Genomic DNA, 55,939 nt, shown 5'->3' on the forward strand with positions numbered 1-55,939 from the left:
GTGGGGGTACTGCTCATGGGGTATTTTTGGCGGTGGCTGCGGCCGAGTGTAGGACGTTTCTCGCCTGCGCGACAAGCGCCTCCAGCATCAAGGGAACCACGAAGGGGTGGTCGGCGGTACGGTTCGCTTGCGCCAGTTCCTTGCTCCAGCGCGCCAGGACGGCAAGACCCGGCGGCGGCGGCAAATCAGCCGTTTCGAAATAGCGCGGTGCGGCGCCGGTGCTCACGACCTGCAGGTCGTGGCAGAGCTTTTGCAGCGCGGCAATGGCCTCGCCGGGGTTCCAGCCTTCCACGGCACGCACGTCGCCCCGCTGCATGGCCTTGGGGAAGGCGGCCCAGGCCGCCGGGCTGGCGCCGGCCTTGGCGAAGTTCAGTGCATCGTCTGGCCTGCCACCGGCGGCGCGCAGCAGCACCGCGGCCACCTCGGCTGCGACGCCCTGCTGCGCCAGCCATTGCAGCACCTGCTCTTTCGGTGGCCAGTGCAGCGCGTGCGCCATGCAGCGGCTGCGGATGGTGGGCAACAAGGCATGGGCTGCTTCGGTGGCGAGCACGAATCGGGTGTCGCCGGCGGGCTCTTCCAGCGTTTTCAGCAGGGCGTTGGCGGTGATGGCGTTCATCTGTTCGGCCGGATAGACCACCACCACCTTGCCACGCCCGCGCGCACTGGTGCGCTGGGCGAACTCTACGGTGTCGCGCATGGCGTCCACGCGGATCTCGCGGCTGGGCTTGCGCTTCTTGTCGTCGATATCGGCCTGGGCCTTTTCGGGCAGCGGCCAGCCGCGCGCGAGCATGTCCGTCTCGGGCATCAGCACCGCCAGGTCGGCGTGGGCGTGCACGCCAATGGCGTGGCAGCTGGGGCACTGGCCGCAGGCACCTTCGGCGCCAGGCGCTTCGCACAGCCAGGCACGGGCCAGCTCCATCGCCAGCGTGAACTGGCCCAGTCCCGAAGGGCCGTGCAGCAACCAGGCATGGCCTCGCTGCGCCAGCAGCTGTGTGCGCTGGCTGGCAAGCCAGGGCGCTGCGCTCACTTTGGCCCTCCGTTGGCGGCCACCATGATGGCCAGCCAGCCACGGCGCACCAGGGCGTTGGTGAGCTGCTGCCACACGGCGTGGCGCGATTGCGCCCCATCGATGCGCACAAAGCGCTCTGGCGCGGCCTGGGCGCGGGCGGCATAGCCCTGGGCCACACGCTCGAAGAAAGCGGCATCCTGCGCCTCAAACCGGTCGGGTGCGCGTGCCAAGGCCAGGCGCTCAGCGGCGACCGCAGGCGCCACGTCGAACCACAGCGTGAGGTCGGGTTCAAGCATCAAATCAGGCTCTACCGCAATGCCTGTCTGCACCATGCGCTCCAGAAGTGATAGCGTTTCCAGGCTAAAGCCGCGCCCGGCGCCCTGGTAGGCAAAGGTGGCGTCGGTAAAGCGGTCGCACAGCACCACCTCGCCGCGCGCCAGGGCGGGCGCAATCACCTGGCAGATATGGTCGCGCCGGGCGGCAAACACCAGCAGGGCTTCGGTCAAGGCGTCCATGGTGCGGTTCAGCAGCAGCTCGCGCAGCGACTCGGCCAGCTCGGTGCCGCCCGGCTCGCGCGTGCGCACCACCGTGCGCCCCTGGGCACGAAAGGCGTCGGCCAGCGGCTCGATGTGCGAGGACTTGCCGGCACCATCGATGCCCTCGAAGCTGATGAATAAACCTCTGGTTGCCATGCGGTACGTTCCTTAATGGCCGCGCTGGTAGCGGTCGACGGCGCGGTTGTGCTCTTGCAGCGAACTGCTGAAATGGCTGCTGCCATCGCCCCGTGCCACAAAGTACAGCGCCTGGGTGGGTTCAGGCCGCACAGCGGCAAGCAGCGAGGCCTTGCCGGGCATGGCGATCGGCGTGGGCGGCAGACCTGGGCGGGTGTAGGTGTTGTAGGGCGTATCGGTCTGCAGGTCGCGCTTGCGCAGGTTGCCGTCAAAGCGCTCGCCCAGGCCATAAATCACCGTGGGATCGGTCTGCAGCAGCATGCCGGCGCGCAGGCGGTTGGTGAACACCCCGGCCACCAGGGCGCGGTCGGCCTCACGCCCGGTTTCCTTCTCGACGATGCTGGCCAGCACCAGGGCTTCATCGGGCGACTTGAGCGGGGTGTCGGCGGCGCGCTGCTCCCACGCAGCGGCAAGCTGCCGGTCCATGGCGTGCAGGGCGCGGCGCAGCACCGCGAGGTCGCTCGCGCCTTTGGCGTAGGTGTAGGTATCGGGGAAAAACCGCCCTTCGGCCGCCACACCGGTGCGGCCCAGGCGGTCCATCAGTGCGGCATCGGTCAGGCCGGCGCTGTCGGGCTTCAACTCGGCCTGGGCCAGGGCGGCGCGCACCTGGCGGAAGTTCCAGCCCTCGACGAGAGTGAGCGCGCGCAGCGTTTCATCGCCGCGCACCAGCTTTTCCAGCAGGCTGCGCGGTGTGGTGCCGGGCAAGATTTCGTAGTTGCCTGCCCTGATCAGCCGGCTTTGGCCCGAGAGGCGAAACCACCAGTACAGAAGCCGCGCATCGGTGTGCACGCCAGCGGCTTGCACATCGCGTGCCACGCCGCGCGGGGCCGTGCCGGGCTCGATGGCCAGCTCGACAGCCGCGTCGCCCATGGGCAGCGGCGCGTGCAGCCACCACGCAGCCGCCGCAGCAAGCGCCAGCACCAACAACAACAAACCTTTGAAAGCGCGACGCACAACCCTGCTACCTGCAATGAATGGGAGCCCGGAATGATAATTGACGCATGACAACCCCCTTTGATGGCATCACCCCCCTGCCCCACCTCGGCGTGATCCGCGCCGAAGGCGATAACGCCGTGAAATTCCTGCACGGCCAGCTCACCCACGACTTCGCCCTGCTGGACCTGCAGCATGCCCGGCTGACCGCATTTTTGTCGGCCAAGGGCCGCATGCAAGCGAGTTTCATCGGCTTCAAGCGCAGCCCCACCGAGGTGCTGTTGGTCTGCAGCCGTGACCTGTTGGCGCCTACGCTCAAGCGCATGTCCATGTTTGTGATGCGTGCCAAGGCAAAGCTGAGCGATGCCAGCGAAGAGTTCCTGCTCTATGGTTTGGCAGGAAGTGCTATTGAAAAAGTAGCTGGTAGCGAAATGCAGACAAGCGCTAAGGCCGATTTAGGCAATATTTCCGTCATCGGATTGCCGCCCGCCGGCGCCGTGCCCCGCGCCCTGTGGGTCGCACCTGCCGGCACCCCTGCGCCCGTGGGCACGCTGCTGCCCGAAGGCCTGTGGGCTTGGGGCGAGGTGCAAAGCGGCGTGGCGACGCTGACGGCGCCGCTGGTCGATGCTTTCGTGCCGCAAATGCTCAATTACGAATCGGTCGATGGCGTGAGCTTCAAGAAAGGCTGCTACCCCGGCCAGGAGGTGGTGGCGCGCAGCCAGTTTCGCGGCGCCATCAAGCGGCGCGCGTTCATCGCCCATGCCGATGGCGTTCTGGAAGCAGGCGCTGAGGTCTTCAGCGCAACGGAACCCGAACAAGCGTGCGGTGTGGTGGCGCAAACGGCTCCTGCGCCCGGCGGCGGCTGGGACGCCATCGTGGTACTGCAGCTCTCTGCCGCCGAATCCGGCGCTCTGCATGCCGGCAGCGCGGACGGCCAAGTCCTTCGATTGGGCACCCTGCCCTACACGCTCAAGGACGACCTGTAACCAGCGCGCGCTGCATGGGCACATGCGGCAGACCGGCTTCTTCGCAGCGCGGGCCGTTCACCGCAAAACCGGCGCGCTCATAGAACGCCTGCGCATTCGCCTGGGCATGCAGCACCACCTGGTGGTCGCCGCGATCGGCTGCGGCCTGCACCAGGGCGTCGAGCATCTGCCGCCCCAGGCGCCCGCCGCGCAGCGCCCGGTGCACGGCCATGCGGCCAATGCGCGAGACGCCCGGTGAAAGCACGACCAGCCGACCCGTGGCCACGGGCTGGGAGAGCCGGTTCGTCACCAGCGCATGCAGCGCCGTCGCGTCCTGCCCGTCCATTTCAATCGCGGGCGCTATGCCCTGCTCATCGATAAACACGGCCTGGCGCACACGTGCAGCGCGCTCGCCCAGATCCTGCCAGGCGCCCAACTGGATGTGCGTCGGGCTCTCGCCGGCCTCGAACCCGGCAAACAGCTCGCGCAGCAGCGGCGGCACCGAAATGGGCCGCTGGTTCGCAGGGTCGGCAAACACGTAAATCAGCTCGCCCGACACCAGCAGTTGTTCACCACGAAAGATGCCGCCGTCGAACTGCACCGAGCTATTGCCCACACGCAGGCAGCGCAGGCCGATGGTCAGCAGATCGCCCTCGCGCGCCGACGCGTGGTATTCGAGCGTGGCTTTTTTCAAATACATCTCGCCGCCGAGCTGCTGCATGGCGTCCTCGTACGGCAGTGCCAGCGCGCGCCAGTAGTCCGTCATCGCCGTATCGAAATAGGTCAGGTAGTGCGCGTTGAAGACGATGCGCTGCATGTCGATTTCGGCCCAGCGCACGCGCAGACGCGACTGGCAACGGTAGTCTTGCAATGGCATGGATGGCTTCCTTACACAAGATTGAACGCAGCGCGCAGCGCAGCTGCCGCGTCGGCATGGGCGGTGCGTGCCGCAGGGATGGCGCGGCCCATTTTGATGAATTCGTGCGTGACGCCGCGGTAGATTTCCAGGTCCACTGGCACCCCGGCAGCGCGCAGCTTGTCGGCGTAATCAATGCCCTCGTCCACCAGCGGATCGCATTCGGCCAGGCCGATCCATGCCGGCGCGACACCTTCCACATCCGGGGCGAGCAGCGGTGCAAAGCGCCAGTCTTCACGCTCGGCCCGGTCGAGCACGTACTGGTTGAAGAACCAGGAGATGGCGGGCTCATCAAGCACCAAACCATGGGCGAACTGCTTGTGCGAGGGCGTGTCCTGGTGCGCAGCACAACCGGGGTAGAAGAGAAGTTGCAGCGCCAACGGCAGGCCGGCGTCGCGCGCCAAGATGGCATTGACGGTCGCCAGCGTGCCGCCCGCACTGTCGCCACCCACTGCAATGCGCTGAGAGTCCGCACCCAGTTCCTGCGCGTGGGCCGCCAGCCAGGTGAGCGCGTCCCAGGCATCATTCGACGCCGTGGGAAAGCGGTGTTCGGGCGCCAAACGGTAGTCGAGCGACACCACCATGCAGCCGGCCAGCCGCGCCAACTCGCGGCACAGAATGTCGTGCGTGGCGCTGCTGCCAATGGTGAAACCTCCGCCGTGCAGGTACAGCAGCACCGGCAAGCGTGCAGCGCGCGAGGGCGCCACCAGCCGGGCTGCCAACTGGGCACCATCCCGTGTCGGAATGGCCAGCGTTTCTACCCGCTCCATCGCGGCGCGCGGCACTTCGAGAATGTCGGCACCCAGCGCATACGCTGCGCGCGCCTGCTCGGGAGACAGCGTGTGCAACCGCGGTCGCCCTGCACGTTCCATGCGTTCAAGCACGCCGCGCATCTGCGGCGCCAATCGGCTGGCGTGAATATTGGGGTGCGCCTGGGTCACTTGAAGGTCACGCGCACGGGTTGAGCGCCCGGCAGGCCCTGGTAATTGGCCTGTACGTGCAGGCCTGCCTTGGGCGGAAGCAGCGGCGAGAAAGAGCCCAGGCTGAGCAGATCGCCCGGCTTGAGCGTGATGTTTTCTTTCTGCAGCGCCTCGGCCAGCCAGACCACTGCGTTGAGCGGGTGCTCCAGCAGGTCGCTGCCCTTGCCGCCACCGAGCAGGTAGCCCGAGCCATCCGTGAGCGTCACCTGCATGTCGCGCAAGGCGTCCAGCATGGCGTAGCGCTCAGCGCGCGTCACCGGCACGGGAATGGGCGTGCCGGCCACACCCAGACGCGCGCCGACGTTGATCGCACTCACTGCCGCGCCGTTGAGCTTCGGAGGCGCCTGCACCATCAAATCGGGCAGCTCGATGAAGGGAATGACCTGGTCAATCGCCTCCAGCACCTCCATGGGGGTGCGCGCGTGGTTGATGCTGGCGCTCTTGACCCGCACCAGCATGTCGGCCTCGTACAGCGGGCGGGCGCCAAAAGCAGCGGGCACCTCAGCGCCGCTTGGCAACACCATGCCTTCGTACAGCTTGCCCCACACGGGTTGATCGGTTTGGAAACGTTTTTGCACAGCGGGGTTGGTAAGTCCCGCTTTGTAGCCAATGACCTTGCCCATCTTCTGCGCCAACAAGCTGTTGAACTTGGCGCGCGTACAGGCGCCATCCGCATCCGAGAGACCTTCGGGGTTGGCGGCGGGCGTGCGTGCGGCGTAGTGCTCGGCCATTTCTGCAACTTGCACATCGCTCAGGCAGGCGGCATGGGCCGATGTCGCCGCGGCGACGCCAAGGGCCAGGGAGGCCAGGGCGATGAGGGTTTGCTTGCGTGGCATGCGTGTCTCCCGGTTGTAAAGTGTGTGGGTCTATCGTAGCGGGAACGCCTCCAATCGCCATGTCACTCATTTACTACCTTACCCAGATTCAGTTCGAGCATGGCGCCGTGCGCCTGCTGCGCCAGGAATGCGAGCGCGTGGGCATCCAGCGCCCGTTGGTGGTGACCGACCCAGGCGTCAAGGCGGCCGGCGTGCTGCAAACGGCGCTGGATGCGCTGGGCGACCTGCCCGTGAGTGTGTTTGACCAGACGCCATCCAACCCCACAGAAGCTGCTGTGCGCGCGGCCGTGGCGGTGTACCGTGCCGGCAACTGCGACGGCCTGGTGGCGGTAGGCGGCGGCTCGGCCATCGACTGCGCCAAGGGCATTGCCATTGCCGCCACACACGAAGGGCCGCTGACGCACTACGCCACCATTGAGGGCGGCTCGCCCCGCATCAGCGAACGCGTGGCGCCGCTGATTGCCGTGCCCACCACCAGCGGCACCGGCAGCGAGGTGGCGCGCGGCGCCATCATCATCGTGGACGACCACCGCAAGCTCGGTTTTCACTCCTGGAACCTGCTGCCCAAGGCCGCCATCTGCGACCCCGAACTGACGCTGGGCCTGCCGCCGATGCTCACCGCAGCCACCGGCATGGACGCGATTGCCCACTGCATGGAAACCTTCATGTCGGCGGCCTTCAACCCGCCCGCCGACGGCATTGCGCTCGATGGCCTTGAGCGCGGCTGGGGCAGCATTGCACGGGCCACGCAAGATGGCAGCGACCGCGAAGCGCGCCTGAACATGATGAGCGCCAGCATGCAGGGCGCCATGGCGTTTCAAAAAGGGCTGGGCGCGGTGCACTCGCTCAGCCACAGCCTGGGTGGCGTGAACCCGCGCCTGCACCACGGCACGCTCAACGCGATGTTCCTGCCGGCCGTGGTGCGCTTCAACGCCGAGGCGCCTTCGGTGCAAAAGGACCGGCGCCTGGAGCGCATGGCCGGCGCCATGGGGCTGGCCTCGGCGAGCGACATCCCGGACGCCATCCGCGACATGAGCGCCCGGCTGGGTCTGCCCTCAGGGCTTGCCGCCATGGGCGTGACTGAGGATCAATTCGACGCGATCATCAAAGGGGCCATGGCCGACCACTGCCACAAGACCAACCCGCGCGTCGCAACGCCTGATGAATACCGCGCCATGCTGCGCGAATCGCTCTGAAAGCACCAATAAGAGCGAAATACTAGACTAGGTAGTCCAGCCCGGCCGCCTCGGCCTCGGCCTCGGTATCGAACTTGGGCGCACTCCAGTCGATCGGGTCCTGGTGCAGCACCATGTCGATATCGAGGCCCAGCGGCAATCCCACCTGGTCGGGGAAACTCACCGCCAGCTCGCGCTCTTCGAGCCCTGCTTCGCGTGCGCGCACCCGCCAGGCGGCCAGATGCAGGATGCCGGCAAGCGGCTCGTAGGTGTCGTTCTCAAAGGGCGCGTGCTGGTAGTTAAGCGCATCCACTACCGCCTCGGGCAGTTGCCAGCGCCGGGCCAGCGCACCGCTCACCCGGCCATAGCAAAAACCGAAGATGCGCGATTCCAGTTTGGCGCGGCGCAGGTCCAGCGGCGCCACCAGCGTGTTGAGCGATTGCGCCCGCTCCGGGTCACCCAGATGGATCACCAGTTCGCCCAGGCCGTGCAGCAGGCCGGCGGTGTACGCCGCCGCCTGGTTGTGGTGCACGTGACCGGCGAGCGAACGCGCCAGTTTGGCCGTATGCAGGCTGTAGCGCCAGAACTGCTGCATGTTGATGCCCGGCACCGAGCGCGACGTGGTGCCCAGCGGCGCGGAGGCAACCAACTGGCGCAATTGCCCGGTATCGGCCAGCGCCAGCGCCTCTGGGAGGCCGGCGACCTGGCGCGGGCCGCCGAATTCGTCCGAGTTGGCCAGGCACAGCAGGCGCGCAGCCAAGGCCGGATCGGTGGCAAAAAACTGATTCACCCGCCGCAGATTGGGTTCGTCCTGTGCCAGCTCGGCCATCAGCAGCGCAACGGCGCGCGGCAGGCTCGGGAACGCTGGTGGCGAGGCCAGCAGTGCATTCAAATCCATGGGATCGGCGCTGCGTTGGTTGGGACGCGCTGATTATCCACGGCAGCACATCCGTCAGTTCAAGCGGGTGACCCGTAAAGCCGCCAAGACTGTCCTGCCTCAGCGATTGCGCAGTTTGGCAAAGGCCGACGCCATGGCTGAGGGCGCCGCCGCGTCGCGGCTGCGCGGCGCGTTCTGCCCACGCCCTGCCCCCTCGAACCGGTTTTCACGCGGCCCCCTGGCGCCGCCCGCCCCCGATGGGGCTTCGCCGAGCTTCATCGACAGGCCGATGCGTTTTCGCTCAATGTCCACTTCCATCACCTTCACGGTGACGATGTCGCCGGTCTTGACCACTTCGCGCGCGTCGTTGACGAACTTGTGCGCGAGCTGGCTGACGTGGACCAGTCCATCCTGGTGCACGCCCAGGTCGATGAAAGCGCCGAATTGGGCGACGTTGCTCACCGTGCCCTCCAGCACCATGCCTTCGCGCAGGTCGCGGATATCGTCCACGCCTTCGTTGAAACGCGCGACCTTGAAGTCCGGGCGCGGGTCGCGGCCGGGTTTTTCCAGTTCGGCGAGGATGTCCCGCACCGTGATGACGCCAAATTTTTCGTTGGCAAACAGCTCGGGTTTGAGCGTCTTGAGCATGTCGGCGCGGCCCATCAGCTCGGCCGCCGGCGTGCCGGTCTTCGCCATGATGGCTTCGACCACGGGGTAGGTTTCCGGGTGCACGCCGGTCACATCCAGCGGGTTGTCACCCCCACGAATGCGCAGGAACCCAGCGCTCTGCTCGAACGTGCGGGCCCCCAGGCCGGCCACGTCCAGGAGTTGTTTGCGGCTCTTGAAGGCGCCATTGGCATCGCGCCAGCGCACCACTGCCTTGGCGACGCTGGCCGAGAGGCCCGAGACGCGGGACAGCAGCGGCACGCTGGCGGTGTTCAGGTCCACGCCCACCGAGTTCACGCAGTCTTCGACCACGGTGGCCAGCGTGCGCGCCAGCTCACTCTGGTTCACATCGTGCTGGTACTGGCCCACGCCAATGCTCTTGGGGTCGATCTTGACCAGCTCGGCCAACGGGTCCTGCAGGCGCCGGGCGATGCTGGCGGCGCCGCGCAGGCTCACATCCACGTCGGGCATTTCTTGGGACGCGTATTCGCTGGCCGAATAGACCGAGGCGCCGGCTTCGCTGACAACTATCTTTTCGATAGCTGGATGCGCTTGTCCAGTCTGCGCTGGAGGCCGTTTTTGCATCAATTTTATGAGCTCACCTGCGAGCTTGTCGGTCTCGCGGCTGGCGGTGCCGTTGCCGATGGCAATGAGCTGCACGCCGTGCTTCTCGCTCAATTGGGCCAGCGTATGCAGCGCGCCGTCCCAATCGCGGCGCGGTTCGTGCGGGAACACCGTGGCGGTCTCGACCAGCTTGCCAGTGGCGTCCACCACCGCCACCTTGACGCCGGTGCGAATGCCGGGGTCCAGCCCCAGCACCACGCGGGGGCCGGCTGGCGCGGCCAGCAACAGATCGCGCAGGTTGTCGGCAAAGACCTTGATGGCTACTTTTTCGGCGTCTTCGCGCAGGCGGGCAAACAGGTCGCGCTCGGTCGAGAGGCTGAGCTTGACGCGCCAGGTCCAGGCGACGCACTTGCGGATCAGGTCGTCCGCCGGGCGGCCCGCATGGCTCCAGCCCAGGTGCAGGGCAATGCGGCCCTCGGCAATGCTGGGTTTGCCTGGCTCGGGTTCGACGGGCAGCACCAGCTTGGCTTCGAGAATCTCCAGCGCACGGCCGCGAAACACGGCCAATGCGCGGTGCGAAGGGACGCGGCCTATGGGCTCGTCGTATTCGAAGTAGTCGCGAAACTTGGACACTTCGGGGTCGGCCTCGTTTTTGCCATCCACCTTTTTGCTGCGCAGCAAGCCCTCGGTCCACAGCCACTCGCGCAGGCCCTGCACCAGCGCCGCATCTTCGGCCCAGCGCTCGGACAGGATATCGCGCACACCGTCGAGCACGGCGGGAACGGTGGAGAAATCGGCGCCGGGCTTGCCGTCATCGAGCACCTCCGCCGGCTTGGTGAAGGCGGCCGCCTCGGCCACAGGATCAAGGGTTGGGTCGGCAAACAGTTTGTCGGCAAGCGGCTCGATGCCGAACTCGCGCGCCATCTGGCCTTTGGTGCGGCGCTTTTGCTTGAACGGCAGGTACAGGTCTTCAAGTTCCTGCTTGGTTTCGGCTTGGGCGATGGCCAGGCGCAGCGCATCGGTCAGCTTGCCCTGCTCGTCGATCGTCTTCAGTACCACGGCACGCCGGTCTTCAAGCTCGCGCAGGTACGACAGGCGCGCTTCCAGCTCGCGCAACTGAATGTCGTCCAGCCCGCCGGTGGCCTCCTTGCGGTAGCGCGCAATGAAGGGAACCGTGGCCCCGCCATCCAGCAATTCGACGGCGGCGGTGATCTGGTGCGCTCCCACCTGAATTTCACGGGCGAGCTGCTGGATGATTTTTTGCATGGAGAACGGAGTGGCAATCAGAAAAGCGGCGCAGTGTGCCACAAGGTCTTCTAGACCTTGGTTTACAGACGGCGCGCCAGCACTACCCGCAGGCAGGTGCCTCCCAGCGCCGATGGCAGGAACTGCAGCTCCCCACCGGCCTGGCGCACCCGCTCGCGCATGCTGCTCATGCCAAACCCTCCTTGCGGTGCGTTGTCCGCGCTTGCCTGGGGGAGCCCACGCCCGTTGTCGCAGACCTCGAATTGCCAGGTGTTCGAGCCCGGCAAGCGGTTCAGGGACACTCGGACGCGAGTGGCCTGCGCGTGTTGGATCACATTGCTGAGGGCTTCCTGGGCGATCACGGCCAGAAGCGGGTCGCGGGGAGCGTCCGGCAAGCTGGCGGCACCGACCTCCCACTCGATGGCAATCCCTTGCCGTGCAAGGACCGGCTGAAGGCGGTAGCGCAGCTGCGCCAATTGGTCGACGAGCGTGCGGTCCGGGTCGCCCATGGCGTCGACCAGCAGGCGCAACTCGAGCAATGCATGCTCCAGCGCGGCGCGCTGCAGGGCGTCTGTCTCCTTCGCCGGATCGAACAGGGCCAGGGCGTTGACGAGTTGCGAGCCTACGCGGTCATGCAGATCCCGGGCAATGCGCTGGCGCTCCTGCCGCAGCTCAGTACTCGGCCGAACACTGCGCCGCGGGCGCCAGCGCATCGCGCGCGGCAGTTGCACGAGCAGCAATACCAGGTGCACCGTCCCGGTGGATAACACAAGCACCCAAGTCCCATGCATCAGTGGCCCGGCCCGGGACCACAGGGTCCAGGCCACAAAGCTGGACGACGCCTGTTGCAGCAGCAGCAGGCCGAGACAAAGCAGGAGGAAGTTCAGGGGCCGGGGAAGAGACACGGAGTCTCCTTTTCGATATGCGCCGCCTGTGTACGCTCAAAACAAACCGCGAAGGGACGCAAAACGTACGGCCTGCGCGCGGGTGCGCACCTGGAGCTTGCGGTAGATATTGCGCACATGCGTATTCACCGTCATGCTGCTGATCAGCAGGCGGGCGCCGATTTCCACGCTGGTGTAGCCGCTGGCGACCAGCCTGAGCACTTCTTTTTCGCGCACCGAAAGACGCTCAGGCTCCTCTCGCGCACGCGGCGTTGGGACGGCTATTCCCGTTTTATCAAACCGCTGCAGCAGGCGGCGCGCCAGATTCGGCGTGATCGATGCGCCCCCGTTGACCACTTGCAGCACCGCTTGGGCATAGCTGCCAAACCAGGAATTCTTGCTGAGAAAGCCCGTGGCGCCCAGTTCAAAGGCACGCAGCACCTGGTCTTCATTTTCCATCACGGAAATCACGATGGTTTCCACCGACGGCCGAATGCTCTTCACATAGTCCAGCAGCTCAAAGCCCTCACCGTCGCCCAGATGCAGGTCGACCAGCAAGACGTCGAACTCGTGAAGCTTGATGGCTCGCCGCGCCTCACGCAAGCAGTCCGCCTGCGCCACCAGGAGGGTGCGCGGTTCGTTCATCAGTTCCTGCCCGATCACAAGGCGAATGTGAGGGTCGTCGTCCACCAATACGACGCGTACCGGGCGCTGTTCCTGGCCGATCATGAAATCGGGCCAGATGGACGAGGGATTGCCCATCACGGCAAATCCCCCCTGTCCCACTGCTGAATCTGCCTGGGCGGCATGCAATGGTCCGCATACCCTGGGTTGGCTGGAAAAAGTGGCCATGGCCCCCTCCAATTGCGCTTCTTGGCTCGCAAAAAAACTTCGATTTATGGGCGCTGATACTGCATTGCAAATCTCTACGGGTTTCACCAACCTCTGCGCACACATTCACACGCTTGAACACTAAAAGAAACCGAAAGAAACGTCTAGCGGCAAAAACGGCAATTTATATACGTTGCACGCCTTACATATAGAAACTACCGACCCTGCTTACTCTGTTTGTTGTAGCAAGGCTGGTATCTCATACGACTGTTGTACAGGGAAATGCAGCCAAGGTGTTGGAAATGTCTCACCAAGTTACGCTACGTCAACCTAGGTATGGAAGCAAGCGCGGGCCGGGCCCAGACTGATCCCGACAGAACACACAGGGCTTCCCCAGTTCCACTTCGTGTAACGGCCCGGGTGTCCTGTCAAGCCAGATCGGTTGCGGAGGGACTGCAATCGGTACTCTGGTCAGCACAACTGAAGGAACTGTCATGAAAACACTTGCTCTGTTCACACTCACCGCTCTCGCGTCCGCGACAGCCTTTGCCGCCGGCCCGACTCCGACCGCGGCGGCCAAGATCGAAATCAGCGGAATGTCGATCCAGCACACAGGCGTAGACAGTAATGCGACTGTGTCCAACACAGCCAACGCCTACACCACTGCCGTCCAGAACCTCTCGAGCAACAAGGGCGACATCACCATCGCGGGCTATTCGAACCAGACCACCGAAGTGAATTCGGGTGGTCAGGTCATGAACAAGGCCGTGAACCCCGGAGACATCGCGGTTCAGAGCATCGCATCCAACGTGGGCAAGGTCGAGGTCAAGAAAGGCGGCTCGTCCAAGCAGGATGCCACCATCAACGGTTCTGTGACGAACACGGCCAGCGGTGCCGGGTCGGTGGATAGGTGCGGTGGCGTGGACTGCAGTGACGCTGCCCTGGCCGTGCAAAGCCTGTCCAGCAACGTGGGCAACGTGACGATCGCTGGTGAGAGCACCCAAAGCACCAATGTTGGCGGCGGTAGTTCCGTAGACAACAAGGCGACGGGCGCGGGAGCCGTTGGGATTCAGTCGCTGGCTACCAATATCGGCACCGTGGCGATCGATGGCAAAAGTCATCAGGCGGTTGGTCTGATGAGGACCACCGTCACGAACTTCGCCAATGGTGCTGACACGACCGCGGTGCAAAACCTGGCCAGCAACTACGACGGCGTGAAGATCATGAGTGGGGGCCACTCTGACCAGGCTGTCACCGGCTACGGCGGCACCATCAGCAACGAAGCCAATGGCAGGTCCGCTCAGGCCTTCCAGAACCTGTCGTCCAATTTTGGCGACGTGACGATCTCCGGGTATTCCAACCAATACACGCACGTAAGCGGCACGGTGGCGAACCTGGCCAACGGTGTGAAGAGCCTCGCGGTGCAGAACCTGTCGTCCAACGACGCCTGCGATCCGCCGAACTTCAAACTGCCTGACTGCCCCACCGGCTATTGCGGCTGGGGCCGACCAAGCTGAGGTGTTGCCACAGGCTTTGGTCGGCTAAAGCTGACCAAAGCCGTTTTTCCAACGGGTAACACCAGGAGAACAGCCATGAAACGCAATTCCACAAGTACGATGGGCAAACTCATCGTGGCCATGCTGGCCGGCGCAGCCACTTGCGCCCTGGCGGCACCGGGTGAAGATCCCGTGCACATCACCGGCAAGGTCAGTTACCTGCAAATGCCCACGGCGCCACGGTCCATATCGAGTGGCATCGTTTACAAAACCGGCATGCCGGATGACGCCAAAGCCAAGATCGCGCACTACGTCGCCAAGTCCTTCTCGGCAAATACCGAAGGCATCCAGACCGAAAAGGACGTGGTGTCGAGTGTTCAGACCAACAGCATGGGGGGCGTCACCTGCGTGCAGACGCTGCAACCCAGTGCGCCCAGTGTCGGTGCCACCATGGGTGAAGACCAGGTGGTCGTGGTCCGAGGTGACCTGGTCAACATTTGCAGGTGACCTGTACGCGAGAGCCGACAGGCAGCAACCCGATCTGGGTTCTTGCCAGTTTTTTTGGGGCTGTGGTTGACGAAACTCCGCCCGGAGTTGCTTTCGCAATAGAAGAACGAGATCGACACAAGGGGAAGGTTATGACCAAGCGCAACGCAACCTCAGGGTCCGAGCATCACCCAGCGCCCGCGGCGTGCAACTGGCTGGCGGCCACCATGACTGCTGCCGTCTTGCTGGCGGGCTGCGCCACGCCTCTGGATGCGCGCAAGGACACCGAATACCAGTCGCACGCCTCGGTAGCCGACCGCCCGGTGGTGCGCCCGGTGCGATCTGTCTCGAGTTTTTCCGAATCGCTGGTCTGCATGGACCGAATGCTGCGTGAGGCGCAGTTGCCCACCACGCTGATCACCAGCAAGCAATTTATCGATTTCTCTGGCAAGGTGCCCGTGGCGACGAAGGAGATGATCACCACCTCGCTGTCACAGATGTCGCGTCTGAGCAATGCCTTTCGCTTCGTCGACTTCGAGGTCGATATCGCGCGTCAGGACACGGTGCAGAACCTCACGACCATTCTTCTCAACAACAACCAGATGCAGTTGCAGCGCCCAGCGCTGTATGTGTCAGGTGCGATTGCCTTTGTCGACCAGAGCGTCATCAACAACACCATGGACGCGGGCGTGTCGGGCCCGCGTGTTGACCTTGGCTACAGCCGCTCGCGCAGCGCCACGATCATCGGTCTGGAGGTCCATCTGGGGGACTTTCGCACACGCACCCTCATCCCTGGCATCGATTCCGCAAACGAGGTCGTGACCGGCAGCGGCGGCGAGGGACTTGACGTGGGGGGCCGCATTGGCACCTACGGGGTCAAGTTCAACGTCGGACACGACTATGCCGTCGGCACCGGCGCCGCGATGCGCACCCTGGTCGATCTGGCGATGATTGAAGTCGTTGGCAAGTGGGCTCGCGTTCCCTATTGGCAATGCCTGACCCTGGATCAGGCAAATCCGCACTTTCAGCGGACGATGCAAGAGTGGTACAGCGAAAGTGGCCCTGATGGGCAATTCAATCTGGTCAAGGCCTCGCTAGTCAGCCAGGGCTATCTGCCGCGCGAATCGGAAAACCTTTCGACCAACCACCCCCTCATGCGCCGTGCGCTGGCCAGATTTCAGGCCGACCGGCGTTTGACGGTAAGCGGCATCGTCGACTTTCCGACTTACGAGGCGGCACTGAACCACTTCGTGACGCTGGATGAGGCGGGCGCACTCACTCGCATCGGCTGGAACAGCAGCGGACCCGAGGCGGTAGCCGTTGCAGACGGCGCAACCGCGCCTGCGATTGGGTTGACCACCGCCAAACCCTGGAGCATCGACTTGCAGGTCGAAAACCCGCAGCCGGCCGGCGAGCGGCCCGCATTCACTGTAGGCGAGCAGGTCTTCCTGTCGGCCACCGTCTCGCGCGCCTCGCACCTCTACTGCTACTACGCCGACAGCGCCGGGGCGGTGATGCGATTGCTGCCCAACGGACTGCAACCGAGTTCGCTGGTTTCGGCCAATGAGGCCATCCGTATTCCGGACTGGATGGCACCCAACCCCGGTTTCATCCTGGAGGCTGGCAGACCCGGAACCGAAGGCGTGATCTGCATCGCCACGCAAGAAGACGCCGCGCCCAAGCTACCCACCGACATGCAAGTGCCCGCGCTCACTGTGATGAATGGCGTGCGGGGAACGCAAGGCGTGTTGGAGCGTTTTGCCGCGGTAACCGGAGAAAACGGCCAGGTTTCGCAAGCGATTCAGTGGGTCGTGCAGCCACGCCGGCCCTCACCGCCGCCGACCGCGGCGGTGCCCCAACGCCCTGCAAGGCAATAACATGAACAGAGCCGCCACAGGTTCGGCACCATTCGGCCCGCGGCTTTGAATCGCGCAGCCGACTGAGCCGTATCCCCAGGAAACCGAGCCTCGTATGAACCCCTGCGACATCACGAGACTTGCGTCCTTGCTGCTGGTGGTGCTGGCCTCCGCAGCGCCGAGCGCAAGCGCCACCGCGCGCACGCGGGCCACCGTCATCGCCCAGTTGCAAATGCCCAAGCCTACCCAGGAGCACATTGAGGCGGAGCCTGCCCCAGTGCCGCACATTGAATCGGCACCGGCAACGGTGCCACGAATCGACACCAGGCCTGGCGACGATCAGCCAAGCATTGTCGCCCCAGCGGTCACGAAGGACTCGCTTGCCCTACGCGACACGCAGCAGGCGCAAGCGGTGGATCGTGAGCTGCGGCGCTTGCTGCGCACCGCCGAGGCGCCACGCACGATCGGCAGCACCCCGCAGTCGGCCCAGGCAGCCTGGACGCTGGGCTTGATTTACCTGCACGGCGCGGGCGTTCGGCGCGACACGGCACTGGCGCAGCGCTGGTTCGAGCAGGCGGCGCGCTTCGGGCGCGAGCCCTGGGCCTACGCCGGGCTGGCCTGGTGCTACCTCGAAGGCTGCGCGGGGCCGCCCGACCCGGCGGCTGCGGAGCGCGCCATCGAGCGGCTGCGCCCGCGCCACCCCGCGCGCGCCGACTTTCTGCAGTGGGTGCTGAGCATGCGCCAGGCGCCGCTGCAGGTGGCCAAGTCCGGGGTGAATCAGGATCAGGTGCTGGAGCTGCCAGACCGCCCGCTGCTCGAGAAAGCCGCTGCGGCTGGCGACATGCACGCCAACATCGAGCTGGGCATGGACGCCGTGACCAACGAGCGCTTCGAGCAGGCCGAGCAGTACTTTCGCCGCGCCGGCCCCCAGTCGCAGGCTGCACGAGCCAACTTGCAGCAGTTGGCAGCACGCGACAGCAGCCCGATCCAGGCACAACAGAAGTTGCCGCTCAGCGAAAGCGCCGAAGAGGCACTGATGACCGCGCGCAAGTACCACCGGGGCCAGGGCGTTCCGTCGAATTTCACCGAGGCGATTCGGTTTTATCGGCTGGCCGATCAGCGCGGCAGTGTGCAAGCACGGCGCATTCTGGCCTTGATCTATTCCAGGCCCGCTCCCGGTGGCGGCATCGACCCGGGCTGGATGCAGCAGCTGGCCTATGTGGACGTCGGCACGACGATTCCCACCATGGGGGTACTTGGCACCACGCACCTGCTGCACCGCGAGCCGACCCCCCTGTACGACTTGATGCCGGTGTTCTGGCGCGATCAATTGACCCAGGTCGGACGCTAAGAACGTGTTTACGATCTCCCAGGGGCCGCGCAGCGGTCTTTGCGGGATGGGATGCAAGGCGCGGTGGGCGGCCAATAGCCCCGCTATTGGCAAGCGCCGCAACGCCGCAGGCCGCCCGCAAAGACCACTGCCCAAAGGGTTGGAGCGAAATCGGGCAATTGGACGCCCCGGCTGCTTGCATGGGCATGAGCCCATGCGGCGCATCCGAAGCATCCACTCATCCCGATTGCGCTCCAACGCGGCCCCTGCGAGATCGTAAACACGTTCTAAGAACTGCACCGCTGAGCAGCCCGCGAGGCTGAAGCCACCTGAAGGTTGGACGGCCAGATCGTTCAAGCCGCCCGCAACTGCCGCAGCAACTTGGTGCCCACCTCAGGCGCCTGGAAAAACGACTCCGCTGGGTTCTTCATCGCGACGATGTTCTGCATGCTTCGGCAGACTATTTTCACTCTCGATTCTTGTGCATCGCGGCGACGCGCCGGGAACTGGTGAACGCGGCCGCCAGCGCGAGGCCACCCGCCACCACCAGGGCCATCTTCTCACCCCGACCCGTACTGGGCGGCCATGCGGTAAACAGCGCGGCCAGCAGCACGGCGCCGCCGGTCTGCCCCGTCAGCCGCGCGGTTCCCAGCATGCCGCTGGCCGCGCCGCTGCGGTGCAAGGGCGCCGACGTGACGATGGTGTGGTTGTTCGGCGACTGAAACAGTGCAAAGCCCGCCCCGCACACCGCCAAGCGCCAGGCGATGTTCAGGTCGCCCGGGCTGACAGGCAGCGCTGCGAGCAGCCACAGGCCAGAGGCAAAAATCACCATGCCAATGCCACCGAGCAAGCCATCGGGGTAGCGGCCAATCAACCGTCCCGAAATGGGCGCGACCGCCGCGATGGCGAGTGGCCAGCAGGTGATGAGCAAGCCGGCGCGCAGCGGCGTGCGGCCATAGCTCTCCAGCAGCAGGAACGGCAGGCACAAATAGGCCAGCATCTGCGCGCCAAATGCGCCCACCGAGGACGCCATGGAGAGCGCAAAGACACGGTTGCGCAGCAAGTCCACCGGAAACAAGGGCGCCGCCAGGTGCCACTGCCTGCGCAGGTACACCCAACCCACCACTCCCCCCGCAGCGAGCAGCGCCAGACCGGTGAGCGGCAAGCCGCTGGCGCCCACACTGCTGTGCATGCCCAGGCGCTCGCCACCCAGAAAGACCAGGGTAAACATGAGAATGTTCAGCCCCACGTCCAGCATGGCCGGCCGTGGGGCTCGGCTGGCCACCACGTTGCGCGGCAGGGACTTGCGCCCCATCCACAGCGTCAGCGCGCCCAGCGGCAGGTTCAGGGCAAACAACCACGGCCAGGTCGCCACCGACAGGATGCCCGCCGCCACCGTTGGCCCGGCCACCGCCGAGAGCGCCACCACCATCGAATTGATGGCCATGCCGCGCCCGAGCAGGCTGCGCGGGTAAATGAGCCGCACCATGGCGGCGTTCACGCTCATGATGCCGGCGGCGCCCAAGCCCTGGAGCGCACGCGCCGCAATCAGCGCCGGCAGAGACGTCGCCACCATGGCAAAAATCGACGACACGGCAAACAGCGCCATGCCCACCAGGTACACGCGCCGGTAGCCCATGCGGTCGCCCAGCGAGGCCAGCGGCAGCAGCATGACCAGGGTGGCGATCTGGTAGGCATTGACCACCCAGACCGCGCTGGCCGCGCTGGCATGCAGTTCCCGCGCAATGCCGGGCAGCGCCAGGTTGACGATGCTGCCATCGAGCACCGCCATCGTCAGCCCCAGGATGATGACCAGCATGGCGCGGCTGCGCTCGGGCTGGGGCAGGCCGTCTTGCGGCGCGGGGGCAACGGCGGAGGGACTCATGCGGCGAGGCCCTGCGTGCGAACGTTCAAAAGCAAAAATGGCATGGGCACGATTGTCGTGATTTGCGCCCCATCACACGGGTGCACAGTGGCAGCCCTCACGCTTGCAAGTGCCATTGCGCCAGACGATTGCGCGCGTCAAAAAAGTTGGCCACTTGCACCGTCGGGCACTGCGCCCTCGGCTGCCAGCATGCGCAGCTTGGTTGCCGCGCCGCCATGCGCAGAAAACCCGCCTGGCCGCTGGCCTGCCGCCAAAATGCGGTGGCAGGGCACCACCGGAGCGAACGGGTTGAATCCCAGCGCCTGGCCCACGGCGCGGGCCAGGTGCTTGCCACCCAAATCCGCCGCCAACTCACCGTAGGTGCGCGTCTGGCCTGGCGGAATGGCACAGGCCAGGGCGTAGACACGGCGCTGGAAGTCGGTCAAGCCGCTCATGTCGAGCACGATGCCACTCATATCGTGTGGCTCGCCAGCCAGCAAGGCGGCAATCTGGCCAATCGCTGAAAGCACCTCGGGTGGCGGTGCCGCCTCGGGCAGCGGGCCGGTGTAGCGCAGCAGGCGCGCGCGGGTGCCCGCGTCATCCTGCTCGGGCAATTGCACGCCGCAAATGCCACGTGGCCCCCAGGCAATGCCGCAGGGGCCGATGGCAGTACCGAACAAGGCGTGGCCTGCGGGTGCGTTCATCACTACATCTTTAATAGCTGCTCACGCTTTCCTGATAAGCGCTGGAGGCCGATTTTGCTTCAAAAATCAACCCGCCCGCAGTTGCGCACGCAGCTGCTGGCCCAGCTCGGGCTTGTCGGCAAAGGGGTCGGTGGGGTTGCGCGCCTGCACTACGTCTTCCATCCGCGTCTGCACCGAGGCCAGCGCCTTGGGGTGGCTGAAGATGTAGAACTGCCCGCTGGCGACGGCGTCAAACACCTTGTGCGCCACTTCGGCAGCGGTGACCTTGCCGCTGCCCACGGCCTTGTCGCTCATCGCCTGGCCGATGATTTGGCTTTGCGTGGGCTTGTCGGCTGCCAGGGTGGCGGGCCGGTTGCGGTGGCTCTGGCTGATGCCGGTGGGCACGAAAAACGGGCACAGCAGGCTGGCGCCCACCTGGTCCGTCACCAGCGACAAATCCTGGTAGAGCGTCTCGGTCAGGCTCACCACGGCGTGCTTGCTGACGTTGTAGATGCCCATATTGGGCGGCGCCAGAAGCCCCGCCATGCTGGCGGTGTTGACGATATGCCCGCGCCACGCCGCATCCTGCTTGGCGGCGGCCAGCATCATGGGGGTGAACAGGCGCACGCCATGGATCACGCCCCAGAGGTTCACGCCCAGCACCCAGTTCCAATCGGCCACCGAGTTTTCCCACACCAGGCCGCCCGCGCCCACGCCGGCGTTGTTGAAGACGAAGTGCGGCGCGCCAAAGCGCTCTTGCACGGCCTGGGCGAGCTGCTCCATTTGCGCCGCATCGGACACATCCACACGCCGCGCCAGCACCTGGCAGCCGGCCGCGATGGCCTCGGATTCGGCGGCGTCAAGGGCGTCCTGCTGCACATCGACCAATACCAGGTTCATGCCGCGCTGCATGCCAATGCGCGCGCACTCCAAGCCGAAACCAGAACCAGCGCCTGTCAGAACGGCGGTCTTGCCTGCGAAGTCTTCAATCATGTGTCTGCCTTTTTAAGTACATAGCCGATACGCGGGAAATGGACATGCACCGTGCCGGCGCGCGGATCGGTTCGGCGCAGGGTGTAGTGCGTGCGGCTGGCCGCCAGCAGCGTGCCTTGCGTCGCCTCGGTGCCAAAGCTCTCGGGGGTCACGGTGACTTCGCTGCCCAGCGCAATGCCGTGCTCGTCCTGGAAGATTTCGTTTGTCAGCGGCAGGGGCTCGGCGTTGGCCGCCACGGTGATCGCGTCCTGCGCGCTGAATTTTTCCATGCGGCCGTGGCCGAGGGCCGCCACGCGGTCCATCCATTCGAGCACGGCGGGCACATGGTCGAATACGTTGGCCACGGTCGGCGTGCAAAGGCGGGTGAACCACAGCGCATGGTAGGCCGCGAAGTCCGCCACGCAGGGCTCGGCGCCAAAAAGGAAGTCGTGCTCTTCCACCATGTGCGCGATGCGCCGCAGGTAAGAGCGGTAGGCGGGAGCCGCATCTTGCGTGCGCAAGCGCGTCATGTTCACGTTCATGGCCTTGCGGTCTTCGGCAAAGGCGGCGCCGGCTTCGGGTGTCAGCTTGGCAAACAGTGCCGCAATGCCCTTGGGCTGCATGTTCCAGGCCATGGAGGTCCAGAACAGCGTGCTGTCGGCCCACTGGGCAAAGATGCGCGAGACGCCCTTGAGGTGCGGCGGGAACAAGGCGGGTTCCGGCTGGCGGTGCTCCAGCACCTCGCAGATCAGGCTGGTGTCGCAGTAGATGTCGGCGCCAATCTGCAGCACCGGCGTGCGCCGGTAGCCACCCGTCAGCGCCACCACGTCGGGTTTGGGCATGACGCTGGGGATGATGACGGACTTCCAGGGCAGTTGCTTGAAACCCAGCACGAGGCGGACTTTCTCGGCAAACGGCGACGAGGGGTAATGGTGCAGGATGAGTTCCGTGCTCATGGTGTCTCCTTGGCAAGCGCTGGCTCCGCGGGGCGCAGCATCTCAATATGCGGAATGTCGTCTTCCAGGTAGGGCGCGCCCACCGGCACAAAGCCCAGCCCGCCATAAAAGCCTTGCAGATGCGCCTGCGCACTGATGCGCACCGCCCTGCCCGGCCACGCTTTGGCGCAGCGCGCCAGGCCCTCGGCCACCAGCACACGGCCCAGACCCTGGCCGCGTGCCTCGGGGGCGGTGACCACACGGCCAATGGAGGGCTCGGCAAACTTGGCGCCAGGGTCCACCACGCGCAGGCAGGCCTGGAGTTGGCCCGCGGCGTCGTAGCCCAGCAGGTGCCATGCCTGCCTGTCGGCGGCATCGGGGTCCTGGTACGGGCCTTGCTCAAGAATGAACACCCGGCAGCGCAGGGCCAGCGCGTCGTGCAGGGCGTGCACGCCCAGGTCATCGAAGCGTTTGCAGGTCCAGTGCACGGCGGTGGGCATGGCTCGACGCGGGTGTTCAGACCAGCTTGACGACCTGTTTGCCGAAGTTCTTGCCCTTGAGCAGACCCAAAAATGCCTCGGGCGCGGCGGCAATGCCCTGGGCCACGCTCTCGCGCGGGCGCAGCTTGCCGGTCGCCACGAGCTGGCCCAGCTCGGTCAGCGCCTCGGGCCAGACTTCCATGTGCTCGCTGACGATGAAGCCTTCGAGCTTGAGTCGGTTCACCAGAATCAGCGCCGGGTGCGCCATGGGCAGCGGCGCGCCGTCGTAGCCGGCGATCATGCCGCACAGGGCAATGCGGCCAAAGGCGTTCATGCGTTGCATGACGGCGTCCATGATCCAGCCGCCCACGTTCTCGAAGTAGCCGTCGATGCCCTTGGGGCAGGCTTCTTTCAGCGCCTGACCCATGGCCTTGCCGTCGCTGTGCTGCTTGTAGTCGATGCAGGCGTCAAAGTGCAGCTCGTCCACGGCGTATTGGCATTTGTCAGGGCCACCGGCAATGCCCACCACGCGGCAGCCGCGCGCCTTGGCGAGGGCGGCAAAGGCGCTGCCCACCGCGCCGGTGGCGGCGCTGACCACGACGGTGTCGCCCTCTTTCGGCGCGATGATTTTCACCAGGCCGTACCAGGCCGTCACGCCGGGCATGCCGACGGCGCCCAGGTAATGCGACAGCGGCACGTGGGTCGTGTCCACCTTCTTCAAGGAGCCGGGCTGGTTGGCGTCGACCACGCTGTATTCCTGCCAGCCGCCAAAGCCCACCACCTTGTCGCCCACGGCGAACTTGGGGCTGCGGCTCTCGACCACTTCGCCCACGGTGCCGCCCTGCATCACCTCGCCCAGCGGCTGCGGCTGGGCGTAGCTCTTGGCGTCGTTCATGCGGCCACGCATGTAGGGGTCCAAACTCAAATAGTGGTGGCGCACCAGGACCTGGCCGTCCTGCAAGGCAGGCGTGTCGGTCGCGACGAGCTTGAAGTTGCTGGCCACGGCCTCGCCCTGGGGACGGTTGTCGAGAAGAATTTGCTGGTTGCGGGGCATGGAAGACTCCTGATAAGGATGGAGAAACTACTGTTTTGATAGCTGCTTACGCAGATCCATCAAGCGCTAGAGGCCAATTTGACCTGAAATTTCAATCTGGTGCAGACGTGCCGTCAATCGGTGGCGATGGCACGCAGCTCGTTCACGCTGCCCGGCCCGACTGGCAGGCGCCGCACGTACTTGAAGGTCCCGGTGGCGTGGGTGCACGGCCGGCCCTTGGCGTCAAAAACCGTCGCTTCGGTAAATGCCAGTGTGGCCGTGCGGTGGATCAAGCGGCCCTTGGCAACCAGTGGGCCTTGCGCCGCCTGCATGAAGCTGGTCTTCATTTCGATGGTGACCACGCCCATTTCGGGCGCAACGCTGCGCGCCGCCGTCGCCATGGTCACGTCCAGCAGCGTCATCGAAGCGCCGCCGTGCGTGACGCCAAACGAGTTGAGGTGCTCCGGCCGCGCCTCGTAATGCAGCTCGGATTCGCCGTCCTGCATGCGCACCATGGCAAAGCCCAGCAACTCGACGAAAGGGATTTCAACGCCAAAATCAAGCAAGATTCGTCCTCAAAATTGCAGCGGCCAAAACTGGCGCGTCATCAGCCAGCGGCCACCGTGCAAGGGCCGCCCCGAAGAGCGGATGCCTGCGGCGGGAGAACCGAGGCGCGCAGCGCCTCAGGGGATTGAACACGATTCAGCCTCCGACCAGGGCGCTCACGCCGCCGTCCACCGCAAGGTGCTGACCCGTGATGTGTTTGCTGGCATCCGACGCAAACAGCGCGCACAGGCCTTTCAAATCCTCGTCATCGCCCAGACGGCCCAGCGGCGCATGGGCCTTGAGGTTCTCTTCGCCCAGCGTCTTGAGCAGACCCGCGGTCATCTTGCTCGGGAAGAAACCCGGGCAGATGGCGTTGACGCGGATGCCGTACTTGCCCCATTCACCCGCCAGCGTGCGCGTGAAGTTGATCACCGCTGCCTTGGAGGTGTTGTAGGCAATGGTGTTCATGCCCTGCGGGTTGCCGCCCAGCCCGGCAATGGACGCCACGTTGATGATGCTGCCGCGTTGGCGCGCAATCATGCTGTGCTTGGCGATGTGCTGGCTCAGGATGAAATAGCCGCGCACGTTGAGGTTCATCACCTTGTCCCAAGCCTCCAGCGGGTGGTCCTCGGCCGGTGCGCCCCAGGTGGCGCCGGCGTTGTTCACCAGGATGTCGATGTCGCCCATGCGCTCCATCGTCTCGCTCGCCAGGCGGTGGATTTCGGCTTCCTGCGCGCAATCGGCGGCAATCCAGCGGGCGTCGATGCCGGCCGCCTGCAGTTCGGCAGTGGCGGCCTCCAGGTCGGCGGCCTTGCGCGAGCTGAGCATGATTTTGGCCCCGGCTTCACCCAAGGCATGGGCCATTTGCAAGCCCAGGCCGCGTGAGCCGCCGGTGACGAGGGCCGTCTTTCCGGTCAGGTCAAAGAGTTGCTGGATGGTGCGGGTCATAGGGGGGTCTCCTGGGAAGTTCTGGCGTTCGTGGTGCTGGCCGGGCTGGCCCAGCAATCGAGAAGCATTCCATTCTGCGACTTTGCGCCCCTGCGCACTGTCGCGCTGGCGATTGAAGCGCGCAGTGGGGGGCTCAGTGCGTGCTTCAACCCCGCACGACAGCCTTCTTAACGCGGCGCCTGGACCCACACCTGGCGCGCGCGGCGCCCGGCTTGGGGGGCGCCCCGCCATCGCGCAGCAGCCTGACCCAGGCCCGGCGCGGCCCTGCCGGCATCGCCCTGTCCGCCTTTGCGATCGCGGTAGCGCAAGGCCCAGCGCTCGATGGTATGCAACGAGAGCGCGGCCAGGGCGGTCGAGATCGCCAGCGTGAGGACGACCACCACCGGCCAGGAGAAATCGGCGCGCAAATAGCGCACTACGGGGTAGTGCCACAAATAGACGCCGTACGACAGCGTGCCGAGCTTCACCAGCGTGGGGGCGCTCAGCATCTCGTACACCAGACCCGAACGCTGCTGCGCGGCCACGAGCAGCACCATGGTGGCCAGCTCCACCACCGTGATGCCCCAGACCATGGCGCCCTGGTTGTCCCAGCCGAGCTCCATCAACAAGGGCACGGCCAAGGGCAGCCACATGGCCCGCGGGAGGTGTTGGTGCAGCCAATGCACGAACGCCGGGCGTTCGTGCACAAGCGCCGCCAGCAAGCTGCCCGCCAGCAAACCGGAAACGCGGGTGTCGAAGCGGAAAAAGATCTCGTAGAACTGCTGGCCGTGCACCACCCACAGCAGCCGCCACAGCCAACTCAGCAGGTAGAGAAGCGCTATCGGCCGCCAGACCTTCGTTGGCGGGGAAAACCGCACCAGCAGCATCAGCAGCGGCGGCCAGACGAGGTAGAAATGCTCTTCCACCGACAGCGACCACATGTGCAGCAGCGTGCCGGGGCTGTCAAAGAAGGCGATGCCGTAGTCGGCCAGGTAGGCGAGAGACACCAACGCATCCTGGTACACATCGCCAAGACCAGGCCAGAGCAGCGGCGCTACCAGACAGTAGGTGCCTAGAAACAGGGCCAGCGCGGGCATCAGGCGCAGGAACCTGCGCCAGTAAAACCGTGCGTAATCGATGCGCCCGTGGTCCTGGCGCTCCAGCAAGAGCAGCGACGTAATGAGAAACCCGCTCAATACAAAAAACAGATCCACGCCCAGAAACGCGCCATCAAACAGCGGCACGTGCGCGTGCGACAGGACCACCAGCAGGATGGCGACACCGCGCAGCCCATCCAGGGCGGGGTTGTAGCCCAGCGTGAAGTTTCTTGTTGCCAAATCCATGCGCCTTTCTCGAATTCCGGTCATGACTCAGGGTTTTTACCGATGGAGCCGGATTCTAGGGGCGCACCGCTGGGGCGGCGTAACAAAAAGGCATGGGCCGGCGCGGCGCTGGGACATTTCCGCGAGAATGCACGGGCGCGGCGTGCATGCCGCGCCCAACTTTTGGCTCCTCGGGAGCCTTTTTAAACCGCCGTGACTCCGCACGGTGGTGGCTGCTTTCAAACCGGACTTTGCCATGACCTTTACCCCTGCGCGCCGCTCGGCGCTCAAGCAGGCGCTGCTGTGCTGCGCCGCCCTCACCACCCTTGCGTCCACCCTGACCTGCCTGCCTGCGGCTGCCGCCGACAAGGTGCTGCGCGTCTCCGCCATTCCGGACGAAGCCCCCACGGAGCTGCAACGCAAGTTCGCGCCGCTGGGCGAGTACCTGGCCGCGAAGACCGGCATGAAGGTGGTGTTCACCCCTGTGTCCGACTACGCCGCCGTGGTCGAATCGCTCGCCACGGGCAAGCTGGACCTGGCCTGGCTGGGGGGCTTCACGTATGTGCAGGCGAAAATTCGCACCCATGGCACGGCGATTCCCATCGTGCAGCGCGAGGAAGATGCGCGCTTCACCTCCAAGTTCATCACCGCCGACCCCGCCATCAAGACCCTTGCCGACCTCAAGGGCAAGAGCTTTGCGTTTGGCGCGCCCTCGTCCACCTCGGGCAGCCTGATGCCGCGCTTCTATTTGCAGCAGGCCGGGCTGAACCCGGAGAACGACTTCAAGAACGTCGCCTTCTCGGGCGCGCACGACGCAACCGCGGCCTTTGTGGCCTCGGGCAAGGTCGAAGCCGGGGTGCTCAATGCCTCGGTGTGGGACAAGCTGGTCGAGCAAAAGAAGGTGGACACCAGCAAGGTGCATGTCTTTGCCACCACGCCGCCCTACTTTGATTACAACTGGACGGTGCGCGGCGACCTCGACCCGGCGCTGATCCAGAAGCTCAAGGACGCCTTCCTCCAGCTCGACCCGGCCAACCCGCAGCAAAAGGACATCCTGGCGCTGCAACGGGCCTCGCGCTTCATCCCGACGCGTGCGGAGAACTACGATGGCATCGAAAAGGCGGCCCGCTCGGCCGGCTTGCTGAAGTAAACCCTGGCAAGCGCATGAGCTTCGACCTGAACGGCGTGGGCCTCACCCACGCCAATGGCACCGTCGCCTTGCAGGACATTGCGCTCAAAGCCGGACAAGGCGAATGCCTGGCCTTGGTCGGGCCGTCCGGCGCGGGCAAGACCTCGCTGCTCTCGGTGCTGGGCACCGCGTTGCGCCCGAGCACCGGCCAGGCGGTGGTCCTGCAAACCCCGCTGCCAACCACAGCGCAAGCCCCTGATCGCGCCTTGCGCGCCCGCATCGGCACGGTGCACCAGGCGCCGCCCATTGCGCCGCGCCAGCGCGTGGTCACCGCCGTGCTGGCCGGGCGCCTGGGGCAATGGCCGGCCTGGAAATCCTTCGCCTCGCTGGTCTATCCGCTGGACATCGCGGGTGCACGGGCGGCTTTGGCGCGCGTGCAACTGGCCGACAAACTATTTGCCCGCTGCGACGAGCTCTCGGGCGGGCAGTTGCAGCGCGTGGGCATCGCACGGGTGCTCTACCAGCAGCCCGACCTGCTGCTGGCCGACGAGCCCGTGTCTGCCCTGGACCCGGCGCTCGCACTGGCCACGGTGCGCCTGCTGGTGCAGGACGCCGCCGCGCGCGGCGCCACGCTGGTGGCCAGCCTGCACGCGGTGGACCTGGCGCTGGCCTGTTTTGCACGCATCGTCGGCATCCGCGCCGGGCGTATCGTCTTTGACCTGCCCGCCGCCCAAGTGGACGACGCCTTGCTGCACGCCTTGTACGCCAGTGAAGGCGAGGTGCTGCCGACGCTGGGCCAGGCGAGCGTCAGCGCGCCGCCGCCACCGGGCGAAGCCGCCGCCAGGGCCATGCCCCTCATCGCCGGATGCCGCTGAACCCCGCCTTGCGCGACCCGGTTGCCAGCCGGCGCCTTGGCGGCGCCGTGCTGGCGCTGCTGATCCTTTGGCCGCTGCTGCGCGCCGCGCAAGTGCACCCCAGCGCGCTGCTCGACCCGGCCAACCTGCGGGTCATTGGCGGCTTTCTCGCGGGCTTTTTGCCGCCGGAGACCGGCCCCGAATTCCGTGGCTACCTGGCCCGCGCGACGCTGGAAACGCTGGCGATTGCCACTGCCGGCATGGCGCTCGCCTGGTTGCTCGCCGTGCCCCTGGCCTACGTGGCCAGCGGCGCCGGGCGCGAGCGGCGCACCCAGAACCCGGTGGCGCGCGGTCTGCTGACCATTCTGCGCAGCATTCCCGAACTGGTGTGGGCGCTGCTGTTCGTGCGCGTGCTGGGCCTGGGGCCGGCCGCCGGCGTGCTGGCGCTGGCGCTGACCTATGGTGGCATGCTGGCCAAGGTGTATGCCGAGATTCTGGAATCCACCGACCCTTTGCCGGCCCAGGCGCTGCGCACGAGCGGCGCCCGCCGGCCCGTCGCCATCCTCTACGGGCTGCTGCCCCAGGCGTCGAAGGAGCTGGCCAGCTACACGGTGTACCGCTGGGAATGCGCGATTCGCGCCTCGGTGGTGATGGGCTTTGTCGGCGCGGGTGGCCTGGGGCAGCTCATGGACCAGGCCATGAAGATGCTCAATGGGGGCGAGGCGGCCACCATCCTCGCCACCTTCATGCTGCTGGTGCTGGGCGCCGACGCCCTCGCCGGCTGGCTGCGCCGCTCGCTCGACACGCCGCCAGCAGCGCGTGCCTCGCCCTGGGGCTGGCGCAGCGCGGGCTTTGCCCTAGCGACCGTGCTGGCGACCGTGGCCAGCTTCAGGCTGCTCGACATGCCGCTGCTGGCGCTGTGGTCGGGCGAATCCTTGCATGCCATCGCCGATTTCGTCACCAGCTTCTTCCCGCTGGATGTTTCCGCCCCGCTGCTGCGCAAGGTGGCGGTGGGCACCTGGGAGACGTTCGCCATGTCGGTGGTCGGCACGCTGCTCGCGGCCGTGGCAGGCCTGCTGCTGGCGCTTCCCAAATGGCGGCTGCCCTACACGCTGGTGCTCAACACCCTGCGCTCGGTGCCGGAACTGGTGTGGGCCACCATCACGGTGCTGTGCGTGGGGCTGGGCCCGTTTGCCGGTGCGCTGGCGCTCGCGCTGCATACGGCAGGGGTGCTGGGGCGCCTGTATGCCGAGGCGCTGGCGAATGCCCCGCCCGCGCCGACCGGGGCTTTGCGCCTGGCGGGCGCCAGCGGCAGCCAGGCCTTTCTGTATGGCACCCTGCCCGGCGCGGCGCCGCAGCTCATTGCCTACACGCTCTACCGCTGGGAGATGAACATCCGCATGGCCGCCATTCTGGGCTTCGTCGGCGCTGGGGGCCTGGGGCAACGGCTCTACTTCGAGCTGTCGCTGTTTCACTATGCGCAGGCGGCGACCGTCATCATCGCCATGCTGCTGCTGTCGGTCGCAGTGGACCAGTCCAGCGCCTGGCTGCGCAGGGCGATGCACTAAGAGCGACTAACAAAACTCCCCTGGCGCCGTTGTTCCGTCTTGTCGTACTGCTCGTACTGCCTGCGACGGAACGCCTGGTAAGGGCCGCTTCGCTGAGCTTTGTTAGCCGCTCTTGGCGGGTCGCGCGTAGCTTTACTTCTTCTTTTCTTTACCCTTGGGCATCACGGCGGTGATGGGTGGCGTGGGCCGATCGGTGCCGCCGGTCTTGGGCAGCGAAGTGTCCTTTTTCGGTTTCTTCGCCATCTTTTCGTTGCGCTGTTCTTTTGCCATGCCAGGCTCCACAAGTTCAGCCCGACATGGGCCTTAGGGTGCGAATGGTAGGCCGAAAAATCGCCGAAAAAACGGGCGTGGAAAGAAACGCCTCGCAAGCCGCTGCGTCGCCCATCGGCGGGAGGGAGCGGGGCTGCGCCGGAGCGCTTAAAAAGCCTCTTCCGCCAGGCTTGCGCAGGTCATGTCGCGCGCATTCACCACTTTGAGCCAGGCGCCGACCTTGGGCAGTTCATAGTGATAAAAATAGCGTGCAGCGCCTATTCTTCCTGCGTTTTCGGCTACTGAAAGCGTAGCATCCAGGCGCAGCGTGGCCAGGGCCACATCCAGCCACACCCAGGCCAGCACGGTGTGGCCAAAGGCCTGCATATAGGGCACGGCATTGGCCAGGGCCTCGGTGGGGTTGCCCGTGGCCCAGGCCGCCTGTGTGGCCGCGGCCACCTGCTGCAAGGCGTCGCCCAGCGCAGCCACATACGCTGCCAGTTCAGGCACGGCGGCGGCCTGCGCCATGGTGGCCTGCATGCGCGCGGCCAGCAGTTGCAGGCCTTTGCCGTTCTCCATCAGCACCTTGCGCCCGAGCAGGTCAGCCGCCTGGATGCCGTGCGTGCCCTCGTGGATCATGTTCAAGCGGTTGTCGCGCCAGTACTGCTCCACCGGGAAGTCGCGCGTGTAGCCGTAGCCGCCGTGGATTTGAATGGCCAGCGAATTGGCCTCCAGACAGAACTCGCTGGGCCAGCTCTTGGCAATGGGGGTGAGCACTTCCAGCAGCAGGCGCGCCTCGTCGGCAGCTTCGGGCTGGCCGGTGTGCTGCTCGTCCACCAGGCGGGCGCAGTACAGATTCAGCGCCAATGCACCTTCGCCATAGCTCTTTTGTGCCAGCAGCATGCGTTTGACGTCGGCGTGCTCGATGATGCGCACCTGGGGCTGGGCCGCGTCCTTGCCGCCCTGGCCCACGGGCCGGCCCTGCGGGCGGTTTTTGGCGTAGTCGAGGCTGGCGTAGTAGCCCGCCAGGCCGAGCATGGTGGCCGCCATGCCAATGCCGATGCGCGCCTCGTTCATCATGTGGAACATGCACGCGAGGCCCTTGCCCGGCTGGCCCACCAAATAGCCCACGGCGCCCGCCCTGCCCTGCACCGGGTACTTGCCCTCGCCAAAATTGAGCAGCGTATTGGTGGTGCCGCGCCAGCCCAGCTTGTGGTTCAGCCCGGCCAGCGCCACGTCGTTGCGCACGCCGGTCAAGTTGCCCTCGGTATCCACCAGCTTCTTGGGCACGATGAACAGCGAAATGCCGCGCGTGCCCGGCACCAGCTTGCCATCCGGCCCCGGAATCTTGGCCAGCACCAGGTGGACGATGTTCTCCGACAGCTCGTGCTCACCCGACGAGATCCACATCTTGTTGCCCGTGAGCCGGTAGCGCGCGCCGAGCGGGTCGCTCTCATGGCCCTCGCCATCGGGAACGGCGCGGGTGGCCACATCACTCAAGCTGGAACCCGCTTGCGGCTCCGACAGGCACATGGTCCCCGAGAAGCGCCCCGAAAATTCATTGAGTGCAAACACCTGCTTCTGCAGCGGCGTGCCGTGCACCATCAGCAGATTGGCATTGCCCGTGCTGAGCAGGTTGGAGCTGATGCTGATCGATGCCACGGCAAAGAAGGCATTGGCCGCAGCATCCACCGTGTAGGGCAGTTGCATGCCGCCAATGCCGTAATCCTGCGCCGCGCTGAGCATGCCCGAGCCGGCATAGGCGTCGTAGGCGTCTTTCGTGGCCTGCGGCAGGATGACCTTTTCACCGTCGAACTGCGGCTCCTGCGCGTCCACCGTGCGGTTGAACGGCGCGTACTTCTCGCGCGCGATGCGCTCGCAGGTATCGAGCACGGCGTCAAAGGTCTCGCGCGAATGGTCGGCAAAGCGCTCGCGTGCGTTGAGCGTTTCGGCTTGAAGCCAGTCGTACAGCAGGAATTCGAGGGTGGAGCGTAGGGTCGTCATAGGGAAAATTATGGGCGGGGCAGTTGGGAAGGTATGTCCGCTGGGCGACGCGGTGGGGGGTTGCCGCTACTGCGGCCCGAATTTGTAACTTTTTAGGCCTTTAACGCTTATAGGGAAAGCGCTATTAGCTATAAAAGTAAGAGCAAATCGCGTCGATTGGGGCGGATTCAGTTCTGATTGCTAGGTGTGAACCAAAAAGAGCCATTCATCCCGCAACCGCACAGTTGCCTGTCGTACTCCGAAGCCCATGGTGTCCAAGGAACCGTCCGCCGCGCTGCACCCGCCTGTCCCGCTCCCAAACGCTTCGGGCATGCAACCACTATTCAGCCAAGTGAAATCAATTGCCAGCACTTCCCGATAAAGAAACAACAGCGCGCTGAGCGCCTGGTTTTGCGTGGATGCCGATACCCGGCGCTCGGTGGCCAGCATGGTCAAAAATGCCTCTACCTACTGCGCACCCATCTCACGCGGATGCCGCATAGCACCAGACCGACCATGCCAACGGATAAAAAAACGCACCCAATACAGGTAAGCCTTCTCGGTGCTGAGGCTATAGTGAAGGTAGCGAGCACGCTCCCGAACCTGATCCAGTAGTCGTGTGGAGCGCAAAACAGGCGTGCCGGGTTTCATGGGAGTTTTATACCTGTGTTTTTGCACAGTGTATCGACCACAAGCCCAGCCTGCAAGCCACTTACAGGAGGAAGCCGTGCACAGAATATCCCGCACGGTCCAGTTTATCCCGCAGGTTTTGCGGGATACATCACGTTAGACGGCAGGAGGTAGCGATGAACAAGACCGTATCCGAAAAAGTCAACGCTGCGCTGGATTCTGTACTTGATGATTACCGCAGCAATCATCAAATCATATTCCTTACCGAGGCACAGCGGAGAGCCGAGCAATTCAATGGAATTCAGCAAAAATTCAAAGATTGGAACAAAAGCAAGAATTTTATCTATCGCGGATGCACATGCAAAAGCATCAAACGGTCGCATACGATTCAAAAATCGAGCTCAATTGCCTCAGTATCAAAAAACTCAACAACTCTCACACCCCAGTTCAATCATGAGGTCGGCGAAATCACGCTGATCCAAAGAGGTTTGGCGCAAGCATCCGTTTTTCCTGGGTTCTGCGAAACGCATGAAAAGTTATTTGAAAAATTCGAGAACACAAAAAAACTTGAAGACGATGAATCATTTTCCTTGCAAATGTATCGGTCTATTTGCAGAGAAGTCGTGAGACTCCGGCACGAAATAAAGCATCTAGAATCCACCAAGGAAACCTATCGGAAACTCAGGGACCAATCTCTGATGGAGATATTTCGCAAGAAGCTTGGCGAAGAATGGCTACAAGCCAATGACGTAAAGCTCAGAAGCATTTCATTCAAAGATGATCCAATGCTCGAAAATATCACAAGTAGCATAGATGGTTTGAAATCAACCCTCAGCCAGATCGAAAGCGAGCACTTGCGTGAAATTGAGGATGCAATAAACGGGACTCAGAACGATGAGGTAAAGCCTATTGTTATCACCATAGACATACTGGTCCCTGTTGCCTTATCTGGATTTGGATCCTTTTGGGTTCAAGATAACGGCGTGCCTCGCCAAGTTTTCGCAAACATAGGCGTCTACCCCTTCCGTGATTCAAATGAAACCGTAATTTTTTTGCACGGCAGGGCTGCCGACTCGGAATTCATCCACGGTTATATGGGCCTACATAAAAATTCATTCGACATCCTGGGAATGATCGAGAAATTCATGATTCGAGGCACAGATCATTGGTTTCTTCATCCAGATGTATGGGAGGCAAAACCGCTGAATGAACGCCGAGAAATACTTGCGGAAATCCTTGACGAATCCAAAGGGCTAAATGAACCCGTACAGCACTCCATCTTCGATGAAATTCGTCAAAAAATGATAGAAACATGGGAAAGCATGGCAAACCTCAATACCAAGCAAACTGAAGTCATCGCATATGAACGAAGCAAGTTGCATAAAGCTGCCGTCTAACTGGCGGTTCAACGCGGACGCCAACACTGGCCATGGCTTCGCCATTTTTATGGCCAGTGTTGGTGCCCTACGCGCTTCGCGCTCCGGCGCCGGTTAACCTGGGCGTTAATCTACACGTGCAACTCGCCCACCTCTCGAAGACCCTACAAGCACTTGAAGTCTCGCTGCATTAGCCTGACCCACAGACACTTGGGCATCTACTTCATCTTTGCTACTCGCCGCCAGCAAACGTTCACAGCGTGCAGTGAAGCACCGCAGCCACACTCAATTTGCGCAATTATTCCCGGGACAGCACACCAGTTCTCAGCCGTACTTGAGCGTCCTGCGAGGAAGGCGCTGCGTAGCCGGGGTGTCCGTCGCGCGTTCTGTTTCCAACCAACCAGTGCGCACTCACACACAATGTTTTAGTCTTTTTGGCCTCTAGCGCCCGACCAGCAAGCGCTGCCAGCTATCAAAACAAAAGCAAACGCCCCGCGCAAACCATTCGGCCTGCGCGGGGCGTTGTGTCTCTATCTGTCTTCAGCGCTTACAGCACTTCAAACACGCCCGCCGCGCCCATGCCGCCGCCAATGCACATGGTCACGCAGACGCGCTTGGCGCCGCGGCGCTTGCCTTCGATGAGGGCGTGGCCGGTCAGGCGCTGGCCGGATACACCGTAGGGGTGGCCGACGGCGATGGCGCCGCCGTTGACGTTGAGCTTGTCAGCGGGGATGCCCAGCTTGTCGCGGCAGTAGATCACCTGCACGGCGAAGGCTTCGTTCAGTTCCCACAGGTCGATGTCGCCAATCTTCAGGCCCAGGCGTGCCAGCACCTTGGGGATGGCGAATACCGGGCCAATGCCCATTTCGTCGGGTTCGCAACCCGCCACGGCAAAGCCCAGGAATCGGCCCAGGGGCTGCAAGCCCTTTTGCTCGGCTATCTTTTCGTGCATCACGACCACGGCACCGCCGCCGTCGGAGAACTGGCTGGCGTTGCCGGCCGTGATCAGGCCACCGGGCACGGCGGAGCGCAGGCCCTTGATACCGTCGTAGGTGGTGCCGGCGCGGATGCCTTCGTCGTCGCTGACGGTGACCTGCCTGGTTATCAGGCCCATGACCTTGTCGGCCACACCCATGGTGACGGTGATGGGGGCAATTTCCGCCTTGAATAAACCGGCTTCCAGCGCGGCAGCCGCTTTCTGCTGGCTGGCGGCACCGTACTCGTCCATGGCTTCGCGGGTAATGCCGTAGCGCGTGGCCACGTTCTCGGCGGTCTGCAGCATGTTCCAGTAGATCTCAGGCTTGTTCTTCACCAGCGTGTGGTCCGTCAACATGTGTTGGTTCATTTCCTGCTGCACGCAGGAAATGGCTTCCACACCACCGGCCACATAGATGTCGCCTTCGTTGGCGATGATGCGCTGGGACGCCATGGCAATCGTCTGCAGGCCCGACGAACAGAAACGATTGACCGTAACACCGGAAGTGGTGACCGGGCAGCCGGCCATCAACGCGATCTGGCGCGCGATGTTGGCGCCGGTGGCACCTTCGGGCGTTGCGCAGCCCATGATCACATCGTCCACCTCGGCGGCGTCGATGCCCGCGCGCAGGATGGCGTGCTCGACGGCGTGACCGCCCAGCGTGGCGCCATGGGTCAGGTTAAAGGAGCCCTTCCAGCTCTTGGCGAGGGGGGTGCGGGCGGTGGAAACGATTACGGCGGAAGTCATGGTGAATCCTTAAAAGTTGTGCACATTCAGGGCGCGGGTGCCTTGGCACCCTCGCTCAACAGTCGGTAATAGAAGCGGATGGCTTCCGCGTAGTTGCTGGTGGACAGGCGCTCGTTGGTGCCGTGAAAGCGCTTGAGGTCTTCGGCATTGGCGCGCACCGGTGAGAACTTGAAGATGTGGTCGCTCAGCTCGCCGTAATGAACGGAATCGGTGGCCGCCACCATCAGCCCCGGCGCCACCAGCGTGCCGGGGAAGACTTCGCGGATCGTCTTGTTCAACAGGTGGTACTGGCTGGACGCCGTCGGGGCCACCTTGGACGCCTCTTGTGCGCCGGGCAGCGTGGTGACCTTGACCTTGCCTTCACCCACGGCCTGCGCCAGCTCAGACTTCACGTGCTCCAGCACCTGGGCCTCGGTGTCGCCCGGCAGGATGCGGAAGTTCACCGTGGCGTCGGCGCGGCCGGGCAGCACGTTTTCCTTGTTGCCGGCATTCACGATGGTCAGCGCCGTCGTGGTGCGCAGCATGGCGTTGGTGCTGGCACCGGCCTCTAATTGCTTTTGCACAACCGGGCCAAACAGCCACAGGTTCGAGAGTGCGACGCGCGAAAAGCCACTCATTTCCGGGGCGATGGTGTCGAACATTTCGCCGCCGACGCCGCGAATGCCGGCCGGCAGTTGCTTGTCTTCGAGCTGCTTCAAGGCCGTGCTCATCATGGCAATGGCGCTGGTGCCGTGCTTGGGCGGCATGGACGAATGCCCCGGCGTGGCCGACACCGACAGCTCGACCGACAGATAGCCCTTTTCTGCCACGCCAATCAGCGCAGCAGGTTTGGCCAAGCCGGGCAAGATGCCGTCGAGAATCAGCAGACCTTCGTCAATGACGAAATCCGGGTGCACGCCGCGCTGCTTGAGCAACGCCGCTATCTGGGTCGCGCCGCGCAGGCCGCTCACCTCTTCGTCCGCGCCGTAGGCCAGGTACACGGTGCGCTCGGGTTGGTAGCCGCTGGCGACCAGCATCTCGACCGCTTCGAGCTGGGACATGAGGTTGCCCTTGTCGTCCCACGAGCCACGGCCCCAGATGAAACCATCCTTCACCGCGCCGCTGAAGGGTGGCTCGGTCCAGTCGCCTTCAGTGCCGGGCGCGATGGGCACTACGTCCTGGTGCGCCAACAGCAGAATGGGTTTCAGGTCAGGCTTGCTGCCCTGCCAGGTGTAGAGCAGGCTCAGGCCATTGACCACCTCGCGTTTGAGCGCGGCGTGGGTTTTGGGAAAGCGCTGCTCCAGCAATGCATGGAACTGCTGGAACTGGTCGGCATTGAGCTGTGCGTCGTCGCGCGACGAGATGGTGCGAAAACGCACCGCCTCGCCAAGGCGCTTGGCCGCGCCCTGCTCGTCCACCGGCAGCACGGCCAGCGGCGGCACATCAAGCTGGCGCGAACCCTTGCGCAGCGTGTTGGCGGCCACAGCCGCCACCAGCACCACGATCAGCGCCAGCAGGCCCAGGAAGATCTTCTTGATCACGGCGGTGCGCGCGAATCAGCTGAAGGTCTTGCCTTCGGCGGCCAGCTTGGCGAGCAAGGGCGCGGGCGTCCAGAACGCCTGGTCGTCCCTGGGGTTCTGCGCAAAGCGGTTCATGGCTTGCACCAGGTTGAACAGACCCTGCTCGCCCGCGTAGTGCATGGGGCCGCCGCGATAAATCGGGAAGCCGTAGCCAGTGAGGTAGACCATGTCGATGTCACCGGACTTGCTGGCGATACCGTCTTCGAGGATGTGCGCGCCTTCGTTGACCAGGGCATAGACCAGGCGCTGGACGATTTCTTCGTCGGAAATCTTGCGCGGTGTGATGCCGAGTTCCTTGCGGTGGTCTTCAATCATCTTGTTGACCAAGTCGCTCGGAATGGCGTCGCGCTTGCCGGCCTGGTAGTCGTACCAGCCCGCGCCCGTCTTCTGGCCGTAGCGGCCCAGCTCGCACAGCTTATCAGCCGTGCGGCTGTACTTCATGTCGGGGGTTTCCAGCGCGCGGCGCTTGCGAATCGCCCAGCCAATGTCGTTGCCGGCCAGGTCGCCCATGCGGAACGGCCCCATGGCCATGCCGAATTTCTCCAGCGCCTTGTCCACCTGCTGGGGCGTTGCGCCTTCGTCGAGCAAAAAGCCCGCCTGCTGGCTGTAGCGCTCGATCATGCGGTTGCCGATGAAGCCGTCGCAGACGCCGGAGACCACCGCCGTCTTCTTGATCTTCTTGGCCAGCGCCATCACGGTGGCGAGCACGTCCTTGGCGGTGTGTTGGCCGCGCACCACTTCGAGCAGCTTCATCACATTGGCGGGGCTGAAGAAGTGCATGCCCACCACGTCCTGCGGGCGCTTGGTGAAGGCGGCGATCTTGTTGACGTCCAATGTGGAAGTGTTGGAGGCCAGGATGGCGCCCTGCTTGCACACGGCGTCGAGCTGCTTGAACACGGCTTCCTTGACGCCGATTTCTTCGAATACGGCCTCGATGACCAGGTCGGCATCCTTCAGGTCGGCGTAGTCGAGCGTGGTGGTCAGCAGCGCCATGCGCTGCTCGTACTTGTCCTGCTTGAGCTTGCCTTTTTTGACCTGGGCTTCGTAATTCTTCCTGATGGTGGCCAGGCCGCGGTCGAGCGCTTCCTGCTTCATCTCCAGCATCTTCACCGGGATGCCGGCGTTCAAGAAGTTCATGGCAATGCCGCCGCCCATGGTGCCGGCGCCGATCACGCCCACGCTCTTGACATCGCGCTTGGGCGTATCCGAAGGCACGTCAGGGATCTTGCTGGCGGCGCGCTCGGCCATGAACAGATGGCGCAGCGCGCGCGACTCGGGCGTCCACATCAGGTTGATGAACAGCTCGCGCTCGACCAGCAGACCGTCGGCAAATTTGCCTTTGGTGGCCGCTTCGACCGCGTCCACGCACTTGGCGGGCGCCGGGTAGTTCTTGGACATGCCCTTGACCATGTTGCGCGCGAACTGGAAGTAGGCGTCGCCCTGGGGGTGCTTGCACGGCAGGTTGCGCACCAGCGGCAGGGGGCGCGTGTCGGCCACCGAGCGGGCAAAGGCGAGCGCCTCTTCTGCCAGCGATTCGGGCGACACGGCCATCCTGTCGAACAGCTTCTGGCCGGGCATGGAGCCAAGCAACTCGCTTTTGACCGTCTCGCCGCTGACGATCATGTTCAGCGCCGCCTCGACGCCGACCACGCGCGGCAGACGCTGCGTGCCGCCCGCGCCGGGCAGCAGGCCGAGTTTCACTTCGGGCAGCGCCACGCTGCAGCCGGGTGCGGCAATGCGGTAGTGGCAGCCCAGGGCCAGCTCCAGACCCCCGCCCATGCACACCGAATGGATGGCGGCAACCACGGGTTTTGCCGACGCCTCGATGGCGGCAATGACGGAGTGCAGGTTGGGCTCCTGCATGGATTTGTCGGTACCGAATTCCTTGATGTCCGCCCCCCCCGAGAAGGCGCCGCCGGCGCCGGTGACGATGATGGCCTTGACGGCGGCATCTTGCTGGGCGCGGTTCAGTCCGTCCACGATGCCCTGGCGGGTGGAAAGACCCAGACCGTTGACGGGCGGGTTGGCCAATGTGATGACGGCCACATCGCCGTGGACCTGGTATTGGGCGCTCATGCTGGCTTCCTTGCTAATGATAGAAAAAGAACGGTCGTGCGTTTTTTATTGTAGGCAGTTTCCGGGGATTTGCCATGGCCGCTTTGTCCCTGGCGGGACAAGAGCGGCCACCTCAAACCTCCAGCCATTCCTTGCGCACACCGCTGTTGGCACGCAGGCTGTCGGGCGTGCCATCGAAAACGATGCTGCCATGGCCCATGACCAAGGCGCGGTCAGAGACGGTCATGGCAATGGTGAGTTTTTGCTCGATCAGCAGCACGGAAATGCCACGGCTTTTGAGCGTCTTGAGAAATTCACCCACCTGCTCGACGATTTTGGGGGCCAGTCCCTCGGTGGGCTCATCGATGATGATGAGGTCCGGATCGCCCATCAGCGTGCGGCACAGGGTGAGCATTTGCTGCTCGCCACCCGACATGACGCCTGCCTGAACGTTGCAACGCTCCTCCAGGCGGGGAAACATCGCGTACATGTCCTTGAAGGTCCAGCGACTCCCCTTGCCATTGCCCTTTTGGCCCAGCAGCAGGTTTTGGTGCACGGTGAGGCTGGGAAACACATCGCGGCTTTCGGGCACATAGCCCACACCGGCGTGCGCCACCTCGTAGGCTTTGCTGCCATTCAGGGGGCGGTCTTTCCACGTCATGGTGCCGTTCCAATCCACCAGCCCCATGATGGCCTTGGCGGTGGTGGAGCGGCCCGAGCCGTTGCGCCCCAAGAGCGCCACGATTTCCCCTGGCTGGATGTCAAAGCTCACGCCATGCAGCACATGGCTTTTGCCGTAATAGGCGTGTAGATCGCGTATGTGTAGCATGTCAGTGGCCCTCCGCCTGGGCGTCGGCCACCGAGGAGCCCAAATACGCCTCTTGCACCCGCGCATTGGCGCGTACGGCGTCCGGCGTGTCGAATGCCAGCACCTCTCCATAGACCACCACCGCGATGCGATCGGCCAGGCCGAACACGACCCCCATATCGTGCTCCACGGTGAGCAGGGTCTTTCCGACCGTCACCTCTTTGATCAGTTCGATAAAGCGCTCTGTCTCTGATTTGTTCATGCCTGCCGTGGGTTCGTCCAGCAGGATCACGTTGGCGCCGCCTGCGATGGTGATGCCAATCTCTAGCGCGCGCTGCTCTGCATAGGTAAGGTTCACGGCAAGCACATCGCGTTTCGTATCGAGTCGAATCATCTTCATCAGTGCATCGGCGCGCGCATTGGCGTCATGCAGATTCGCTAGAAATTTCAGAAAGGTGTATTTGTAGCCCAGGCTCCAGAGCACGCCGCAGCGCAAGTTTTCAAACACGCTGAGCTTGGGAAAGATGTTGGTGATCTGAAAACTGCGCGACAGACCAAGGCGATTGATCTCGAACGGCCGTTTGCCATTGATGCGATGCCCGTTCAGCAGCACGTCGCCACTGGTGGGTTCGAAGCGGCCACTGATCAGATTGAACAGCGTGGACTTGCCGGCGCCATTGGGCCCGATGATGGCGACGCGCTCACCAGCCCTGACGGCAAGGTTGACGCCGCGGATGATTTCGGTCTTGCCAAAGCGCTTGCGCAGGTTTTTGAGTTCAAGTGCGTAATTGGCCTGTGCGTGCGCGGCTTGTGCCGCGCCACTGCCACTGCCCGTGGGAAGCAGGTTCGCACGGTGGGTGAGATTTGGCGCCGTATCCATGTTACAGAGCCCCCCGCCCTTTGGTTTGTTCTTCAATGTATTCCTGCGCAGCGCTCCATTGGCGTGCAAAGTTCCTGCGAGCGACCTCGAACAACGCGGCACCCACGAGCATCACGAAGCCGGCGCCCAGCCAGGCGCTCATCGCCTTGGTGTCCAGTACCATTCCCATGAAGGGCGTGCCTGGTCCCTGGCCGATATTGAGTTGCACGTGGTAGATCATCTCGATCAGGGCCGCGGCCCCGGCCAGGACGATGAGTGCCGTAGCCGCCAGGGCCAGGTAGTGGATCAGCAAGGGCCGCAATCTGCCAAATGAGGCCACCCGCACGTTCATCATGATCAGGCTGGCAATGCCGCCGGGTGCATACATGACCATCAACAGAAACGCCAGTCCCAGGTACAGCAGCCAGGCCCGAGTCAACTCGCTCAGAACGATGGTGGCCAGCACCATCAGAATGCCGCCGATGATGGGGCCGAAGAAGAACGTGGCGCCGCCCAGGAAGGTAAACAGCAAATAGGCACCCGAGCGGTAGCCACTGACCACCTCAGACGTGACGAGTTCGAAATTCAGCGCAGCGAGCCCGCCGGCGATACCCGCAAAAAACCCGGCCACCAGAAAAGCGATGTAACGCACCATCTGCGTGTCGTAGCCCACGAACTCCACGCGCTCGGGGTTGTCGCGCACGGCATTGAGCATGCGCCCCAGTGGCGTCCGGGTAAAAGCGAACATGAGCGCCGTGCAGACGAAGGTGTAGAGTGCGATCAGGTAGTACAACTGGATCTGCGGGCCAAAGGTGATGCCCAGCGGATGCAGGCCGGTGACGCGGTCAGCCGAGATGCCGCCCTCACCGCCAAACACGCCCGGGAACATGAGCGACATGGCCGCCACCAGTTCGCCGATGCCCAAAGTGATCATGCCAAACGTCGTGCCAGCCTTTTTGGTCGTCACCCATCCCATCAGCACCGCAAAGGCCAAGCCGCCCAAGCCGCCGACCAATGGAATCAGGCTCACTGGGACATACAGGGTGCCAGCATCCACGAGCGTGAGCACATGGATCGCCAGGAAGGCACCCAGCCCCGAGTGCACGGCGTGGCCGAAACTCAGCATGCCGCCCTGCCCGAGCAGCATGTTGTAGCTCAGGCAGACGATGATGGCCACGCCCATCTGGCACAGCATGGTCTGGCTCAGGCCACTGGTAAACACCAGGGGAGCGACCAGCAACGCCAGTGCAAAACCGCCCCAGATCACGAGCCGCCCGAGGTTCAGCGGCTTGAATTGATAAACCTTGGATCGCATGCGGTCAGCCCTCTCGTGTACCCATAAGACCCTTGGGCCGGAAGATCAAAATCAGAACCATGAGCAGGTAAGGCAGGATCGGCGCCACCTGGCTGAGCCGCATGCTCCATACCGGATAGCCAAAGGTGTCTGGGGTGATGTGAACGCCCAGAAAACTCACGGCGCCGAGCAGCGTGCTGTCAATGCCCACCGCCAAGGTCTGAATGATGCCAATCAGCAGCGACGCGAGAAAAGCCCCCGCCAGCGAGCCCATGCCACCGACCACCACGATCACGAAAATGATGGCGCCCACGGCCGCCGCCATGCCAGGCTCGGTCACAAAAGCATTGCCACCAATGACGCCTGCCAACCCCGCCAGCGCGGCGCCGCCGCCAAAGACCAGCATGAAAACACGCGGCACGTTGTGGCCCAGGGCCTCAACCGCCTGAGGATGGGTTAGCGCGGCCTGAATCACCAGGCCAATGCGGGTGCGCGTGAGCAGCAGCCAGGTGCTGAGCAGCATCAAAAGCGCCACCAGCATCATGAAGCCGCGATAGATCGGGAACTGAATGCCATACAGGGTAAACAGCGGGCCGCTGAGCACGGTCGGAATGCGGTAATCGACCGAACCGCGGCCCCATACCAGTTGCACCAGCTCGACAACGATGTAGCTCAGCCCAAAGGTCAGCAGCAACTCGGGGACATGGCCGAATTTGTGCACCCGGCGCAAACAGTAGCGTTCAAACGCGGCACCTATCAGGCCAACCAGCAGCGGAGAGATCACCAAGGCCGGCCAAAACCCGATCACAAGCGTCGTGCTGTACGCAAAAAATGCTCCCAACATGTAGAAGCTTGCATGGGCGAAATTGAGCACGCCCATCATGCTGAAAATCAGCGTGAGCCCGGAGCTCAGCATGAACAGGAGCAGCCCGTAGCTCAGCCCGTTCAAAATCGAAATAACGTAAAACTCCATGCAGCACCCGTCTGGTCAAAGGCCGTGAATACAAGGTCGATCAGAAATAGAAAAGCCGGGATGACAATGGCAATCCCGGCTTGCTCCGCCGCCGCAGGCCTGGCCTCAGCCAGGACGCTTCATCTGGCAGCTGGTGGGCGTGCTTGAGACATAGGGCTCAAACTGCTTGACCGGGGCAAACGTGTACCCGGTGTTCTCATTGCTGTAGGGGTACTTGGCGCTGACCTTTTCCCACTTGGTGATGAACAGGCTTTGCTGCAACTGGTGGTCCGACTTGCGCATCGTGACCTCGCCCGCAAAGCTTGGAACTTCCATGCCTTCCAAGGCCTGCGCAACCTTGACCGAATTGGTCGACTTGGCTTTGACCATTGCAGCGTTCAGCAGCTTGATGCCGTTGTAAATGGCAAAGGTATAGAAGTCGTCGTTGTACTTTTTCTTGAACCCTTCAACGACCTTGCCCAGCTCTCCCGTCGTCTGAGAGTAGCCGTAGGACACTACGTAGACTTGGGTTTTGTCCCCCAGGGCAGCAAGCGCCGTCGGCGTGCCGGAGACACCTGCATAGTAGGTGTACATCGGCAAATTCAGACCGGCTTCGCCCAGGGCCTTGACGAAAAGGGTCAAGTCGGCGCCCCAATTGCCGGTCACGATGGCGTCGGCGCCCGACTGCTTGATCTTGGCCACGTAGGGCGCAAAGTCCTTGACATGCCCGATCGGCACATAGTCATCGCCGACAATTTGTACGTCTGGGCGCTTGCGCTTGATGTCTGCCTGGAAGTATTTTGAGACCTCGTGCCCGTGCGAGTAGTCCTGGTCCAGCATGTACACCTTCTTGACTTCCGGCTTGTCTTTCATGAAGGTGGTGAGTGCCTCCATCTTCATGGTGGTATCGGCGTCAAGACGGAAATGCCAGAAGCTGCAATCCTCGTTGGTCAGGGTTGGAGAAACCGCAGCGTAGTTGAGGTAGACAACCTCTTTGCCAGGATTGCGTTCGTTGTACTTGGTAACCGCCTGTTCCAGTGCCAGCGCGGCTCCCGACCCGTTGCCCTGGGTAATGTAGTGATAGCCTTGATCAATAGCCGCCTTCAGCTGGGTCACCGCGCCCTGCGGCGAACCACCCGAATCAAAGGCATTGACCTGAAACGTCACTCCCGCAGGATTCTTGCTGCCCGAAAAATAATCGGCGACGTACTGCCAGCTCTTGAGCTGGTTTTGCCCCACATTGGCAAAAGGGCCGGACAGCCCCTCAATCATTGCGATTTTGACGGTTTCACCCTGTTGTGCAAATGCACCTCCAGCGCTGATCACAAGTACGCTTGCAGCTACTGTTTTCAAAGCAAAATTCATGGAATGTCTCCTGTTGAACTACGGCTTCCAGCCTAACCGGTGGTGCCGCAAAGTCGCTCAGGGATTGCCCCCAGGAACTATCGCCAAGGCGACTTTACGTTGCAAAAAAATTAAAGGCTTGGCAGCTTGTAATCCTTCAACTGCTCGCGCAGCCGGGTCTTGAGCATCTTGCCCGTAGCACCGAGCGGGATGGCGTCGACAAACACCACATCGTCCGGAATCTGCCATTTCGCGGTCTTGCCTTCATAAAAAGCAAGCAAGGCTTCTCGCGTGAGTTCGGCGCCCGGCTTGAGCGCGATCGCGACAATGGGGCGCTCATCCCACTTGGGGTGCGGCATACCGATACAGGCGGCCATGGCAACCGCTGGGTGCGCCATGGCGATGTTCTCGATATCGATGGAGCTGATCCACTGGCCGCCCGACTTGATCACGTCCTTGCTGCGGTCGGTAATCTGCATGAAGCCATCGGCGTCGATGGTGGCCACGTCGCCCGTGGGGAACCAGCCACGGCCCTGTGCATCCGCCACCAGCGGGTTTTCGCCCTTGTAATAGCTCTCGATGATCCACGGGCCACGCACCAGCAGGTCGCCGTAGGACTTGCCATCCCAGGGCTGTTCCTTCCCGTCCCCATCGACGATCTTCATATCCACGCCGTAGATGGCCCGTCCCTGCTTTTGCAGGATCTTCATCTGCTCATCCTTGGACAATTGCAGTTGCTTGTTTTTCAAGGTGCACAGCGTGCCAAGCGGGCTCATTTCCGTCATGCCCCAGGCGTGCAGCACCTCGACGCCGTATTCGTCCTGGAACGCGGTGATCATGGCCGGCGGGCAGGCCGAGCCGCCAATCACCGTGCGCTTGAGCGTGCTGAACTTCAGGCCCGCCGGGCGCAGGTGGCCCAGCAGCATCTGCCATACCGTGGGCACGCCGGCGGCGTAGGTCACCTTCTCGGCCTCGATCAGTTCATAGATCGACTTGCCATCCAGCGCCGGGCCAGGGAAAACGACCTTGCAACCCGTGAGCGCCGCCGAATACGGAATGCCCCAGGCATTGACGTGGAACATGGGCACCACGGGCAGCACCGCATCGCGGGCAGACAGGCACATCACATCCGGCAAGGCAGCGGCGTAAGCGTGCAGCACGGTCGAGCGGTGGCTATAGAGCGCGGCCTTGGGGTGACCGGTGGTGCCACTCGTGTAGCACATGCTGGACGCGGTGTTCTCATCGAACTGCGGCCAGACGTATTCGGCAGATTGCGCGCCAATCCAGGTCTCGTAGCTCACCAAGCCGGGCACGCCGCTGTCCTGCGGCAGGCGGTCGGCATCACATAGGGCGACCCACTTCTTCACTGCGGGGCATTTGGCGTGCACTGCCTGCACCAGGGGCAGGAACGTGAGGTCAAAACACAAAATCTGGTCTTCGGCGTGGTTCATGATCCACGCGATCTGCTCGGGGTGCAGGCGCGGGTTGACGGTATGCACCACGCGCCCCGAGCCGCTCACGCCAAAGTACATCTCCATATGGCGGTAGCCGTTCCAGGCCAGGGTGGCCACGCGGTCACTAAACGCCAGGCCTTCTTGGTCCAGTGCGTTGGCCAACTGGCGCGAGCGCGCGGCAAGGTCGCGGTAGGTGTAGCGATGGAGGTCGCCCTCGACACGGCGCGAGACGATTTCGCCGTCGCCGTGGTGCCGCTCGGCAAACTCGATCAACGACGAAATCAAGAGTGGCTGACTCTGCATTAAACCCAGCATAAGTGCTCCTTTAACTTTTCATATCACAAAAACAGGACCATCCTAACGGGTGAACTTGCCGCCCGCACCGATGATGGTCAAATCCACAAAGCGCGAACCCTGGCGTACCCCCTTGCCAAAATTCACTTCAAAACCGCCCACATCGAACTGCCGCAGCGATTCCAGGGCCTGGATGAAGCGGGGCCGTGTCGGGTCTTTGCCAGCGCGGCGCAAACCTTCGACCAGCACCTTGGCATTGATGAAAACCTCCAGTCCGATAAAAGACACCGTTTCTTGCATTCCGGCTTTTTTCAACAGTTCCCGGTATTCCCGGGCGACGGGCAGGCTCTGGCTCCAGGGGAACGGTACAACCGATGCCACCACCACCCCCACGCCATCCGGCCCCAGCGCCTGAATGGTGGACTGAGTTCCCATCACCGACGTGGCGTAGAAGCGGGCTGCACGGCTCCTGCATCACACCCGACGCAAAGGCAGCGCAGTGTCCTTCGCCGGGAATGGAACTCCAACACTTGTCGCCTGCCTGACATTTACAGCGGGTTTTCCCGTGCTAGCGTGCAGACATGCCGCGACAATCCCTCTATGTTTGGCACCACCCCTTCTGCGGAACGTTTCATTGCCTGCCAACCCTGGTTTGCCTCTGTGCCGACCGATCTGCAGGACCAACTGCGCCACGGCGTGTATTTCACCGAAGGCGCCAAGGGCGACGTCATGCTGCAGGCAGGCTCTGCCGTGGAGGGCTGGCACGCTGTGTTGTCCGGGCTGGTCATGCTGCGAAGCCCTGCATCCGGGGGGCGCGCATCGGCCTTCATCGGCGTATCCGACGGCGACTGGTTCGGTGAAGGCTCCGCCATGAAGCCTGAGCCGCGTAGGTATGACGTGGTGGCCCTGCGCCCTACGTGCATGCTGTGCCTGCCTCTTCCCCTGTTCGCCACCCTGCGCGAGACCAGCCTGGCATTCAACCAGTTTCTGGTGCTGCACATGAACATGCGGCTGGGCCAGGCCATGGCCATCATTGAAGCCGGTCGCATGCGCTCGACAGAACACCGCGTGGCGCTGTACCTCAGCCGCCTCTTCTGGCGCAGCACGCGCAGGCTCAACCTCACCCAGGAAGAAATCGGCCAGTTGTGTGGCTTGTCGCGCCAGACCGTCAACCGGGTGCTGCGCGGGCTGGAAGCTTCGGGCATCGTGTCTTTGGACTTCGGGCGAGTGGCCATCGTGGACGACGGCGCGCTTGCGGCGCATCTGGCGGCCACAGCTGGCGACTAAATAGCCTGCAATATCGCACGGCGCCTGACCCACGCGCAAATCGGCAGGTCCATCCATTGGCGTGGTCCGGGACGATACCGCGCCCAGCCGCCTGCCCACGGCCAGTCGTCCCGTCACCCAGGATAGCCCTGCACGCCACGCAGCTTGCTCCCTGCGGGAGAATGGACGCATGAACCAGCCTGAAGCGCCCCTGGAGCGGGCCGATTGCGGTCTGTCCTGGCACAACAGCTTCGCCTCTCTGGGGCCAGCTTTCCATACCCCGCTACAACCAACCCCCCTGCCCAACCCGTATTGGGTCGGCACCAGCGCGGGGCTGGCGGAAGAGCTCGGGCTAAATCCAGACTGGCTGCACTCGAACGCGGCATTGCACGCCCTGAGCGGCAATACCCCCCTGCACGGCAGCACTCCCCTGGCCAGCGTGTACAGCGGCCACCAGTTCGGTGTCTGGGCCGGGCAATTGGGAGATGGCCGGGCCATCCTGCTGGGCGAGGTGGAAACACCTACAGGGCCAATGGAAATCCAGCTCAAGGGCAGTGGCCTGACGCCCTATTCGCGCATGGGCGATGGCCGCGCCGTGCTGCGTTCGAGCATTCGTGAGTTTCTGGTGAGCGAAGCCATGCAGGCGCTGGGCATTCCCACGACGCGGGCACTGGCGCTCATTGGCTCGCCCCTGCGGGTGCGGCGCGAAACGATGGAGACCACCGCCGTCGTCACGCGCGCTGCGCCGAGTTTTGTGCGCTTTGGACATTTCGAGCACTTTGCCGCTGCTGGCAACCACGATGCGCTCCGGCAGTTGGCCGACCATGTGATCGCACGGCACTACCCCGAATGCCGCACGGGTGCCGCCTTGGGCAACCCGTACGCGGATTTTCTGCAGGCAGTGAGCGAGTGCACTGCAGCGCTGGTAGCCCAGTGGCAGGCGGTCGGCTTTTGCCATGGTGTGCTCAATACCGACAACATGAGCATCCTGGGCCTGACTATTGACTACGGACCATTTCAGTTTCTCGACGCCTATGTGCCCAACCATGTGTGCAATCACAGCGACCATAGGGGGCGCTACGCATTTGACCGCCAACCCAATGTCGTCTACTGGAATCTCTTCTGTCTGGGGCAAGCGCTGCAGCCCTTGATTGGCGAGCCTGCGCGCGTGGTCGAAGCGCTGGACTCCTACAAGCAAGTGTTTCCCCGTGAGCTCATGGCGCGCATGCGGGCCAAGCTCGGCTTGCCTGCGCCACTTGCCGACGAGAGTGTGGTCATGGACGGCATCCTGCGCCTGCTCGCCGACAACGCGGTGGACACCACCATCTTCTGGCGGCGGCTCTCGCACGCCGTGGCGGCTGGCGATTTCGAGCCCGTGCGCGACCTGTTTGCCGACCGCGCGGCGTTCGACCAATGGTTGCTCTCGTATTCAGAGCTGCTTGCGCAGACAGACCGTGCGCTAGCGGCCAATTTGATGCTAAAAACCAACCCCGCCTATGTGCTGCGGAACTACTTGGCGGAACAGGCCATCCGACAGGCGAATGCGGGCGATTTCAGCGAGATTGACCGCTTGCAAATGCTGCTGGCCCATCCCTTTGATGAGAGCCCCGGCGACGAAGCCTACGCCCTGCCCCCGCCCGATTGGGCGTCCCACCTGTCCATCAGTTGCTCATCATGACCTTTCCTATCCAGAAGTCCGAAGCCGAGTGGCAAGCCGTGCTGCGTGAAAAGGGTGCAGAACCCAGCGCCATGAACGTCACGCGCCACGCTGCCACCGAACGCCCTTTCACGGGCAAATACGAAGCCCATTGGGCGGACGGCAGCTACCACTGCATCTGCTGCGGCAACAAGCTGTTCGATGCCGGCACCAAGTTCGACGCCGGCTGTGGCTGGCCGAGCTTCTCACAGGCCGTGCCGGGCGCCATCCGGGAAAACGTGGACCTCAGCCATGGCATGCGGAGGGTGGAAACGGTTTGTGCACAATGCGGCTCGCACCTCGGCCATGTGTTCGAGGACGGCCCTGCCCCGACCGGGCTGCGCTACTGCATGAATTCCGCATCGCTTGATTTCGCGCCCGACGCCACCTGAACAGACCATCCAACGGCACCTGCCCATGAAACTGCTGATCGACTTCTTCCCCATCATCCTGTTCTTTGTGGCCTTCAAGTTCTGGGGCATTTTTGCTGCCACGGGCGTGGCCATCGCCGCCACCATCGTGCAAATTGCCTACCTGCGCCACAAACATGGCAAGGTCGAACCGATGCAATGGGTGAGCCTGGGCGTGATCGTGGTGTTTGGCGGCGCCACACTGCTTTCGCATAGCGATACCTTCATCAAGTGGAAGCCCACCGTGCTGTACTGGCTGATGGGCGGTTCCCTGCTGGTGGGCCAGTTGCTGTTTCGCCGCAACCTGATCAAAAGTCTGATGGGCGCACAAATCGAACTGCCAGAGAGCGCCTGGAATGCGCTGAACTGGGCCTGGACCGGTTTTTTTTCCGCCATGGGCGTGCTCAACCTGTGGGTGGCCTTCCACTTTGATACCGACACCTGGGTGAACTTCAAACTGTTTGGCGGCCTGGGATTGATGCTGGCCTTCGTGCTGGCACAGGCTGCGTTTCTCAGCCGCTACGTGAAGGACACCGAACCCGAAAAGGACGCTCAGCCATGACGAACGACACCCCCATTACCGCCCCCGCCATGCAGGCTGCCTTGAATACAGCCCTCCAACCCACCCAACTTGAGGTGCTTGACGAGAGCTACCAGCACGAAGGACACGCCGGCGCCAATGGCACCGGCTTTGGCACCCATTTCCGGGTGCGCATTGCGTCACCTTCGCTTACCGGCCTTTCCCGGGTGAAGCAGCACCGCCTTGTGTATGATGCGCTGCAAGAATTTATCGATCGGGGCGCTCACGCCATCGCCATCGAAGTTCTTTGATCCCACGCGGAAACGCGTTGCGGCTCGCCGGCAACCTGCCGGCACCCCTTCCACCTTTTGGATTTCGAATGAAGAAACAGCTTTTGTCCGGCCTTGTGGCCGCAGCCTTGCTGGGCACCGTGGCATTGCCTGTGGCAGCCCAGAACATTGCCGTAGTCAACGGCCAGGCCATCCCCAAAGAGCGCGCCGATGTGCTGCGCCAGCAGGTTGAGCGTTCGGGCCGCCCCATCACCCCCGAGCTCGAAAAGCAGATCAAGGACGAAGTGATTGCACGCGAAATCTTCCTGCAGGAAGCCGCCAAGCGCAATCTCGACAAGGACCCTGATTTCAAGGTGCAGATGGAACTGGCCCGCCAGACCATTTTGATCCGCGAGCTGTTTGCCGACTTCCAGAAGAACAACCCCGTCACCGACGCCGAAATCAAGGCCGAGTACGACAAATTTGTCGCCGCCAACAGCGGCAAGGAATACAAGGCCAGCCACATCCTGGTCCCCACCGAGGCAGAAGCCAAGGCGATCATCGCCTCGATCAAGAAGGGTGCAAAGTTCGAAGACATCGCCAAGAAGCAGTCCAAGGATCCAGGGTCGGGCGCCAAGGGTGGCGACCTCGACTGGGCCAACCCCAGCAGCTACGTCTCGGAATTCACCGAAGCACTGATCAAGCTCCAAAAAGGCCAGATGACGCAGGCCCCGGTCAAGACCCAGTTCGGCTGGCATGTGATCCGCCTGGACGACGTGCGCCAGGCCCAATTGCCCAAGCTGGAAGACGTCAAACCCCAGATCGCACAGCAGTTGCAGCAGCAGAAGCTCGCCAAGTTCCAGGAAGATTTGCGCGCCAAAGCCAAGATTGAATAAACCCGGTTTCGCGCTATTCAAAAACGCGGCCTCGGCCGCGTTTTTTTATGGCTAACGGCCAAGCAACCAGCCAGTGGCGAGAAGCACCCCAATCATCACCGGCTGGTGCACCATGTAGTACGACAGGCTCCAGCGCCCAAGCAGCGCCAACGGCGATGCCACGGCAGGCACCGGTGACACCAGCCAGCGCCGCTGGTGCACGAGCAACCACTGCCCTGCCGCCAGGCCCCACCACACAACACCCAGCCAAGGGAGCAACGGCACATAGTCTTCGGTGATGGGTTTGCGGGTAATCAGTCCCAGCCAGTTCAGCGACCGCGCATCCAACGCGCCCGCCAGGTGGGCAAAAGGCCCTGTCAGCATGGCATGCGCCACCAAGGGCAGCAACAAGGCCAGCAAGCCCGCGGGCCACAGCCACCGCCCCCAGCCCATGCTCAGCCGTGCAATCAGCAGCATGACCACCATGCCATGCAGCACGCCAAAATAAATAAAGCTGCGAGGAAACATCAGCCAGGAGCCAGCCGACACCAGCAGTGCGCAGCCCGCTATCTGCCGCCAGCGGCGAAAAAAGCGCTCCCACCCGAGCGAGCGCGACTGTGCCACGGCCTGCCCAAGGCCGGCACAAAACAGGAACAGGCTGACGATGGCGGTGCGCTGCCACGTCCAAACAGGGTTGCTGTAGAAGTCCTGGTGCCACCAGCCGAAGTGGCTCAGGTCAAAGCAGAAATGGAACACCGTCATCCACACCATTGCGAGGCCGCGCAGGGCATCAATGGCATCGTAGCGGTCTATTCGGGGATCGGGCAATGTGGGCATGGGCCATTCGCAGCAGCAGGATGCGAATTGTCGTCTGGACAAGAAAAAAGGACTTGCAGCGCATGCTGCAAGTCCTCGGTTCGGTGGTCGGAGCGGCGGGATTCGAACTCGCGACCCTCTGCTCCCAAAGCAGATGCGCTACCAGGCTGCGCTACGCTCCGACAGCTAGTATTCTAACCTGCGCCATGAGCATCATTTGCGGCAAAAGACCCATAACGAAAAGAAATTTACAGCGTCAACGTTGCGATGGGCCAGGACCACGCCCTGCCAGGTGGCGGAAGGTGATGCGGCCTTTGGTGAGGTCGTAGGGCGAGAGTTCGAGCGAGACCTTGTCGCCCGCCAGAATGCGGATGTGGTGCTTGCGCATCTTGCCGCCGGTGTAGGCGATGAGTTGGTGCCCGTTGTCCAGCGTCACGCGAAAGCGCGAGTCAGGCAACACCTCGGTGACGCTGCCCTGCATTTCAATGAGTTCTTCTTTGGCCATTTTTCAATCTCTGGTAAACGATTTCATCCATCGGCGCTGCGGCACCCGCCACCGCGTGCGCCGCCTGCTCGGCGTGAGCAGGCCTCTGTGCATTGCGTTCGGGGGGTGCTGCACCCGCAGCGCAGCTCGGTGGGAAGGCCGGCGTGACGGCTTCAATGGACAGGCTGGGCGCAAGCCCTGAGCCCTCTATTGTAGCGTGACATACCCTGTCTGACTACACAGTCACCGCAGCCTGCTCTATAGAATCGCCCGCCACACTCGCCATCCCTGCCCGCCATGTCCGACTCGCTCGCTGTCTCCCTCCAGTACCTGTTGCCCAAACAGGCGCTGACCGCACTCGCCGGCAAAATTGCCTCGGCCCGCGCAGGCTGGTTCACCACCGCCCTGGTGCGTGCCTTCGTCTCGCATTACGACGTCGACATGACCGAGGCAGAACATGCGGACCCGTCGGCCTACCCCAGTTTCAATGCCTTTTTCACGCGCGCACTGCGGCTGGGCGCGCGGCCGATGTCGGCGGCCGAATGGGTCTGCCCGGTGGATGGCGCCATCAGCCAGTTCGGCGCCATCGAGCAGGACCAGATTTTTCAGGCCAAGGGCCACCACTATTCGACCACCGCACTGCTGGGTGGCGATGCTGCGCTGGCCGCGCGTTTCAACAATGGTCGGTTCGCCACCATTTACCTGAGCCCGCGCGACTACCACCGCATCCACATGCCTTGCGCCGGGCGCTTGACCCGCATGGTGCATGTGCCGGGCGACCTGTTCTCGGTCAACCCGGTCACCGCGCGCGGAGTGCCGGGGCTCTTTGCGCGCAACGAGCGCGTGGTGTGCGTGTTTGAGGGGGCGCAAGGCCCATTCGTCATGGTGCTGGTGGGCGCCACCATTGTGGGCAGCATGGCCACGGTGTGGCACGGTCTTGTCAACCCGCCACGCACGGGCGTGTTGCGCCATTGGGATTACCCGGAAGGCAAAGTCGTGCTACAGAAGGGGGAGGAAATGGGGCGCTTTCAGCTTGGCTCCACCGTCGTGCTGCTGTTCCCGAGTGGCCCCTTTCACTTCAGCGCCCACTGGGAGAGCGGGGGCGCCGTGCGCCTGGGTCAAACCATGGCCGAGCGCAGCACAGGAGCGGGGGGCGCCGGATAATCCGGCCATGTCCCTGCAACCGCACCAGATCGAACTGCTCTCTCCCGCCCGCGATGCCAACATCGGCATCGCGGCCGTGAACCACGGCGCCGATGCCGTCTACATCGGCGGCCCTGCCTTTGGCGCACGCGCCACGGCAGGCAATGACATTCGCGACCTTGAACGCCTGATCACGCACGCGCACCGCTTTGGCAGCCGCGTCTTCATCACGCTCAACACCATCCTGCGCGACGACGAACTGGAGGGCGCACGCCAAATGGCCTGGCAGGTCTACAACGCGGGCGCCGATGCACTCATCATCCAGGACATGGGCCTGCTGGAGCTGGACCTGCCGCCCATCCAGCTGCACGCCAGCACGCAGACCGACATCCGCACGCCTGAAAAGGCGCGCTTTCTGCAAGACGTGGGCCTCTCCCAGATCGTGCTCGCGCGCGAGCTGACGCTTCAACAGATTGCTGCCGTGCGCGCCGCCACGGACCCAGAGCGCACCTCCATTGAGTTCTTTGTTCACGGCGCGCTGTGCGTGGCCTATTCCGGCCAGTGCTACATCACCCATGCCCACACCGGGCGCAGCGCCAACCGGGGCGACTGCAACCAGGCCTGCCGCCTGCCCTACCAGGTGACGGACGACAAGGGCCGCTTCATTGCGCACGACAAGCACGTGCTGTCAATGAAAGACAACAACCAGTCGGACAACCTGCGCGCCCTGATCGACGCCGGCGTGCGCAGCTTCAAGATCGAGGGCCGCTACAAGGACCTGGGTTACGTGAAGAACATCACGGCGCACTACCGCACGCTGCTGGACGCCATCATTGAAGAGCGCGATTGCTCGGGCCAGCCGCTTGCGCGCTCGTCCAGCGGCAGCACGCGCTTCTTCTTCACGCCCGACCCCAACCAGAACTTCAACCGCGAGTTCACCGACTACTTCGTCAACGGCCGCAAGGACGATATCGGCGCCTTCGACACCCCCAAGACACCAGGCCGGGCCATTGGCTGGGTCACCAAAGTGGGCGCGGATTTTGTCGAGCTGGAAACCAGCAGCGCCGAAACGGTGCTGCACAACGGCGATGGCCTGTGCTACTACGACCTGCAAAAGGAGCTGGTCGGCATGGCGATCAACCGCGCCGAACCGGTCTCAAGTCGCAGCGCCAACCAATGGCGCGTGGTCCCCAAAGACCCCATTGCCGAGCTGAAAGATCTGCGCAGGGGCCTGGAGATCAACCGCAACCGCGACATGGATTGGGTGCGCATGCTGGACAAGAAGTCCAGCGAACGGCGCATCGGCCTGTGGGTGCAACTGGCCGAAACCACGGATGGCTTTGAACTGACACTGACCGACGAAGACGGTTTTTCCGCCAGCGCGCGCATTGCACAGCCACACCAGCCTGCCAGCGACATTGCGCAAGCGGAAACCACGCTGAGCGAGCAGCTGGACCGCTTTGGCAGCACGATTTTTTCGGTGCACGGCATTTCCTTGCACCTGTCGCAGCCCTGGTTTGTACCGGCGTCAAGCCTCAACCCACTGCGCCGCGACGCCGTCGCTGCACTGGAAGCCGCCCGCGCCGCCGGCCTGCCACGCCTGCCACGCGCGCAGCCCGTAGAGCCGCCCGCGCCCTACCCCGAAGACACGCTGAGCTACCTGGCCAACGTCTACAACAGCCGCGCGCACGACTTCTACCAAAAGCACGGCGTGCGCGTGATTGATGCAGCGTACGAAAGCAAGGAAGAGGAAGGCGAAGTCAGCCTGATGATCACCAAGCACTGCGT

General features: G+C 63.6%; 50 protein-coding genes, 1 tRNA gene and 2 pseudogenes (1 of these 53 cut by a window edge). 18 read left to right on the top strand and 35 right to left on the bottom strand.

What is annotated here, in order from left to right; all coding sequences use genetic code 11:
- Nucleotides 1-13: 13 nt before the first annotated feature.
- From holB to mltG, 3 genes are read right to left on the bottom strand one after another with little or no spacing between them, the layout of a single operon-like run.
- Nucleotides 14-1,027: a DNA polymerase III subunit delta' gene (gene holB / locus AC07ZH_RS14275; RefSeq protein WP_495200302.1), complete on the bottom strand. Its 1,014-nt coding sequence runs from the start codon at nucleotides 1,025-1,027 to the stop codon at nucleotides 14-16.
- The gene (tmk, locus tag AC07ZH_RS14280; protein ID WP_495200303.1) at nucleotides 1,024-1,701 is read right to left on the bottom strand and encodes a dTMP kinase; all 678 of its coding nucleotides are present in this window, start codon (nucleotides 1,699-1,701) and stop codon (nucleotides 1,024-1,026) included. The genes holB and tmk overlap by 4 nt, the downstream gene beginning before the upstream one ends.
- 12 nt (nucleotides 1,702-1,713) lie before the next feature.
- A complete protein-coding gene (gene mltG, locus AC07ZH_RS14285) occupies nucleotides 1,714-2,694 on the bottom strand; it encodes an endolytic transglycosylase MltG (RefSeq protein ID WP_119107597.1) in 981 nt (326 codons plus the stop codon).
- A 47-nt stretch (nucleotides 2,695-2,741) separates the two neighbouring features.
- Between mltG and ygfZ the strand changes: the two genes are divergently transcribed.
- Nucleotides 2,742-3,659, top strand: coding sequence for a CAF17-like 4Fe-4S cluster assembly/insertion protein YgfZ (ygfZ, locus tag AC07ZH_RS14290; RefSeq protein WP_495200304.1), 918 nt, complete (start codon nucleotides 2,742-2,744; stop codon nucleotides 3,657-3,659).
- Here the strand turns inward: ygfZ and AC07ZH_RS14295 are convergent.
- The 3 genes from AC07ZH_RS14295 to AC07ZH_RS14305 are packed head-to-tail and all read right to left on the bottom strand — an operon-like array spanning nucleotide 3,643 to nucleotide 6,370.
- Entirely contained in the window at nucleotides 3,643-4,515 is an 873-nt protein-coding gene (locus AC07ZH_RS14295; protein ID WP_495200305.1) for a YbgC/FadM family acyl-CoA thioesterase, read from the bottom strand. The genes ygfZ and AC07ZH_RS14295 overlap by 17 nt on opposite strands.
- A gap of 11 nt (nucleotides 4,516-4,526) precedes the next feature.
- Nucleotides 4,527-5,447: an alpha/beta hydrolase gene (locus AC07ZH_RS14300; protein ID WP_495200355.1), complete on the bottom strand. Its 921-nt coding sequence runs from the start codon at nucleotides 5,445-5,447 to the stop codon at nucleotides 4,527-4,529.
- A gap of 44 nt (nucleotides 5,448-5,491) precedes the next feature.
- Nucleotides 5,492-6,370, bottom strand: coding sequence for a 2-keto-4-pentenoate hydratase (locus AC07ZH_RS14305; RefSeq protein ID WP_495200306.1), 879 nt, complete (start codon nucleotides 6,368-6,370; stop codon nucleotides 5,492-5,494).
- 59 nt (nucleotides 6,371-6,429) lie between these two features.
- Between AC07ZH_RS14305 and gbd the strand changes: the two genes are divergently transcribed.
- Nucleotides 6,430-7,566 (top strand): 4-hydroxybutyrate dehydrogenase, encoded by a 1,137-nt coding sequence (gene gbd, locus AC07ZH_RS14310; RefSeq protein ID WP_119107593.1) that lies wholly within the window; start codon nucleotides 6,430-6,432, stop codon nucleotides 7,564-7,566.
- A gap of 22 nt (nucleotides 7,567-7,588) precedes the next feature.
- Here the strand turns inward: gbd and AC07ZH_RS14315 are convergent, their stop codons facing one another.
- From AC07ZH_RS14315 to AC07ZH_RS14330, 4 genes are all read right to left on the bottom strand, one after another.
- The gene (locus AC07ZH_RS14315; protein ID WP_495200307.1) at nucleotides 7,589-8,443 is read right to left on the bottom strand and encodes an HDOD domain-containing protein; all 855 of its coding nucleotides are present in this window, start codon (nucleotides 8,441-8,443) and stop codon (nucleotides 7,589-7,591) included.
- Between the two features lie 99 nt (nucleotides 8,444-8,542).
- Nucleotides 8,543-10,918 (bottom strand): Tex family protein, encoded by a 2,376-nt coding sequence (locus AC07ZH_RS14320; protein WP_495200308.1) that lies wholly within the window; start codon nucleotides 10,916-10,918, stop codon nucleotides 8,543-8,545.
- A 62-nt stretch (nucleotides 10,919-10,980) separates the two neighbouring features.
- Nucleotides 10,981-11,802 carry a sensor histidine kinase gene (locus AC07ZH_RS14325; protein WP_495200309.1) on the bottom strand — a complete coding sequence of 274 codons (822 nt, stop codon included), beginning with the start codon at nucleotides 11,800-11,802 and terminating at the stop codon, nucleotides 10,981-10,983.
- A 36-nt stretch (nucleotides 11,803-11,838) separates the two neighbouring features.
- On the bottom strand, nucleotides 11,839-12,543 hold the full coding sequence (locus tag AC07ZH_RS14330) for a response regulator transcription factor (RefSeq protein WP_245960516.1): 705 nt from the start codon (nucleotides 12,541-12,543) through the stop codon (nucleotides 11,839-11,841).
- A 563-nt stretch (nucleotides 12,544-13,106) separates the two neighbouring features.
- On the opposite strand from AC07ZH_RS14330, the gene AC07ZH_RS14335 reads away from it, so the two are divergent.
- From AC07ZH_RS14335 to AC07ZH_RS14350, 4 genes are all read left to right on the top strand, one after another.
- Complete coding sequence (locus AC07ZH_RS14335) at nucleotides 13,107-14,129, top strand: hypothetical protein (RefSeq protein WP_495200310.1); 1,023 nt, start codon at nucleotides 13,107-13,109, stop codon at nucleotides 14,127-14,129.
- Between the two features lie 75 nt (nucleotides 14,130-14,204).
- On the top strand, nucleotides 14,205-14,615 hold the full coding sequence (locus AC07ZH_RS14340; RefSeq protein ID WP_495200311.1) for a hypothetical protein: 411 nt from the start codon (nucleotides 14,205-14,207) through the stop codon (nucleotides 14,613-14,615).
- A gap of 131 nt (nucleotides 14,616-14,746) precedes the next feature.
- Entirely contained in the window at nucleotides 14,747-16,471 is a 1,725-nt protein-coding gene (locus AC07ZH_RS14345) for a DUF4384 domain-containing protein (protein ID WP_495200312.1), read from the top strand.
- A gap of 94 nt (nucleotides 16,472-16,565) precedes the next feature.
- Nucleotides 16,566-17,801 (top strand): tetratricopeptide repeat protein, encoded by a 1,236-nt coding sequence (locus AC07ZH_RS14350; RefSeq protein WP_495200313.1) that lies wholly within the window; start codon nucleotides 16,566-16,568, stop codon nucleotides 17,799-17,801.
- 445 nt (nucleotides 17,802-18,246) lie between these two features.
- Here the strand turns inward: AC07ZH_RS14350 and AC07ZH_RS14355 are convergent, their stop codons facing one another.
- The 9 genes from AC07ZH_RS14355 to AC07ZH_RS14395 form a co-directional block, all read right to left on the bottom strand.
- The gene (locus AC07ZH_RS14355) at nucleotides 18,247-19,665 is read right to left on the bottom strand and encodes an MFS transporter (RefSeq protein ID WP_495200314.1); all 1,419 of its coding nucleotides are present in this window, start codon (nucleotides 19,663-19,665) and stop codon (nucleotides 18,247-18,249) included.
- Nucleotides 19,666-19,802: 137 nt separating this feature from the next.
- On the bottom strand, nucleotides 19,803-20,348 hold the full coding sequence (locus AC07ZH_RS14360; RefSeq protein ID WP_495200315.1) for a methylated-DNA--[protein]-cysteine S-methyltransferase: 546 nt from the start codon (nucleotides 20,346-20,348) through the stop codon (nucleotides 19,803-19,805).
- A gap of 66 nt (nucleotides 20,349-20,414) precedes the next feature.
- Nucleotides 20,415-21,320 (bottom strand): SDR family oxidoreductase, encoded by a 906-nt coding sequence (locus AC07ZH_RS14365; protein ID WP_119107582.1) that lies wholly within the window; start codon nucleotides 21,318-21,320, stop codon nucleotides 20,415-20,417.
- Complete coding sequence (locus tag AC07ZH_RS14370) at nucleotides 21,317-22,255, bottom strand: glutathione S-transferase family protein (RefSeq protein WP_119107581.1); 939 nt, start codon at nucleotides 22,253-22,255, stop codon at nucleotides 21,317-21,319. The genes AC07ZH_RS14365 and AC07ZH_RS14370 overlap by 4 nt, the downstream gene beginning before the upstream one ends.
- The gene (locus tag AC07ZH_RS14375) at nucleotides 22,252-22,734 is read right to left on the bottom strand and encodes a GNAT family N-acetyltransferase (RefSeq protein ID WP_495200316.1); all 483 of its coding nucleotides are present in this window, start codon (nucleotides 22,732-22,734) and stop codon (nucleotides 22,252-22,254) included. The genes AC07ZH_RS14370 and AC07ZH_RS14375 overlap by 4 nt, the downstream gene beginning before the upstream one ends.
- Nucleotides 22,735-22,750: 16 nt before the next feature.
- On the bottom strand, nucleotides 22,751-23,767 hold the full coding sequence (locus AC07ZH_RS14380) for an NADP-dependent oxidoreductase (RefSeq protein ID WP_119107579.1): 1,017 nt from the start codon (nucleotides 23,765-23,767) through the stop codon (nucleotides 22,751-22,753).
- Between the two features lie 113 nt (nucleotides 23,768-23,880).
- Nucleotides 23,881-24,312: a PaaI family thioesterase gene (locus tag AC07ZH_RS14385; RefSeq protein ID WP_495200317.1), complete on the bottom strand. Its 432-nt coding sequence runs from the start codon at nucleotides 24,310-24,312 to the stop codon at nucleotides 23,881-23,883.
- 136 nt (nucleotides 24,313-24,448) lie between these two features.
- Nucleotides 24,449-25,240 (bottom strand): SDR family oxidoreductase, encoded by a 792-nt coding sequence (locus AC07ZH_RS14390; RefSeq protein ID WP_495200318.1) that lies wholly within the window; start codon nucleotides 25,238-25,240, stop codon nucleotides 24,449-24,451.
- 167 nt (nucleotides 25,241-25,407) lie between these two features.
- A complete protein-coding gene (locus tag AC07ZH_RS14395) occupies nucleotides 25,408-26,562 on the bottom strand; it encodes an acyltransferase family protein (protein WP_495200319.1) in 1,155 nt (384 codons plus the stop codon).
- 235 nt (nucleotides 26,563-26,797) lie between these two features.
- On the opposite strand from AC07ZH_RS14395, the gene AC07ZH_RS14400 reads away from it, so the two are divergent.
- Genes AC07ZH_RS14400 through AC07ZH_RS14410 form a run of 3 tightly spaced genes read left to right on the top strand, consistent with a single transcriptional unit; the run spans nucleotide 26,798 to nucleotide 30,092 of the window.
- Nucleotides 26,798-27,691: a putative selenate ABC transporter substrate-binding protein gene (locus AC07ZH_RS14400; RefSeq protein WP_495200320.1), complete on the top strand. Its 894-nt coding sequence runs from the start codon at nucleotides 26,798-26,800 to the stop codon at nucleotides 27,689-27,691.
- Between the two features lie 14 nt (nucleotides 27,692-27,705).
- Nucleotides 27,706-28,545, top strand: coding sequence for a phosphonate ABC transporter ATP-binding protein (locus AC07ZH_RS14405; protein WP_495200321.1), 840 nt, complete (start codon nucleotides 27,706-27,708; stop codon nucleotides 28,543-28,545).
- Complete coding sequence (locus AC07ZH_RS14410; protein ID WP_495200322.1) at nucleotides 28,536-30,092, top strand: PhnE/PtxC family ABC transporter permease; 1,557 nt, start codon at nucleotides 28,536-28,538, stop codon at nucleotides 30,090-30,092. Before AC07ZH_RS14405 ends, AC07ZH_RS14410 begins: the two co-directional genes overlap by 10 nt.
- 132 nt (nucleotides 30,093-30,224) lie before the next feature.
- Here AC07ZH_RS14410 and AC07ZH_RS14415 read toward each other — a convergent pair whose 3' ends face one another.
- From AC07ZH_RS14415 to AC07ZH_RS14425, 3 genes and pseudogenes are all read right to left on the bottom strand, one after another.
- Complete coding sequence (locus AC07ZH_RS14415; protein ID WP_199665391.1) at nucleotides 30,225-30,362, bottom strand: hypothetical protein; 138 nt, start codon at nucleotides 30,360-30,362, stop codon at nucleotides 30,225-30,227.
- A gap of 147 nt (nucleotides 30,363-30,509) precedes the next feature.
- Complete coding sequence (locus AC07ZH_RS14420; RefSeq protein WP_495200323.1) at nucleotides 30,510-32,345, bottom strand: acyl-CoA dehydrogenase; 1,836 nt, start codon at nucleotides 32,343-32,345, stop codon at nucleotides 30,510-30,512.
- Nucleotides 32,346-32,525: 180 nt separating this feature from the next.
- Nucleotides 32,526-32,975, bottom strand: a pseudogene (locus AC07ZH_RS14425) (phage integrase N-terminal SAM-like domain-containing protein).
- A 155-nt stretch (nucleotides 32,976-33,130) separates the two neighbouring features.
- Here AC07ZH_RS14425 and AC07ZH_RS14430 point away from each other — a divergent pair.
- Nucleotides 33,131-34,351 (top strand): hypothetical protein, encoded by a 1,221-nt coding sequence (locus tag AC07ZH_RS14430; protein WP_495200324.1) that lies wholly within the window; start codon nucleotides 33,131-33,133, stop codon nucleotides 34,349-34,351.
- A 526-nt stretch (nucleotides 34,352-34,877) separates the two neighbouring features.
- Here AC07ZH_RS14430 and AC07ZH_RS14435 read toward each other — a convergent pair.
- From AC07ZH_RS14435 to AC07ZH_RS14480, 10 genes and pseudogenes are all read right to left on the bottom strand, one after another.
- Nucleotides 34,878-36,053 (bottom strand): acetyl-CoA C-acyltransferase, encoded by a 1,176-nt coding sequence (locus tag AC07ZH_RS14435; RefSeq protein ID WP_495200325.1) that lies wholly within the window; start codon nucleotides 36,051-36,053, stop codon nucleotides 34,878-34,880.
- 26 nt (nucleotides 36,054-36,079) lie between these two features.
- Nucleotides 36,080-37,573, bottom strand: a complete 1,494-nt coding sequence (locus tag AC07ZH_RS14440; protein WP_495200326.1) for a M20 family peptidase — start codon at nucleotides 37,571-37,573, stop codon at nucleotides 36,080-36,082.
- A 15-nt stretch (nucleotides 37,574-37,588) separates the two neighbouring features.
- Nucleotides 37,589-39,688: a 3-hydroxyacyl-CoA dehydrogenase NAD-binding domain-containing protein gene (locus AC07ZH_RS14445; protein WP_495200327.1), complete on the bottom strand. Its 2,100-nt coding sequence runs from the start codon at nucleotides 39,686-39,688 to the stop codon at nucleotides 37,589-37,591.
- Between the two features lie 112 nt (nucleotides 39,689-39,800).
- Complete coding sequence (locus tag AC07ZH_RS14450; protein ID WP_119107567.1) at nucleotides 39,801-40,496, bottom strand: ABC transporter ATP-binding protein; 696 nt, start codon at nucleotides 40,494-40,496, stop codon at nucleotides 39,801-39,803.
- 1 nt (nucleotide 40,497) lies between these two features.
- Nucleotides 40,498-41,355, bottom strand: coding sequence for an ABC transporter ATP-binding protein (locus tag AC07ZH_RS14455; RefSeq protein ID WP_495200328.1), 858 nt, complete (start codon nucleotides 41,353-41,355; stop codon nucleotides 40,498-40,500).
- A 1-nt stretch (nucleotide 41,356) separates the two neighbouring features.
- Entirely contained in the window at nucleotides 41,357-42,649 is a 1,293-nt protein-coding gene (locus AC07ZH_RS14460; RefSeq protein WP_495200329.1) for a branched-chain amino acid ABC transporter permease, read from the bottom strand.
- 4 nt (nucleotides 42,650-42,653) lie between these two features.
- A complete protein-coding gene (locus tag AC07ZH_RS14465) occupies nucleotides 42,654-43,601 on the bottom strand; it encodes a branched-chain amino acid ABC transporter permease (RefSeq protein WP_495200330.1) in 948 nt (315 codons plus the stop codon).
- A 105-nt stretch (nucleotides 43,602-43,706) separates the two neighbouring features.
- Nucleotides 43,707-44,945 (bottom strand): branched-chain amino acid ABC transporter substrate-binding protein, encoded by a 1,239-nt coding sequence (locus tag AC07ZH_RS14470; protein ID WP_495200331.1) that lies wholly within the window; start codon nucleotides 44,943-44,945, stop codon nucleotides 43,707-43,709.
- 110 nt (nucleotides 44,946-45,055) lie between these two features.
- Nucleotides 45,056-46,693 carry a 3-(methylthio)propionyl-CoA ligase gene (locus AC07ZH_RS14475; protein WP_495200332.1) on the bottom strand — a complete coding sequence of 546 codons (1,638 nt, stop codon included), beginning with the start codon at nucleotides 46,691-46,693 and terminating at the stop codon, nucleotides 45,056-45,058.
- Between the two features lie 42 nt (nucleotides 46,694-46,735).
- A pseudogene (locus AC07ZH_RS14480) lies at nucleotides 46,736-47,113 on the bottom strand (ABC transporter substrate-binding protein); the annotation flags it as partial.
- A 159-nt stretch (nucleotides 47,114-47,272) separates the two neighbouring features.
- Between AC07ZH_RS14480 and AC07ZH_RS14485 the strand changes: the two are divergent.
- From AC07ZH_RS14485 to AC07ZH_RS14510, 6 genes are all read left to right on the top strand, one after another.
- Complete coding sequence (locus AC07ZH_RS14485) at nucleotides 47,273-47,959, top strand: Crp/Fnr family transcriptional regulator (RefSeq protein WP_495200333.1); 687 nt, start codon at nucleotides 47,273-47,275, stop codon at nucleotides 47,957-47,959.
- 169 nt (nucleotides 47,960-48,128) lie between these two features.
- On the top strand, nucleotides 48,129-49,616 hold the full coding sequence (locus AC07ZH_RS14490; RefSeq protein WP_495200334.1) for a protein adenylyltransferase SelO: 1,488 nt from the start codon (nucleotides 48,129-48,131) through the stop codon (nucleotides 49,614-49,616).
- On the top strand, nucleotides 49,613-50,026 hold the full coding sequence (gene msrB / locus AC07ZH_RS14495) for a peptide-methionine (R)-S-oxide reductase MsrB (protein WP_495200335.1): 414 nt from the start codon (nucleotides 49,613-49,615) through the stop codon (nucleotides 50,024-50,026). Before AC07ZH_RS14490 ends, msrB begins: the two co-directional genes overlap by 4 nt.
- A gap of 25 nt (nucleotides 50,027-50,051) precedes the next feature.
- On the top strand, nucleotides 50,052-50,606 hold the full coding sequence (locus AC07ZH_RS14500; RefSeq protein ID WP_495200336.1) for a septation protein A: 555 nt from the start codon (nucleotides 50,052-50,054) through the stop codon (nucleotides 50,604-50,606).
- Nucleotides 50,603-50,875: a BolA family protein gene (locus AC07ZH_RS14505; RefSeq protein WP_495200337.1), complete on the top strand. Its 273-nt coding sequence runs from the start codon at nucleotides 50,603-50,605 to the stop codon at nucleotides 50,873-50,875. Before AC07ZH_RS14500 ends, AC07ZH_RS14505 begins: the two co-directional genes overlap by 4 nt.
- Nucleotides 50,876-50,943: 68 nt before the next feature.
- Complete coding sequence (locus AC07ZH_RS14510) at nucleotides 50,944-51,729, top strand: peptidylprolyl isomerase (RefSeq protein ID WP_495200338.1); 786 nt, start codon at nucleotides 50,944-50,946, stop codon at nucleotides 51,727-51,729.
- Between the two features lie 51 nt (nucleotides 51,730-51,780).
- Here the strand turns inward: AC07ZH_RS14510 and AC07ZH_RS14515 are convergent, their stop codons facing one another.
- The 3 genes from AC07ZH_RS14515 to infA all read right to left on the bottom strand — a co-directional run bounded on the left by AC07ZH_RS14515 (nucleotide 51,781) and on the right by infA (nucleotide 53,029).
- On the bottom strand, nucleotides 51,781-52,545 hold the full coding sequence (locus tag AC07ZH_RS14515) for an acetyltransferase domain-containing protein (RefSeq protein WP_495200339.1): 765 nt from the start codon (nucleotides 52,543-52,545) through the stop codon (nucleotides 51,781-51,783).
- Between the two features lie 84 nt (nucleotides 52,546-52,629).
- Nucleotides 52,630-52,706 (bottom strand) — tRNA-Pro (locus tag AC07ZH_RS14520).
- Nucleotides 52,707-52,780: 74 nt separating this feature from the next.
- Entirely contained in the window at nucleotides 52,781-53,029 is a 249-nt protein-coding gene (gene infA / locus AC07ZH_RS14525; RefSeq protein WP_119107553.1) for a translation initiation factor IF-1, read from the bottom strand.
- A 276-nt stretch (nucleotides 53,030-53,305) separates the two neighbouring features.
- Here infA and asd point away from each other — a divergent pair, with 276 nt between their 5' ends.
- Both asd and AC07ZH_RS14535 read left to right on the top strand, forming a co-directional pair.
- Entirely contained in the window at nucleotides 53,306-54,172 is an 867-nt protein-coding gene (asd, locus tag AC07ZH_RS14530) for an archaetidylserine decarboxylase (protein ID WP_495200340.1), read from the top strand.
- 7 nt (nucleotides 54,173-54,179) lie between these two features.
- Nucleotides 54,180-55,939, top strand: the 5' portion of a protein-coding gene (locus AC07ZH_RS14535; RefSeq protein ID WP_495200341.1) for a peptidase U32 family protein. Its footprint extends 241 nt past the window's final position; the window shows 1,760 of its 2,001 coding nt (coding positions 1-1,760); it begins with the start codon at nucleotides 54,180-54,182; the stop codon falls past the right edge of the window.

Source organism: Simplicispira sp. GW247-4R2A (assembly GCF_059424465.1).

What these genes read in the sequence shown, in the direction of transcription:
- tmk (WP_495200303.1), bottom strand. Translation starts at nt 1,701, where the DNA reads ATGGCAACCAGAGGTTTATTCATCAGCTTCGAGGGCATCGATGGTGCC.
- ygfZ (WP_495200304.1), top strand. Translation starts at nt 2,742, where the DNA reads ATGACAACCCCCTTTGATGGCATCACCCCCCTGCCCCACCTCGGCGTG.
- AC07ZH_RS14295 (WP_495200305.1), bottom strand. Translation starts at nt 4,515, where the DNA reads ATGCCATTGCAAGACTACCGTTGCCAGTCGCGTCTGCGCGTGCGCTGG.
- AC07ZH_RS14300 (WP_495200355.1), bottom strand. Translation starts at nt 5,447, where the DNA reads ATGCGCGGCGTGCTTGAACGCATGGAACGTGCAGGGCGACCGCGGTTG.
- AC07ZH_RS14305 (WP_495200306.1), bottom strand. Translation starts at nt 6,370, where the DNA reads ATGCCACGCAAGCAAACCCTCATCGCCCTGGCCTCCCTGGCCCTTGGC.
- gbd (WP_119107593.1), top strand. Translation starts at nt 6,430, where the DNA reads ATGTCACTCATTTACTACCTTACCCAGATTCAGTTCGAGCATGGCGCC.
- AC07ZH_RS14315 (WP_495200307.1), bottom strand. Translation starts at nt 8,443, where the DNA reads ATGGATTTGAATGCACTGCTGGCCTCGCCACCAGCGTTCCCGAGCCTG.
- AC07ZH_RS14320 (WP_495200308.1), bottom strand. Translation starts at nt 10,918, where the DNA reads ATGCAAAAAATCATCCAGCAGCTCGCCCGTGAAATTCAGGTGGGAGCG.
- AC07ZH_RS14330 (WP_245960516.1), bottom strand. Translation starts at nt 12,543, where the DNA reads ATGGGCAATCCCTCGTCCATCTGGCCCGATTTCATGATCGGCCAGGAA.
- AC07ZH_RS14335 (WP_495200310.1), top strand. Translation starts at nt 13,107, where the DNA reads ATGAAAACACTTGCTCTGTTCACACTCACCGCTCTCGCGTCCGCGACA.
- AC07ZH_RS14340 (WP_495200311.1), top strand. Translation starts at nt 14,205, where the DNA reads ATGAAACGCAATTCCACAAGTACGATGGGCAAACTCATCGTGGCCATG.
- AC07ZH_RS14345 (WP_495200312.1), top strand. Translation starts at nt 14,747, where the DNA reads ATGACCAAGCGCAACGCAACCTCAGGGTCCGAGCATCACCCAGCGCCC.
- AC07ZH_RS14350 (WP_495200313.1), top strand. Translation starts at nt 16,566, where the DNA reads ATGAACCCCTGCGACATCACGAGACTTGCGTCCTTGCTGCTGGTGGTG.
- AC07ZH_RS14355 (WP_495200314.1), bottom strand. Translation starts at nt 19,665, where the DNA reads ATGAGTCCCTCCGCCGTTGCCCCCGCGCCGCAAGACGGCCTGCCCCAG.
- AC07ZH_RS14360 (WP_495200315.1), bottom strand. Translation starts at nt 20,348, where the DNA reads ATGAACGCACCCGCAGGCCACGCCTTGTTCGGTACTGCCATCGGCCCC.
- AC07ZH_RS14365 (WP_119107582.1), bottom strand. Translation starts at nt 21,320, where the DNA reads ATGATTGAAGACTTCGCAGGCAAGACCGCCGTTCTGACAGGCGCTGGT.
- AC07ZH_RS14370 (WP_119107581.1), bottom strand. Translation starts at nt 22,255, where the DNA reads ATGAGCACGGAACTCATCCTGCACCATTACCCCTCGTCGCCGTTTGCC.
- AC07ZH_RS14375 (WP_495200316.1), bottom strand. Translation starts at nt 22,734, where the DNA reads ATGCCCACCGCCGTGCACTGGACCTGCAAACGCTTCGATGACCTGGGC.
- AC07ZH_RS14380 (WP_119107579.1), bottom strand. Translation starts at nt 23,767, where the DNA reads ATGCCCCGCAACCAGCAAATTCTTCTCGACAACCGTCCCCAGGGCGAG.
- AC07ZH_RS14390 (WP_495200318.1), bottom strand. Translation starts at nt 25,240, where the DNA reads ATGACCCGCACCATCCAGCAACTCTTTGACCTGACCGGAAAGACGGCC.
- AC07ZH_RS14395 (WP_495200319.1), bottom strand. Translation starts at nt 26,562, where the DNA reads ATGGATTTGGCAACAAGAAACTTCACGCTGGGCTACAACCCCGCCCTG.
- AC07ZH_RS14400 (WP_495200320.1), top strand. Translation starts at nt 26,798, where the DNA reads ATGACCTTTACCCCTGCGCGCCGCTCGGCGCTCAAGCAGGCGCTGCTG.
- AC07ZH_RS14405 (WP_495200321.1), top strand. Translation starts at nt 27,706, where the DNA reads ATGAGCTTCGACCTGAACGGCGTGGGCCTCACCCACGCCAATGGCACC.
- AC07ZH_RS14410 (WP_495200322.1), top strand. Translation starts at nt 28,536, where the DNA reads ATGCCGCTGAACCCCGCCTTGCGCGACCCGGTTGCCAGCCGGCGCCTT.
- AC07ZH_RS14415 (WP_199665391.1), bottom strand. Translation starts at nt 30,362, where the DNA reads ATGGCAAAAGAACAGCGCAACGAAAAGATGGCGAAGAAACCGAAAAAG.
- AC07ZH_RS14420 (WP_495200323.1), bottom strand. Translation starts at nt 32,345, where the DNA reads ATGACGACCCTACGCTCCACCCTCGAATTCCTGCTGTACGACTGGCTT.
- AC07ZH_RS14430 (WP_495200324.1), top strand. Translation starts at nt 33,131, where the DNA reads ATGAACAAGACCGTATCCGAAAAAGTCAACGCTGCGCTGGATTCTGTA.
- AC07ZH_RS14435 (WP_495200325.1), bottom strand. Translation starts at nt 36,053, where the DNA reads ATGACTTCCGCCGTAATCGTTTCCACCGCCCGCACCCCCCTCGCCAAG.
- AC07ZH_RS14445 (WP_495200327.1), bottom strand. Translation starts at nt 39,688, where the DNA reads ATGAGCGCCCAATACCAGGTCCACGGCGATGTGGCCGTCATCACATTG.
- AC07ZH_RS14450 (WP_119107567.1), bottom strand. Translation starts at nt 40,496, where the DNA reads ATGCTACACATACGCGATCTACACGCCTATTACGGCAAAAGCCATGTG.
- AC07ZH_RS14455 (WP_495200328.1), bottom strand. Translation starts at nt 41,355, where the DNA reads ATGGATACGGCGCCAAATCTCACCCACCGTGCGAACCTGCTTCCCACG.
- AC07ZH_RS14460 (WP_495200329.1), bottom strand. Translation starts at nt 42,649, where the DNA reads ATGCGATCCAAGGTTTATCAATTCAAGCCGCTGAACCTCGGGCGGCTC.
- AC07ZH_RS14465 (WP_495200330.1), bottom strand. Translation starts at nt 43,601, where the DNA reads ATGGAGTTTTACGTTATTTCGATTTTGAACGGGCTGAGCTACGGGCTG.
- AC07ZH_RS14470 (WP_495200331.1), bottom strand. Translation starts at nt 44,945, where the DNA reads ATGAATTTTGCTTTGAAAACAGTAGCTGCAAGCGTACTTGTGATCAGC.
- AC07ZH_RS14475 (WP_495200332.1), bottom strand. Translation starts at nt 46,693, where the DNA reads ATGCTGGGTTTAATGCAGAGTCAGCCACTCTTGATTTCGTCGTTGATC.
- AC07ZH_RS14485 (WP_495200333.1), top strand. Translation starts at nt 47,273, where the DNA reads ATGTTTGGCACCACCCCTTCTGCGGAACGTTTCATTGCCTGCCAACCC.
- AC07ZH_RS14490 (WP_495200334.1), top strand. Translation starts at nt 48,129, where the DNA reads ATGAACCAGCCTGAAGCGCCCCTGGAGCGGGCCGATTGCGGTCTGTCC.
- msrB (WP_495200335.1), top strand. Translation starts at nt 49,613, where the DNA reads ATGACCTTTCCTATCCAGAAGTCCGAAGCCGAGTGGCAAGCCGTGCTG.
- AC07ZH_RS14500 (WP_495200336.1), top strand. Translation starts at nt 50,052, where the DNA reads ATGAAACTGCTGATCGACTTCTTCCCCATCATCCTGTTCTTTGTGGCC.
- AC07ZH_RS14505 (WP_495200337.1), top strand. Translation starts at nt 50,603, where the DNA reads ATGACGAACGACACCCCCATTACCGCCCCCGCCATGCAGGCTGCCTTG.
- AC07ZH_RS14510 (WP_495200338.1), top strand. Translation starts at nt 50,944, where the DNA reads ATGAAGAAACAGCTTTTGTCCGGCCTTGTGGCCGCAGCCTTGCTGGGC.
- AC07ZH_RS14515 (WP_495200339.1), bottom strand. Translation starts at nt 52,545, where the DNA reads ATGCCCACATTGCCCGATCCCCGAATAGACCGCTACGATGCCATTGAT.
- infA (WP_119107553.1), bottom strand. Translation starts at nt 53,029, where the DNA reads ATGGCCAAAGAAGAACTCATTGAAATGCAGGGCAGCGTCACCGAGGTG.
- asd (WP_495200340.1), top strand. Translation starts at nt 53,306, where the DNA reads ATGTCCGACTCGCTCGCTGTCTCCCTCCAGTACCTGTTGCCCAAACAG.